53 protein-coding genes and 1 tRNA gene (1 of these 54 only partly in view) are annotated in these 54,759 nt (G+C 69.8%); 30 read left to right on the top strand and 24 right to left on the bottom strand.

Going from position 1 to position 54,759, the window contains the following annotated elements; all coding sequences use genetic code 11:
- Positions 1-384, bottom strand: partial view of an aminotransferase class V-fold PLP-dependent enzyme gene (locus RISW2_RS16710; RefSeq protein WP_043773345.1) — the beginning only. It extends 1,077 nt beyond the left edge of the window; the window shows 384 of its 1,461 coding nt (coding positions 1-384); it begins with the start codon at positions 382-384; its stop codon lies off the left edge, out of view.
- Positions 385-489: 105 nt separating this feature from the next.
- On the opposite strand from RISW2_RS16710, the gene RISW2_RS16705 reads away from it, so the two are divergent.
- Positions 490-954 (top strand): Lrp/AsnC family transcriptional regulator, encoded by a 465-nt coding sequence (locus RISW2_RS16705; RefSeq protein WP_043773343.1) that lies wholly within the window; start codon positions 490-492, stop codon positions 952-954.
- Between the two features lie 3 nt (positions 955-957).
- Here the strand turns inward: RISW2_RS16705 and RISW2_RS16700 are convergent, their stop codons facing one another.
- From RISW2_RS16700 to RISW2_RS16680, 5 genes are all read right to left on the bottom strand, one after another.
- Entirely contained in the window at positions 958-1,803 is an 846-nt protein-coding gene (locus tag RISW2_RS16700) for a metal ABC transporter permease (RefSeq protein WP_043773341.1), read from the bottom strand.
- Positions 1,800-2,681 (bottom strand): metal ABC transporter permease, encoded by an 882-nt coding sequence (locus tag RISW2_RS16695; protein WP_043773339.1) that lies wholly within the window; start codon positions 2,679-2,681, stop codon positions 1,800-1,802. The genes RISW2_RS16700 and RISW2_RS16695 overlap by 4 nt, the downstream gene beginning before the upstream one ends.
- Positions 2,678-3,583, bottom strand: a complete 906-nt coding sequence (locus tag RISW2_RS16690; RefSeq protein ID WP_084615451.1) for a manganese/iron ABC transporter ATP-binding protein — start codon at positions 3,581-3,583, stop codon at positions 2,678-2,680. The genes RISW2_RS16695 and RISW2_RS16690 overlap by 4 nt, the downstream gene beginning before the upstream one ends.
- Positions 3,584-3,647: 64 nt before the next feature.
- The gene (locus tag RISW2_RS16685; RefSeq protein WP_043773337.1) at positions 3,648-4,556 is read right to left on the bottom strand and encodes a metal ABC transporter substrate-binding protein; all 909 of its coding nucleotides are present in this window, start codon (positions 4,554-4,556) and stop codon (positions 3,648-3,650) included.
- A gap of 99 nt (positions 4,557-4,655) precedes the next feature.
- On the bottom strand, positions 4,656-5,312 hold the full coding sequence (locus tag RISW2_RS16680; RefSeq protein ID WP_043773335.1) for a GntR family transcriptional regulator: 657 nt from the start codon (positions 5,310-5,312) through the stop codon (positions 4,656-4,658).
- Positions 5,313-5,449: 137 nt separating this feature from the next.
- On the opposite strand from RISW2_RS16680, the gene dctP reads away from it, so the two are divergent.
- From dctP to RISW2_RS16655, 5 genes are all read left to right on the top strand, one after another.
- Complete coding sequence (dctP, locus tag RISW2_RS16675) at positions 5,450-6,430, top strand: TRAP transporter substrate-binding protein DctP (protein ID WP_043773333.1); 981 nt, start codon at positions 5,450-5,452, stop codon at positions 6,428-6,430.
- A gap of 82 nt (positions 6,431-6,512) precedes the next feature.
- Positions 6,513-7,061, top strand: a complete 549-nt coding sequence (locus RISW2_RS16670) for a TRAP transporter small permease (protein WP_043773331.1) — start codon at positions 6,513-6,515, stop codon at positions 7,059-7,061.
- Positions 7,061-8,377: a TRAP transporter large permease gene (locus tag RISW2_RS16665; RefSeq protein ID WP_043773329.1), complete on the top strand. Its 1,317-nt coding sequence runs from the start codon at positions 7,061-7,063 to the stop codon at positions 8,375-8,377. The genes RISW2_RS16670 and RISW2_RS16665 overlap by 1 nt, the downstream gene beginning before the upstream one ends.
- On the top strand, positions 8,374-9,618 hold the full coding sequence (locus RISW2_RS16660; protein ID WP_043773327.1) for a malonyl-CoA decarboxylase: 1,245 nt from the start codon (positions 8,374-8,376) through the stop codon (positions 9,616-9,618). Before RISW2_RS16665 ends, RISW2_RS16660 begins: the two co-directional genes overlap by 4 nt.
- Before the next feature lie 13 nt (positions 9,619-9,631).
- Positions 9,632-11,149 (top strand): malonate--CoA ligase, encoded by a 1,518-nt coding sequence (locus RISW2_RS16655; RefSeq protein WP_043773325.1) that lies wholly within the window; start codon positions 9,632-9,634, stop codon positions 11,147-11,149.
- 12 nt (positions 11,150-11,161) lie between these two features.
- Here RISW2_RS16655 and RISW2_RS16650 read toward each other — a convergent pair whose 3' ends face one another.
- From RISW2_RS16650 to RISW2_RS16640, 3 genes are read right to left on the bottom strand one after another with little or no spacing between them, the layout of a single operon-like run.
- Entirely contained in the window at positions 11,162-12,643 is a 1,482-nt protein-coding gene (locus RISW2_RS16650; protein WP_043773323.1) for an inorganic phosphate transporter, read from the bottom strand.
- Between the two features lie 29 nt (positions 12,644-12,672).
- The gene (locus tag RISW2_RS16645; protein WP_043773321.1) at positions 12,673-13,152 is read right to left on the bottom strand and encodes an NUDIX hydrolase; all 480 of its coding nucleotides are present in this window, start codon (positions 13,150-13,152) and stop codon (positions 12,673-12,675) included.
- A 49-nt stretch (positions 13,153-13,201) separates the two neighbouring features.
- Complete coding sequence (locus tag RISW2_RS16640; protein ID WP_043773319.1) at positions 13,202-14,008, bottom strand: DeoR/GlpR family DNA-binding transcription regulator; 807 nt, start codon at positions 14,006-14,008, stop codon at positions 13,202-13,204.
- A 149-nt stretch (positions 14,009-14,157) separates the two neighbouring features.
- Between RISW2_RS16640 and phnD the strand changes: the two genes are divergently transcribed.
- From phnD to RISW2_RS24620, 5 genes are read left to right on the top strand one after another with little or no spacing between them, the layout of a single operon-like run.
- On the top strand, positions 14,158-15,138 hold the full coding sequence (phnD, locus tag RISW2_RS16635; protein ID WP_043773318.1) for a phosphate/phosphite/phosphonate ABC transporter substrate-binding protein: 981 nt from the start codon (positions 14,158-14,160) through the stop codon (positions 15,136-15,138).
- A gap of 55 nt (positions 15,139-15,193) precedes the next feature.
- Positions 15,194-15,970, top strand: a complete 777-nt coding sequence (phnC, locus tag RISW2_RS16630) for a phosphonate ABC transporter ATP-binding protein (protein ID WP_043773316.1) — start codon at positions 15,194-15,196, stop codon at positions 15,968-15,970.
- Positions 15,967-16,764 carry a phosphonate ABC transporter, permease protein PhnE gene (gene phnE / locus RISW2_RS16625; RefSeq protein WP_043773314.1) on the top strand — a complete coding sequence of 266 codons (798 nt, stop codon included), beginning with the start codon at positions 15,967-15,969 and terminating at the stop codon, positions 16,762-16,764. Before phnC ends, phnE (RISW2_RS16625) begins: the two co-directional genes overlap by 4 nt.
- Positions 16,761-17,570 (top strand): phosphonate ABC transporter, permease protein PhnE, encoded by an 810-nt coding sequence (phnE, locus tag RISW2_RS24625; protein WP_043773311.1) that lies wholly within the window; start codon positions 16,761-16,763, stop codon positions 17,568-17,570. The genes phnE (RISW2_RS16625) and phnE (RISW2_RS24625) overlap by 4 nt, the downstream gene beginning before the upstream one ends.
- Positions 17,567-18,475: an HAD-IIA family hydrolase gene (locus RISW2_RS24620; protein ID WP_043773309.1), complete on the top strand. Its 909-nt coding sequence runs from the start codon at positions 17,567-17,569 to the stop codon at positions 18,473-18,475. Before phnE (RISW2_RS24625) ends, RISW2_RS24620 begins: the two co-directional genes overlap by 4 nt.
- A 13-nt stretch (positions 18,476-18,488) precedes the next feature.
- On the opposite strand, the gene RISW2_RS16610 is transcribed toward RISW2_RS24620, so the two are convergent.
- Positions 18,489-19,751, bottom strand: a complete 1,263-nt coding sequence (locus tag RISW2_RS16610; RefSeq protein WP_043773307.1) for a SulP family inorganic anion transporter — start codon at positions 19,749-19,751, stop codon at positions 18,489-18,491.
- A 126-nt stretch (positions 19,752-19,877) separates the two neighbouring features.
- On the opposite strand from RISW2_RS16610, the gene gdhA reads away from it, so the two are divergent.
- The gene (gdhA, locus tag RISW2_RS16605) at positions 19,878-21,218 is read left to right on the top strand and encodes an NADP-specific glutamate dehydrogenase (protein WP_043773305.1); all 1,341 of its coding nucleotides are present in this window, start codon (positions 19,878-19,880) and stop codon (positions 21,216-21,218) included.
- Between the two features lie 48 nt (positions 21,219-21,266).
- On the opposite strand, the gene RISW2_RS16600 is transcribed toward gdhA, so the two are convergent.
- The gene (locus RISW2_RS16600) at positions 21,267-22,619 is read right to left on the bottom strand and encodes a PepSY-associated TM helix domain-containing protein (protein WP_043773303.1); all 1,353 of its coding nucleotides are present in this window, start codon (positions 22,617-22,619) and stop codon (positions 21,267-21,269) included.
- A 454-nt stretch (positions 22,620-23,073) separates the two neighbouring features.
- On the opposite strand from RISW2_RS16600, the gene RISW2_RS16595 reads away from it, so the two are divergent.
- From RISW2_RS16595 to RISW2_RS16565, 7 genes are all read left to right on the top strand, one after another.
- Positions 23,074-23,871, top strand: a complete 798-nt coding sequence (locus RISW2_RS16595; RefSeq protein ID WP_043773301.1) for a DeoR/GlpR family DNA-binding transcription regulator — start codon at positions 23,074-23,076, stop codon at positions 23,869-23,871.
- A complete protein-coding gene (locus RISW2_RS16590) occupies positions 23,871-25,409 on the top strand; it encodes a sugar ABC transporter ATP-binding protein (protein ID WP_043773299.1) in 1,539 nt (512 codons plus the stop codon). The genes RISW2_RS16595 and RISW2_RS16590 overlap by 1 nt, the downstream gene beginning before the upstream one ends.
- The gene (locus RISW2_RS16585) at positions 25,406-26,389 is read left to right on the top strand and encodes an ABC transporter permease subunit (protein ID WP_043773298.1); all 984 of its coding nucleotides are present in this window, start codon (positions 25,406-25,408) and stop codon (positions 26,387-26,389) included. The genes RISW2_RS16590 and RISW2_RS16585 overlap by 4 nt, the downstream gene beginning before the upstream one ends.
- A gap of 47 nt (positions 26,390-26,436) precedes the next feature.
- Complete coding sequence (locus RISW2_RS16580; RefSeq protein WP_043773296.1) at positions 26,437-27,381, top strand: ABC transporter substrate-binding protein; 945 nt, start codon at positions 26,437-26,439, stop codon at positions 27,379-27,381.
- A gap of 60 nt (positions 27,382-27,441) precedes the next feature.
- A complete protein-coding gene (araD, locus tag RISW2_RS16575) occupies positions 27,442-28,146 on the top strand; it encodes an L-ribulose-5-phosphate 4-epimerase AraD (RefSeq protein WP_156943879.1) in 705 nt (234 codons plus the stop codon).
- Entirely contained in the window at positions 28,143-29,720 is a 1,578-nt protein-coding gene (locus RISW2_RS16570; RefSeq protein WP_043773294.1) for a ribulokinase, read from the top strand. Before araD ends, RISW2_RS16570 begins: the two co-directional genes overlap by 4 nt.
- A gap of 77 nt (positions 29,721-29,797) precedes the next feature.
- Positions 29,798-31,843 (top strand): ATP-dependent helicase, encoded by a 2,046-nt coding sequence (locus tag RISW2_RS16565; RefSeq protein ID WP_043773292.1) that lies wholly within the window; start codon positions 29,798-29,800, stop codon positions 31,841-31,843.
- A 43-nt stretch (positions 31,844-31,886) separates the two neighbouring features.
- Here the strand turns inward: RISW2_RS16565 and RISW2_RS23600 are convergent, their stop codons facing one another.
- From RISW2_RS23600 to RISW2_RS16540, 5 genes are all read right to left on the bottom strand, one after another.
- A complete protein-coding gene (locus tag RISW2_RS23600; protein WP_162164340.1) occupies positions 31,887-32,630 on the bottom strand; it encodes a sulfite exporter TauE/SafE family protein in 744 nt (247 codons plus the stop codon).
- A 70-nt stretch (positions 32,631-32,700) separates the two neighbouring features.
- Positions 32,701-33,672 carry an ABC transporter substrate-binding protein gene (locus tag RISW2_RS16555; protein ID WP_043773290.1) on the bottom strand — a complete coding sequence of 324 codons (972 nt, stop codon included), beginning with the start codon at positions 33,670-33,672 and terminating at the stop codon, positions 32,701-32,703.
- 30 nt (positions 33,673-33,702) lie between these two features.
- Entirely contained in the window at positions 33,703-34,530 is an 828-nt protein-coding gene (locus RISW2_RS16550) for an ABC transporter ATP-binding protein (RefSeq protein ID WP_244437609.1), read from the bottom strand.
- On the bottom strand, positions 34,527-35,285 hold the full coding sequence (locus RISW2_RS16545; protein WP_043773288.1) for an ABC transporter permease: 759 nt from the start codon (positions 35,283-35,285) through the stop codon (positions 34,527-34,529). Before RISW2_RS16545 ends, RISW2_RS16550 begins: the two co-directional genes overlap by 4 nt.
- 12 nt (positions 35,286-35,297) lie before the next feature.
- Positions 35,298-36,704: an amidohydrolase family protein gene (locus RISW2_RS16540; protein WP_043773286.1), complete on the bottom strand. Its 1,407-nt coding sequence runs from the start codon at positions 36,702-36,704 to the stop codon at positions 35,298-35,300.
- A gap of 91 nt (positions 36,705-36,795) precedes the next feature.
- On the opposite strand from RISW2_RS16540, the gene RISW2_RS16535 reads away from it, so the two are divergent.
- A complete protein-coding gene (locus tag RISW2_RS16535; RefSeq protein ID WP_084615450.1) occupies positions 36,796-37,746 on the top strand; it encodes a LysR substrate-binding domain-containing protein in 951 nt (316 codons plus the stop codon).
- Positions 37,747-37,829: 83 nt separating this feature from the next.
- Here the strand turns inward: RISW2_RS16535 and RISW2_RS16530 are convergent.
- Positions 37,830-37,915 (bottom strand) — tRNA-Leu (locus RISW2_RS16530).
- 146 nt (positions 37,916-38,061) lie between these two features.
- On the opposite strand from RISW2_RS16530, the gene RISW2_RS16525 reads away from it, so the two are divergent.
- Complete coding sequence (locus RISW2_RS16525; protein ID WP_043773282.1) at positions 38,062-39,045, top strand: complex I NDUFA9 subunit family protein; 984 nt, start codon at positions 38,062-38,064, stop codon at positions 39,043-39,045.
- Between the two features lie 96 nt (positions 39,046-39,141).
- Here the strand turns inward: RISW2_RS16525 and RISW2_RS16520 are convergent, their stop codons facing one another.
- Both RISW2_RS16520 and RISW2_RS16515 read right to left on the bottom strand, forming a co-directional pair.
- Positions 39,142-39,411 (bottom strand): DUF6455 family protein, encoded by a 270-nt coding sequence (locus RISW2_RS16520; protein ID WP_043773280.1) that lies wholly within the window; start codon positions 39,409-39,411, stop codon positions 39,142-39,144.
- An 81-nt stretch (positions 39,412-39,492) separates the two neighbouring features.
- A complete protein-coding gene (locus RISW2_RS16515) occupies positions 39,493-40,236 on the bottom strand; it encodes a M48 family metallopeptidase (protein WP_043773279.1) in 744 nt (247 codons plus the stop codon).
- A gap of 113 nt (positions 40,237-40,349) precedes the next feature.
- On the opposite strand from RISW2_RS16515, the gene RISW2_RS16510 reads away from it, so the two are divergent.
- The 4 genes from RISW2_RS16510 (at position 40,350) to RISW2_RS16495 (ending at position 42,372) form a co-directional block, all read left to right on the top strand.
- A complete protein-coding gene (locus RISW2_RS16510; protein ID WP_043773372.1) occupies positions 40,350-40,736 on the top strand; it encodes a thiol-disulfide oxidoreductase DCC family protein in 387 nt (128 codons plus the stop codon).
- 9 nt (positions 40,737-40,745) lie between these two features.
- Entirely contained in the window at positions 40,746-40,991 is a 246-nt protein-coding gene (locus RISW2_RS16505) for a hypothetical protein (protein WP_043773277.1), read from the top strand.
- A gap of 101 nt (positions 40,992-41,092) precedes the next feature.
- On the top strand, positions 41,093-41,671 hold the full coding sequence (locus RISW2_RS16500; RefSeq protein ID WP_043773275.1) for a nitroreductase family protein: 579 nt from the start codon (positions 41,093-41,095) through the stop codon (positions 41,669-41,671).
- A complete protein-coding gene (locus RISW2_RS16495; protein WP_043773273.1) occupies positions 41,668-42,372 on the top strand; it encodes an EI24 domain-containing protein in 705 nt (234 codons plus the stop codon). The genes RISW2_RS16500 and RISW2_RS16495 overlap by 4 nt, the downstream gene beginning before the upstream one ends.
- Positions 42,373-42,375: 3 nt before the next feature.
- On the opposite strand, the gene RISW2_RS16490 is transcribed toward RISW2_RS16495, so the two are convergent.
- Positions 42,376-42,666 (bottom strand): DUF1467 family protein, encoded by a 291-nt coding sequence (locus RISW2_RS16490; RefSeq protein WP_043773271.1) that lies wholly within the window; start codon positions 42,664-42,666, stop codon positions 42,376-42,378.
- Positions 42,667-42,670: 4 nt separating this feature from the next.
- Complete coding sequence (mce, locus tag RISW2_RS16485) at positions 42,671-43,075, bottom strand: methylmalonyl-CoA epimerase (RefSeq protein WP_043773268.1); 405 nt, start codon at positions 43,073-43,075, stop codon at positions 42,671-42,673.
- Between the two features lie 153 nt (positions 43,076-43,228).
- Between mce and RISW2_RS16480 the strand changes: the two genes are divergently transcribed.
- The gene (locus RISW2_RS16480) at positions 43,229-43,945 is read left to right on the top strand and encodes a response regulator (protein ID WP_051492113.1); all 717 of its coding nucleotides are present in this window, start codon (positions 43,229-43,231) and stop codon (positions 43,943-43,945) included.
- A gap of 114 nt (positions 43,946-44,059) precedes the next feature.
- The gene (locus tag RISW2_RS16475; RefSeq protein WP_043773266.1) at positions 44,060-44,692 is read left to right on the top strand and encodes an MT-A70 family methyltransferase; all 633 of its coding nucleotides are present in this window, start codon (positions 44,060-44,062) and stop codon (positions 44,690-44,692) included.
- Positions 44,693-44,696: 4 nt separating this feature from the next.
- On the opposite strand, the gene RISW2_RS16470 is transcribed toward RISW2_RS16475, so the two are convergent.
- Together RISW2_RS16470 and aspS are read right to left on the bottom strand one after the other, a co-directional pair.
- Positions 44,697-45,503 (bottom strand): BglII/BstYI family type II restriction endonuclease, encoded by an 807-nt coding sequence (locus RISW2_RS16470; protein WP_244437607.1) that lies wholly within the window; start codon positions 45,501-45,503, stop codon positions 44,697-44,699.
- Positions 45,500-47,281, bottom strand: a complete 1,782-nt coding sequence (gene aspS / locus RISW2_RS16465; RefSeq protein WP_043773258.1) for an aspartate--tRNA ligase — start codon at positions 47,279-47,281, stop codon at positions 45,500-45,502. The genes RISW2_RS16470 and aspS overlap by 4 nt, the downstream gene beginning before the upstream one ends.
- A 172-nt stretch (positions 47,282-47,453) precedes the next feature.
- On the opposite strand from aspS, the gene RISW2_RS16460 reads away from it, so the two are divergent.
- Entirely contained in the window at positions 47,454-48,686 is a 1,233-nt protein-coding gene (locus RISW2_RS16460) for an SAM-dependent methyltransferase (RefSeq protein ID WP_043773367.1), read from the top strand.
- Between the two features lie 22 nt (positions 48,687-48,708).
- On the opposite strand, the gene bchJ is transcribed toward RISW2_RS16460, so the two are convergent.
- Positions 48,709-49,266 (bottom strand): bacteriochlorophyll 4-vinyl reductase, encoded by a 558-nt coding sequence (bchJ, locus tag RISW2_RS16455; RefSeq protein WP_162164338.1) that lies wholly within the window; start codon positions 49,264-49,266, stop codon positions 48,709-48,711.
- Between the two features lie 369 nt (positions 49,267-49,635).
- Between bchJ and carB the strand changes: the two genes are divergently transcribed.
- Both carB and gpmI read left to right on the top strand, forming a co-directional pair.
- Entirely contained in the window at positions 49,636-52,983 is a 3,348-nt protein-coding gene (carB, locus tag RISW2_RS16450) for a carbamoyl-phosphate synthase large subunit (RefSeq protein ID WP_043773254.1), read from the top strand.
- Between the two features lie 161 nt (positions 52,984-53,144).
- A complete protein-coding gene (gene gpmI, locus RISW2_RS16445; protein WP_043773252.1) occupies positions 53,145-54,662 on the top strand; it encodes a 2,3-bisphosphoglycerate-independent phosphoglycerate mutase in 1,518 nt (505 codons plus the stop codon).
- Positions 54,663-54,759 lie beyond the last annotated feature (97 nt).

Here is a 54,759-nt window from a genome sequence, read left to right as displayed (position 1 = left end):
GACGATCCCCGCGATGTCGAGCAGCCCGGTGAGCCGGTTGATGCCCGCCGTCGATCCCGACCCGGTGAAGACGACGCTGGTGCCGGGACCGGCGCCGACGCTCCGGGCGATCGCGGCGCGGGCCGCCTCGCGCAGCTGCGTGGAATAGGCGCCGCAGAACGACGCCTGCGTGTGGGTGTTGGCGTAGTAGGGCAGGACGCGGTCGCGCACGAAATCCTCGACCTGCGTCAGCGCGCGGCCCGAGGCCACGTAGTCGGCGTAGATCAGGGGCTTCGGGCCGAACGGGCCGTCCACGGTCGCGCTCTCGCCGATCAGCCCCGCGCGGAGCCGGGCGGGCAGTCCCGGTCCTGCGAGGGTCTGGGCGAAATCGTCGAGCGGTGACATGAGGGGTCTCCGGCTGTGGCTTTCCGTCAGGCTGACACTTCCGACCGAGATCTGTTCACAGGATTTCACCCTTGCATGCGGCATTTTGGGTCATATGATCGTCATATGGCGCATACGTTCGATCACATCGACCTTCGGATCCTCGAAGAGCTGCAGCGCGACGCGAGCCAGTCGCAGCGCGCGCTTGCCGACCGGATCGGCATGTCCCAGAACGCCTGCTGGCGGCGGCTCAAGGCGCTCGAGGCGTCGGGCGTCATCCTCGGGCGCACGGTGACCATCGACCGCGCGCGGCTCGGCGCCGGGCTCGTGGTGTTCGTGATGGTCAAGACCCGGCACCATTCGGCGCGCTGGCTCGCGCAGTTCCGCAGGCACGTGTCGACGATTCCGGACGTCATCGACTTCTTCCGGATCGGCGGCGAATACGACTACCTGCTCAAGATCATCACCCGCGACATGGCGAGCTACGACGAGGTCTACAAGCGCCTGATCGCCGAGGTCGAGCTCGAGACGGTCACGTCCTTCTTCGCCATGGAGGCGATCGAGGAGCAGCGCCCAATCCCGCTGGCCTGAGGCCTAGGCCCGCAGCCCGCGGCGCGAGGTGCGGCGCACCGCCGCCATCCGGCGCGCGAGGGCCACGATGAACAGGGCCGTCATGATCAGCACGATCGTCGGTGCCGGCGCGCTGTCGAGGAAGAAGCTCGCGTAGACCCCGGTCAGCATCGAGAAGAGGCACACGGCGACCGACACCGCCAGCATCCGGCCAAAGCTGCGGACCGTCAGGAACGCCACGGCGCCGGGCGCGATCAGGAGCCCCACGGCCAGGATCAGCCCGGTCGCCGTAAGCGTCGCGACCACGGTCAGCGACAGGAGCGCGAGCAGCCCGTAATGCAGCCAGCCGGTGCGCAGCCCGCTCGCCTGCGCCTGCGCCGGATCGAAGGCGTGCAGCAGGAAATCCTTCCATTTCAGCAGCAGCACCGCTGCCACGACGAGGCTGATCGTGCCGGCGGTCCAGAGGTCCTGCGCGCCCACGCCCAGCATGTTGCCGAAGAGCACGTGGTCGAGATGCTCGTTGGTGTGCACCGAGGTGTAGAGGATGATCCCGAGCCCGAACATGCCCGAGAACACGACCCCCATCACGGTGTCCTGCTTGACCCGGCCGTTCTCGCTGAGCCAGCCCGTGGCGACCGCGCAGGCCATCCCGGCGGCGAAGGCACCGACGATCAGCGGGATGCCGGTGATCCAGGCCAGGACGATGCCGGGCAGGACCGCGTGGCTGATCGCGTCGCCCATGAGCGCCCAGCCCTTGAGCACGAGGAAACAGGACAGGAGCGCCGTCGGGACCGCGACGATGGCCGCGATGAGGAACGCGTTCTGCATGAACGGGAACTGGAACGGCAGGAGCAGGGTGTCGGCGCTCATTCCGCGGGCTCCCGACGCTCCGCCCGTCGCGGTGCGATGGCGGCTGCGGCACGGCTGCGCGCGGCGAGGACGCCGTGCTTCGGCGCGAGAAGGAAGGCCGCGAGGAAGACCGCGGTCTGCAGCGTGACGATCACGCCGCCGGTCGCGCCGTCGAGAAAGTAGCTGGCATAGGCGCCGACAAAGCTCGTCGTCGCGCCGATGGCCACGGAGACGGCGATGAGCCGCCCGAACCGGTCGCAGAGCAGGTAGGCCGTCGCACCGGGCGTCACCACCATGGCGATCACGAGGAAGGCGCCCACCGTCTGCATCGCCGCCACCACCGCCGCGGACAGGAGCACGAAGAACATCGCCTTCAGCAGCCCCGGCCGGAGCCCGATCGACCGCGCGTGCGTCTCGTCGAAGAAGGTGACCATGAGATCCTTCCACTTGAGAAGGAGCAGCGTCAGCGACACCGTACCGATCAGCACCAGCTGCAGGGTATCGCCGGGCGTGATGGCGAGGATGTTGCCCATGGTGATGGTCTGCACCGAAACCGCCGTCGGGTTGAGCGAGACCATGAAGAGGCCGAGCCCGAAGAACGACGTGAAGATGAGCCCGATCACCACGTCGACCTTGAGCCCCGAACGTTCGCTGAGGAACAGCATCGCCCCGGCGGCAAGGCCCCCGGCGACGAAGGCCCCGAGCGCGAAGGGCAGGCCCAGCATGTAGGCGCCGGCGACGCCCGGCACGACCGAATGGGACAGCGCGTCGCCGATCAGGCTCCAGCCCTTGAGCATGAGGTAGGCGGACAGGAACGCGCAGAGCGCGCCCACCATCGCGGACACCCACATGGCGTTCGTCATGTAGCCGTAGGCGAAGGGTTCGAGCAGGACGCTCATTCGGGGCCGCCCTTGGTGCGGGTGCGGTCCCCGTAATGCACGAAGGGACGTTCGTCGTCGGTCAGGATGGTGAGCGCCCGCCCGTCGTCGGCGTGGTCCTCGTGCAGTTCGGAGCCGCCCAGCGTGAAGTGGCGCAGCACCCCGCCGAAGGCGCGTTCGAGGTTCGCCCGGGTGAAGGTGGTTTCGGTCGGCCCGTAGGCCAGCACCGTGCCCTTGACCAGCACGGTCCGGTCGCAGAATTCCGGCACGGAGCCCAGGTTGTGGGTCGAGACCAGCATCACCCGGCCCTCGTCGCGCAGCTCGCGCAGGAGCGCCACGATCTGGTCCTCGGTCTGCACGTCGACCCCGGTGAAGGGCTCGTCGAGGAGGATGACGCGCCCGTCCTGCGCCAAGGCCCGCGCAAGGAACACGCGCTTGCGCTGCCCGCCGGACAGCTCGCCGATCTGGCGGGTGCGGAAAGCGCCCATCCCCACCCGGTCGAGCGCCTGCGTCACCGCCGCGCGGTCGGACGCGGAGGGCCGGCGCAGGAATCCCATATGGCCGTAGCGTCCCATCATCACCACGTCCTCGACCAGCACCGGAAAGGCCCAGTCGACCTCCTCGGCCTGGGGCACGTAGGCCACGAGGTTCTCGCGCAGGGCCTGCCTGACGGTCCGCCCGAGCAGGCGGATGTCGCCCGCCGCCACCGGCAGGAAGCCCATGATCGCCTTGAAGAGCGTGGACTTGCCCGCGCCGTTCACGCCCACGAGCGCCGTCACCGTGCCGCGCGGCACCTCGAAGCTGGCGCGGTCGAGCGCGGTGTGGCCGTTGCGATAGGTGACCGTGAGGTCCCGCGCGAGGATGCCGCCCGCGGGTCCGTCCGCGGCGATCCGGGTCTCCATCTCTGCGCTCGTGTCGAGCATCGTGTCTCCTTGCGGCGCTGTCCCGGCAGATAGCGCCGGCCTGGCGCGCGGACAGGCGGCGGGCTCAGTTGGTCGCGGGGGCGAGGCCGTCGGCCACGGTCTGCGAGGTCACCCGCAGAAGGTCGAGATAGGTCGGCACCGGCCCGTCGGGTTCGGACAGCGAATCGACGTAGAGGACGCCGCCGAACCGGGCGCCGGTCTCGCGCGCCACCTGCTCGGCGGGACGCGAGCTGACGGTGCTTTCGCAGAAGACGACGGGGATGTCGTTCTCGCGCACGCCGTCGATCACCGCGCGCACCTGCTGGGGCGTGCCGGTCTGGTCGGCGTTCATCGGCCAGAGATAGAGCTCCTTCAGCCCGAAATCGCGGGCGAGGTACGAGAACGCGCCCTCGCAGGTGACGAGCCAGCGATCCTCTTCCGGGATCGCCGCGATGCGGTCGCGCAGCGGTCCGATCGTGTCGCGGATGGATGCCTTGTAGGCTTCGGCGTTGGCCCGGTAGGCGGCGGCGTTGTCGGGATCGTGTTCGGCCAGCGCGGCGGCGATGTTGTCGACGTAGATCATGGCGTTGTCGAGGCCCATCCAGGCATGGGGGTTCGACTGGCCCTCGTAGGCGCCCTCGGCGATCGGGATGGGGTCGATCCCGTCGGTCAGCGTCACCGACGGCACGTCCCCGAGATTCGACAGGAACTGCTCGAACCAGAGCTCGAGGTTGAGCCCGTTCCAGAGGACGAGGTCCGCGTCCTGCGCGCCGACGAGGTCGCGCGGCGTGGGAGCGTAGCCGTGGATCTCGGCGCCGGGCCGCGTCACCGACACGACCTCGGCGGCGTCGCCCGCGACGTTGCGCGCCATGTCGGCCAGTACGGTGAAGGTGGTCACGACCTTGAGCGGCTCCGCCTCCTGCCCGGGCGCCGCGGCCGCGGCCGCGAGCGCCATGCTGATGGCGGCGCACATCGTTCTGGCGGGTCGTCGCATCGGGATCTCCGTTCCGGGAAGCGCGGTCGCCTTTTGCTAATGCAAGTCGTTCTCAAAAGTCAACGGCACGACAGCGTGAGGTCCGGCGCCGGGGCGGTCCTATTCCGCTGCGGGTTTCAGCCGCGCGACGAGATGGTGGAACTTCTCGCCCTGCACGGCGACATGCGCGCGCATGACCTCACCGGCTTCGACGCCGTCGCCGGCGCGGATCGCAGCGACGACGGCCTCGTGTTCGGCCATGGACTGCGACAGGCGGCCGCGCAGGCGCAGCTGCATGCGCCGGAACGGCCGGAGGCGGCGTTGCAGGCGCAGGCATTCCTGTTCGAGGAACGGGTTCGCCGCGTTGCGGTAGAGCATCTGGTGAAAGAGCTCGTTCTCGAGGAAGTACGTCTCGATGTCGCGGTCGGCCACGGCCGTGCTGCACCGGCCATTGACGGCGTCGAGTTCGGCCAGCGCGTCCTCGGTGATGCGCTGTGCGGCGAAGCGGGCGCAGGAAGCCTCGAGCTCGGCCATGACCTCGAACATGTTCATCAGCTCGACGGGGCCGGGGTGGTGCACGAACACCCCGCGCCGCGGCAGCTGGTCCACGAGGCCCGACAGCGCCAGCCGCTGCAGCGCCTCGCGGATGGGGGTGCGCGACACCGAGAAGCGCGCGGCAAGCTGCGTCTCGTCCAGCCGTTCGCCGTCGGCGAAGGAGCCGTCGAAGATCAGTTCCTCGATCTGGTCGGCGATGATGTCGGCGCGCTTGCGTTCCATGTGCCCCGATTACCATGGTGCGTCTTTGCGCGCAATCATGCCCATCTTGTATACAAAAACATTGACGATGGATGCATCCGTTGCGACAACTCTGCGATGAGCGGCCGACTCGCGGTCGCCGAAGGGAGGAGACCACCATGAAGATTCACCTGACGCTGGGCGCCGCGGCGCTCGCCGCGACCGGCATGTCGGCCGAGGCCGCGGACCTGCGCCTGTCGCACCAGTGGTCCGACAACGACGTGCGCCACAAGGTCGCGCAGATCGTGGCGGACGAGGTCGCGGCGGCGGATGTCGACCTCGACATCCGTATCTTCCCGACGGAATCGCTGTTCAAGGCGCGCGAGCAGTACACGCCGCTCTCGCGCGGGCAGCTCGACATGACCGTGCTGCCCCTGTCCTACGCGGGCGGCCAGCAGCCCGCCTACAACCTGACCCTGATGCCCGGTCTCGTGAAGAACCACGACCACGCGGCACGGCTGAACGACAGTCCGTTCATGGACGCCATCGAGCAGAAGATGGCGGAGGACGACGTCATGGTGCTGGTGCACGGCTATCTCGCCGGCGGCTTCGCCGCGACCGACGGCTGCATCACCAAGCCCGAGGACATGGCCGGCCTCCAGACCCGCGCGGCGGGCAAGTCGTTCGAGCAGATGCTGGCGGGCGCGGGCGCGTCCATCGCCTCCATGGCCTCGTCCGAGATCTACTCGGCGATGCAGTCGGGCGTGCTCGACGCGGTGAACACGTCCTCGTCGTCCTTCGTCAGCTACCGCATCTACGAGCAGGTCGCGTGCTACACGCCGCCGGGCGACTACGCGCTGTGGTTCATGTACCAGCCGCTGCTCATGAACAAGTCGACCTTCGACGGGCTCGACGAGGCGCAGCAGCAGGCGCTCATGGCCGCCGCCGAGAAGGCGCAGGCCTTCTACCTCAAGGAAGCCAAGAAGGAGGATGCCGAGAGCCGCCGCGTCTTTTCCGAGGCCGGGGTCGAGATCGCCGACATGACCGCCGAGGACTTCGCCGCTTGGCAGGAACTGGCCAAGGAGACATCCTACAAGGCCTTCGTGGAGGAGACGCCGGGCGGGCAGGAACTGCTCGACATGGCGCTTTCGGTGGAATGACCACCGGCGGGGGCGGCCCGGTGCCGTCCCCGCATCGCGCGTCCCGACCGTTTCCGAGCACAGTCCGACCGAGGAGGCCCGCATGGCGAGCCACAGTACCGCCGCCGCCGCGCGCGCCGGCGACAACCCCTTCCTGCGCGCCGTCGCCGCCATCTCGACCCTGGCCGGCTGGTGCGCCGCGGCGATGATCGTCGCCGCCGTCGCGATCACCTGCCAGATGATCGTCGTCCGCTTCGTGCTGAACGGCTCGACCGTGTGGCAGACCGAGGCGGTGGTCTACCTGGTGATCGCCGCGACGCTCGTGGGCCTGTCCTACGTGCAGCGCATGCGCGGCCACGTGAACGTCGACCTCGTGCCGCTCGCGCTGCCGCCGGGGCCGCGACGGGCGCTCTGCATCGTCACCCTGTCGGTGTCCGTCGCCATCGTCGCGGTGATGCTCTGGTACGGCTACGAGTACTGGCACTTCGCCTGGGAGCGCGGCTGGCGGTCCGAGACCGTCTGGGCGGTCCGGCTCTGGATTCCGTATCTCGCGATCCCGGTCGGGCTGGGCCTCTTCCTGCTGCAGCTCGTGGCCGACCTCGTGGCGGTCATCCTCGACATCGACAAGCCCTTCGGGCTGGAGGACGCCTGATGGACCCGCTTCTCCTCGGCGCGCTCGTCGCCATCTTCACCGTCGTCGTGCTGTTCTCGGGCGTGTCGGTGGCGCTCGGGCTGCTCATCGTCTCGGCGGGCTTCCTGATTGTCTTCGACGGCATGCGCTCGCTCGAACTCATGCCCGAGATCCTCTTCGGCAAGCTCAACAACTTCGCGCTGCTCTCGATCCCGATGTTCATCATCATGGGCGCCTCGATCGCTTCCACGCGGGCGGGTGCCGACCTCTACGAGGCGCTGGAGCGCTGGCTGACGCGGGTGCCGGGCGGCCTGGTGATCTCGAATCTCGGGGCCTGCGCGCTGTTTGCGGCGATGTCCGGGTCGAGCCCCGCGACCTGCGCGGCGATCGGCAAGATGGGCATCCCCGAGATGCGCAAGCGCGGCTTTCCCGACGGGGTCGCGGCGGGATCCATCGCCGCGGGCGGCACGCTCGGGATCCTCATCCCGCCATCGGTCACCATGATCGTCTACGGCATCGCCACCGAGACCTCGATCGGCCGGTTGTTCCTTGCCGGCGTGATCCCGGGGCTCCTGCTCGTCGCGCTCTTCATGGCGTGGTCGCTCTATTCCACGTGGCGGTCGGGCGACGCCGCGGCGCTGACCGCGCGCAGCTACAGCTGGCGCGAGCGGGTCGAGATCCTGCCGCGCGTGCTGCCCTTCCTCGCCATCATCCTGGGCGTCCTCTACGCCATGTATGGCGGCATCGCGACGCCGTCCGAAACGGCGGCGGTGGGCGCGCTCCTCTGCCTCGTGATCGCCATGGTGATCTACCGGCTGTGGAACCCGGCCGACCTCTGGGCGGTCCTGCGCGATTCCACGAAGGAATCGGTGATGATCCTCTTCATCATCGCGGCGGCGGGCGTGTTCTCCTACATGCTGTCCTCGCTCTTCATCACCCAGTCCATCGCGGAATGGATCGGCACGCTCGACGTGAACCGCTGGGTGCTGATGGGCGCGATCAACGTCTTCCTGCTGATCGCCGGCTTCTTCCTGCCGCCGGTGGCCGTGATCCTGATGGCCGCGCCGATCCTGCTGCCGATCATCACCTCGGCCGGCTTCGACCCGATCTGGTTCGCGGTGGTCCTGACAATCAACATGGAGATCGGCCTGATCTCGCCGCCGGTGGGCCTGAATCTCTACGTGATCAACGGTATCGCGCCCGACATCAAGCTCAAGACCATCCTCGTGGGCTCGCTGCCCTTCGTGGGCTGCATGGTGCTGGCGATCGTCCTGCTCTGCCTCTTTCCGGGCCTCGCAACGTGGCTTCCGGACCTCGTCATGGGACCGCGGATATGACCCTGCTCGCAGATCTTCTCTCGACGGTGTTCGAACGGCGGCAGCGGCCGCAGGCACCTGACGTCGACGACGACCGCCCGATGCCGGACCTCACCCGCGCGCTGGTCGGCGCGGCGGGCGAGGTGTCGGGCCGGACCATGGCGCGCCAGATCCTCGACCGCTACGGGCGCATGGACGACGGGGAAAAGCGCGCCTTCTTCGGGCACCTCGCCCGCGACATGGCGCTGTCGGTGGACGCGGTGCGCGCGGCGCTCGACGGCTATGCCGAGGGGCAGACGCCATCGAGCTACCGCGCCTTCCTCGATGCGGCCGAGCCGCCCAGGCAGGAGCTGATCCGCCGGCTGAACCGGCTGCCCGGGGCGACCGGAACGCTGGTCGCCATGCGCGCGGACCTCCTGCGGCTGGGGCGGGGCGACGACGCGCTGATGGCGCTCGACCTCGATTTCCGCCACCTCTTCGCGAGCTGGTTCAACCGCGGTTTCCTCGTCCTGCGCCCGATCAGCTGGGAAAGCCCCGCGCACATCCTGGAGAAGATCATCGCCTACGAGGCGGTGCACGCGATCGACAGCTGGGACGACCTGCGCCGCCGGCTCGAGCCCGAGGACCGGCGCTGCTTTGCCTTCTTCCACCCGGCGATGCCGGACGACCCGCTGATCTTCGTCGAGGTGGCGCTGACCGAGGGCGTGCCCGGGTCGATCCGTGACCTCCTCGCCGAGGAACGTCCGCGGCTCGAGGCCCGCCGCGCGGACACAGCGACGTTCTACTCGATCTCGAACTGCCAGGCGGGGCTCGCCGGCATCTCGTTCGGAAACTCGCTGATCAAGCAGGTGGTGGACGACCTGTCGCTCGAACTGCCGGGGCTCAAGACCTTCGTGACGCTGTCGCCCATCCCGGGCCTCGTGCCGTGGCTCGCGCGCGAGGACCGCGGCCACGACGTGACCGACGCGGCGGGCATGCGCGCCCTCGCGGCGCGGTACCTCGTCCACGCCAAGCGCGCCGACGGGCTGCCGCTCGATCCGGTTGCGCGCTTCCACCTCGGCAACGGCGCCGAGGTGTTCCGCATCCATGCCGACGCCGACCCGTCGGAAAAGGGGCGCGCCCAGTCGGGTGGCGCCATGGTCAATTACCTCTACGATCTCGACAAGGTCGCACAGAACCACGAACGTTTCGCCACGGCGCACGCCATCGCGATGTCGCCCGAGGTCAAGGCGCTGGCGGCCGCCGAATCGGTCCGGACATAGGATACCGCTCGCCATGACGAACCCGCTCTACGACACGCTCTTCGGCCGCCATGCCGGCCGCACCGATCCGTTCCTGATCCTCGCGGACGGCGCGACGATCGGCTACGACGCCTTCCTCGCGCAGGCCGCGCGGCTCGCCAACGCGCTGACCGGCGCCGGGCTCGGGGCCGGCGACCGGCTCGCGGCGCAGGTCGAGAAGTCGCCCGAGGCGCTCGCCCTCTACGCCGCCTGCGTGCAGGCCGGCATCGTGTTCCTGCCGCTGAACACCGCCTACACGACCGACGAGCTGACCTATTTCGTCGAGAACAGCGGCGCCGCCATGGTGGTCTGCGACGGCGCCAGGGCCGAGGCGCTCGGACCCGTGGTGCGGGCGCTGGGCGCGCGGCTCGAGACGCTGGACGCCGACGGCACGGGCAGCCTTGCCCGCCGGGCGGCCGAGTGCGCGGACACAGCGCCCGTCGTTCCGCGCGATGGCGGGGACCTCGCCGCCTTCCTCTACACCTCGGGCACCACGGGCCGGTCGAAAGGCGCGATGCTGACGCAGGACAACCTGCTGTCGAACGCGCGGACGCTGGCCCAGCACTGGCGCTTCGGCGACGCCGACGTGCTTCTCCACGCGCTGCCGATCTTCCACACGCACGGCCTGTTCGTGGCGACGAACATCACGCTGGTCGCGGGCGGATCGATGATCTTCCTGCCGAAATTCGACCTCGACAGGGTGATCGACCTCCTGCCGCGGGCGACCGCGATGATGGGCGTGCCGACGTTCTACACGCGTCTTCTGGCGGACACGCGTCTGGCGCGCGACCTCGTGGCGCACATGCGGCTCTTCGTGTCGGGGTCTGCGCCGCTGCTGTCCGAGACGCACGAGACCTTCGAGGCGCGCACCGGCCACCGCATCCTCGAGCGCTACGGCATGACCGAGACCAACATGAACACCTCGAACCCCTATGACGGCGAGCGGCGTGCGGGCACCGTGGGTTTCCCGCTGCCGGGCGTCGAGGTGCAGGTGACGGACCCCGAGACCGGCGACCCCGTGCAGGCGGGCGAGGTCGGCCAGATCGAGGTGCGCGGCCCGAACGTGTTCAAGGGCTACTGGCGGATGCCGGAAAAGACCGCCGAGGAACTTCGCGACAACGGGTTCTTCATCACCGGCGATCTCGGGCGCTTCGACGCGGACGGCTACCTGCACATCGTCGGGCGCAACAAGGACCTCATCATCTCGGGCGGCTACAATATCTATCCCAAGGAGGTCGAGCTCGTGCTCGACGCTCAGCCCGGGGTGATGGAAAGCGCGGTGATCGGCGTGCCGCACGCGGATTTCGGCGAGACGGTGCTGGGCCTCATCGTGCCCCGGCCGGGTGCCGATCCCGACCTCGACGCGATCGCCGCGGCCGCGGGGCAGGCCCTCGCGCGGTTCAAGCATCCGCGGAAGCTGATCCTGCTCGACGAGCTGCCGCGCAACACCATGGGCAAGGTGCAGAAGAACGTGCTGCGCGACCGCTACCGCGACATCTTCGCCGCGGCCTGATCCGCGGCGCCTTCAGCCCGAGACGAGCGAGAGGCCCCAGAAGCATAGCGCCGACAGGAGCGCGGCCGCGGGCACGGTGACGATCCACGCGGCCGCGATGGTCAGGAAGTGCGAGCGCCGGACGAGCTTGCGGCGGCGGCGCTCCTCGGCGGGAATGCGGCGGGCCGGCGGGCGGCTGTCGGCGAGCTGGCGGGCGCGGCGTTCGGCGTGCCATTCGCGGAAGAAACCGACGCCGAACACGCCACCGACGGCGATGTGCGTGGACGACACCGGCAAGCCCAGCCACGAGGCGGCGATGACGGTGGTCGCGGCCGAGAGCGCGACGCAATAGGCCCGCATCGGGTTCAGCTTGGTGATCTGGCTGCCCACCATCTCGATCAGCTTCGGCCCGAACAGCACGAGCCCGACCGAGATGCCCGCGGCGCCGATCACCATGACCCAGACCGGGATCGCGACCTCGGTCGCGCTGCCGCCCGTCTCCTGCGCATAGACGATGGCGGCGAGCGGGCCGACCGCGTTCGCCACGTCGTTCGCCCCGTGCGCGAAGGACAGGAGCGCGGCCGAGATCACCAGCGGCAGGCGGAAGAGGACCTTGAGCGACCGGTTGCGGTTCTCGAGCCCGCGCGACTGCCAGCGGATCAGCGGCACCGCGGCCACGCCGCAGGTCAGCCCCAGCGCCGCCCCGACGGCGAGCGCGGTGCCAAGGTCGATCTCGGCCACGTGGCTCAGGCCCTTGAGCGCGAGATAGCTCGAGAACGCCGCCGCCATCAGCCCGATCAGCACCGGCACCCAGCGGCGCGCCGCCGAGATCTTGTCCTCTACGTAGATGACCTTCCATTTCACGAAGGCGAGCATGACGGCGGCGATCAGGCCGCCGAGGACGGGCGAGATCACCCAGCTTGCGGCGATGGCGCCCATGGTCGGCCAGCTGACCGCGCCGAGGCCCGCGGCGGCGATGCCTGCGCCCATGACGCCGCCCACCACCGCGTGGGTGGTCGAGACGGGCGCGCCGATGAAGGTCGCGAGGTTCACCCACAGCGCCGCCGACAGCAGCGCCGCCAGCATCGCCACGACGAAGACCCGCCCGTCCGAGAGGCTGCCGGGGGCGACGATCCCCTTCGAGATCGTGTCGACCACGTCGCCGCCGGCGATGAGCGCCCCGGCGCTTTCGCAGGTCGCCGCGATGGCGATCGCGCCGGCCATCGACAGGGCCCGCGCGCCGACCGCGGGGCCCATGTTGTTGGCGACGTCGTTCGCGCCGATGTTGAGCGCCATGTAGGCGCCGAAGGCCGCGGCGACGATCACGAACAACCCGCCCGGCGCCTCCCCGACGATCAGGCCCGCCGACAGCGCGGCCACCGCCATGAAGAGCAGCGACAGGCCGACGCCGATGAGGGGCCGCGAGGCGTACATCGTCGCGGCCTCGAGCCGGGACAGCCTGTTCAGGTCCCGGTCAAGCGTCTGCCAGTGAAAGGTGCCGTCCTGATCGCTCATCGTCCGTCCTGGTCCTGGGGCGCGCGCGCCTAGGCGTGCGCCGGCGTGCGCAGACGCGGGCCGACACCGTCGAGGAGCTCCTTGAGGTCGGGCTCGGTGACCGCCGCGGCAGCCTCGGCGGGCGACATCCAGCGGCGGTCGCGCCGGCCGGCCTCGGGGTAGTCGTCGAGCAGCGTCGCGATCTCTATGGCGAAGACGTCGACATCGGTCGGCACCGGCAGGCCGCCGCGCATCCGCTTGTCGTACCGGTAGCGTCCGACGGGACGGGGCTCCGTCGCGCCGGCGCGGACACCCGCCTCCTCCCAGGCTTCCTCGAGCGCGGTGCCGAGGCCGTCGAATCCGGACTTCGGCCATCCCTTGGGCAGGACCCAGCGGCGCGTCTCGAGCGAGGTCACGAGCAGGATCTCGACGTCGTCCCGCGCCGGGCGCCAGCACAGGGCCGCCACCTGGTAGCGCGACGGGCGCCGCAGGATCGGGAGGATGAAATTGGTCCAGAGGGTGCGGATCATGGTCGGTCTCGCGGTTTCGGGGTCGCCTGACAGCGTTCGGCCGTCAGGTTCAAGCGCTTTCTTCGGGGGCAGGCGGAATGCAGATGCGAACGCCGCCGTCCGAAAGCGCCCGCGCGAGCGGGCCCTCCGGCGCGGTGTCGGTGACGAGGGTGCCGACCTCGTCGAAGCGGGCGACCCGGGACAGGTGGGTGCGTCCGAACTTGCTGCTGTCGATCAGGAACCGGCAGGCGCGGCTCTGCTGCATCATGGTGCGCTTGATCGCGTCGAAGCCCTCGACCGCCTCGGTGACGCCCGCGGTGCTGAGCCCCGCCGCGCCGAGGAAGCACGCGTCGACATTGTAGCGCGCGAGGTGGTCGCAGGCCTCGGTGCCGATCACCGCCGCCTCCTCGCGCAGGTAGTCGCCGGGCGCGAGGCGCACGCGCGCCGCCGGGCTCTGCCCGAGGATCATCGCCACCTGCAGGCTGTTGGTGACGGCGGTGATGCGCGTCTCGGCAAAGGCGATGGCGCGCGCGAATTCCATGGTCGTGGTGCCTGCGTCGATCATGATGGCGTCGCCGTCCGAGACGAGGCTGGCGGCGAAGCGTCCGAGCCGTTCGCGTTCCGCCACCCGTTCGAGCCGGCGCTCGTCCATCGCGCGCAGGGTGCCCGGCGTGGCCGCCGAGGCGCCGCCATGGGCGCGCTGCAGCAGGCCCTCCCCGCTCAGCGTCTCGATGTCCCGGCGCACGGTCTCGGTCGTGACGCCGAACTGCTCGGCGAGCTCGGTCACCCGGACATGCGGCTTCAGCCGCAGTTCGAGCAGGATCCGCCGCCGCCTGTCCGCCTTCTTGAGCCGCTTCCGCGCAAGCGCGCCAACCATCGAAATTCGCTCCCTCTCACCGTTGAGCCGGAGATCTATTGGATGTTCGAACAAAATGGAACGCAACTTGTTGCATATCCCAAATTTCGGTGCTGTCATCGCACCAACGCGCCGCGGAGACGGCGCGCAGACCGGAGGAGACAAGACACATGCCCAGAGACACGATCCTCGGAGGCGGCATCCTTGCCGCGCTGGCCTTCGCCGCCACGGCCGCAACCGCGCAGGACTGCGAGAACCGGGGACAGCTCGACGCGCAGTACTGCGACGCCGACGGCGACCTCGTCGCGGACGCGCCCGCGGACGAGAGCGCGCTGCGCAATCCCGACACGCTCGTCTTCGCCTATACCCCGGTCGAGGATCCGGCGATCTACGAGGACATCTGGACGCCCTTCATCGACCACCTCGAGGAGGTGACGGGCAAGGACGTGCAGTTCTTCGCCGTCCAGTCGAACTCGGCCGAGGTCGAGGCCATGCGCTCGGGCCGCCTGCACATCGCGGGCTTCTCGACGGGGCCCACGCCGTTTGCGGTGAACCTCGCGGGCGCCGTGCCCTTCGCGATCATGGGCGGCGACGACGGCCGCTTCGGCTACACGCTGCAGGTCTACACGCAGGCCGACAGCGACATAGAGGAGATGCCGGATCTCGCGGGCAAGCGCGTGGCGCACACCTCGCCCACCTCGAACTCGGGCAACCAGGCGCCGCGCGCGCTGTTCCCCGATCTCGGCGTCGTGCCGGACGAGGATTACGAGGTGACCTATTCGGGCAGCCACGACCAGTCGATGCTGGGCGTGGTCGCCGGCGATTACGACGCGGCACCCGTCGCCTCGGAAGTCGTGGAGCGCATGGCCGAGCGCGGGCTCTACGATCCCGAGGAGGTCCGCATCATCTGGGAAAGCGATCCGTTCCCGACCACGTCCTACGCCTACGCTCACGACCTCGCGCCCGAGCTGAAGGAGAGCATCGAGGAGGCGTTCTTCAGCTTCGACTTCGAGGGCACGGCGCTCGGCGAGGAATTCGCGGGCGTGTCGAAGTTCATCCCGATCACCTACGAGGAGCAGTGGGCGGTCATCCGCCAGATCCAGTCGGCGAACGGCGTGGAATACACCCCCGAAGGCCTGGCCGCGGAATAAGAGGCACGGAGGGGCCGGCGCCTGCCGTGCGCCGGTCCGCCAAGCGGAGCATCCCATGCTGAAGATCACCGACCTCGTCAAACGCTACGGCGGCGGCGACCCCGTCCTCAAGAACCTCGACCTCACCATCGAGGGCGAAAGCGTGGTGTCGATCATCGGCTCCTCCGGGGCCGGGAAGTCGACGCTCCTGCGCTGCATCAATCGCCTGGTGGAGCCCAGTTCGGGCTCGATCGAGCTGAACGGCACCGAACTCACCAGGCTGCGCGGGCGGTCCCTGCGCGCGGCGCGGCGCAAGATCGGCATGGTCTTCCAGGGGTTCAATCTCGTGGACCGGCTGACGGTGATGGAGAACGTGCAGTCCGGGCGGCTCGGCTACATCTCGACCTGGGCGGCGGTCATGCGGCGCTATCCCAAAGAGGACATCCGCCGCGCCTACGAGCTGATGGAGAGGGTGGGCATCGCGCACTACGCCAATACCCGCGCCGACCAGCTGTCGGGCGGCGAGCGCCAGCGCGTGGGCGTCGTGCGGGCGCTGATGCAGAACCCCGAGATCCTGCTCGCCGACGAGCCCACCGCCTCGCTCGACCCCAAGACCTCCGAGCAGATCATGGGCCTTCTGCGCGACCTCGCGGGCGAGCTGAAGCTGCCGGTGCTCATCAACATCCACAACGTGACCGAGGCCAAGGAATACACTGACCGGATCGTCGGCATGCGCTATGGCCGCATCATCTTCGACGACCGGCCCGCGAGCCTCGACAAGGAGGCGATGGACCGGATCTATTCCGGCAGCCCGCATGCCGACCGCAGCGAAGACCTGAGGCAGGCGTCATGAGTGGCGAGACGCGGGACACCTGGCAGAAGCCACCCTTCATCGCGAACCCCGTCCTGCGCTGGTCGGTCTACGTGGGCGCGATCCTTTACTTCGCCTGGGTGGGCGCGACGCTGCCCATCGACTGGGGCCGGGTCGCCGAGGGCGTGGGCCGCGCGGGCCGCATCTTCGGCGGGGCCTTCCCGCCGAGCTTCGAGCGCAGCGGCCTCCTGATCGACGGCTTCCTCGAGAGCCTCAAGATCGCCATCCTCGCCACGACCGGCGGCGTGCTCCTGTCCATTCCGATCGCGTTCATGGCCGCGCGCAACGTGGCGCCGCTGCCCATCTACTATCTCGGGCGCTTCGTTATCATCGTGGCGCGCAGCTTCCATCCGGTGATCGTGGCGATCATCTTCGTGAAGGCGGTGGGCTTCGGGCCCTTCGCGGGCGTGCTGACGCTGGTCGTCTACTCCATCGGCTTCGTCGCCAAGATGCTGGCCGAGCGGATCGAGGAGATCGACTTCGGCCAGGTCGAGGCGATGCGGGCGGCGGGCGCGCCGTTCCTGTCGACCATGGTCTACGCGATCTTTCCGCAGATCATGCCGCGGCAGATCGGTCTCACGATCTACCAGCTCGACAGCAACCTGCGCGCCTCGGCGGTGGTGGGCATCGTCGGCGCCGGCGGCATCGGCGCGACCCTCGCCAACGCCTTCGGGCGCTACGATTACGACTTCGCCCTCGCCATCACCATGGTGATCGTCGGGGTGATCCTGATCTCCGAGGGGATCAGCGGCCAGATCAGGAAGCGGATCGGATGACCAGCATTTCCGAACAATTCGGCCGCGAGGACTGGAGCCGTTTCTCGTCCCGGCAGAAATGGCAGCGCTTCGCGATCTTCGCGGTCTGCGCGCTGGCCATCGCGTGGTCGATCACCTCGATCGAGGTGGTCTGGGCCTGGGTCTGGGACTCCCCCGGCCAGATGGGCGACCTGTTCGAACGGATGTATCCGCCCGACACCACGAACCTCGCCACCATCCTGCGCGTGCTGTGGGAGACGGTGAACATCGCCACCTTCGCCACCGCCTTCGCGGTGCTCATGTCGCTGCCGGTCGCCTATCTCGCGGCGCAGAACACGACGCCCAACCGGGCGACGCTCTGGCTCGGCCGGCTGATCCTCGTGACCTCGCGGTCGGTCAACACGATCATCTGGGCGCTGCTCTTCGTCGCCATCTTCGGGCCGGGCGTTGTCGCGGGGATCGTGGCGATCATGTTCCGCTCCATCGGCTTCATCGGCAAGCTCCTGGGCGAGGCCATCGAGGAGATCGACCGCCGGCCGGTCGAGGCGCTCGAGGCCACCGGCGCATCGCGCTTCAAGGTGATCGTCTACGCCATCGTACCGCAGGTCATGCCGACCTTCTGGGCGGTGGCGATCCTGCGCTGGGACATCAACCTGCGCGAATCGACCGTGCTGGGTCTCGTCGGAGCGGGCGGGATCGGCATCATTCTCCAGGGCGCCATCGACACGTTCAACTGGCCCGAGGCCGCGACGGTGCTGCTGGCGATCCTCGTGCTCGTCATCCTGGGCGAAATCGTCTCGGCCTTCCTGCGCCGCCGCATCCTGTGAACGTCGCGACGCTCACCGACCCGGCCCGCGCGTTCGAGGGCTACCTGGCGGTGCGCACGCGGCTGCCGCGGGCGACCTTTCCCGACCGCTGGCGGGCGGCCCCGGATCTCGGTGCGGTGGCGGGGCCGTACGAGCTGATCCTGCTCGACGCCTACGGCGTGCTGAACGTGGGCGAGACGCCGATCCCCGGCGCGGTCGACCGCATCGCGGCGCTCCGCGCGGCGGGCAAGGCGGTGGCGGTCGTGTCGAACTCGGCCGGCTACCCCAAGGCCCGCATGATGGCGCGCTATGCCCGCATGGGCTTCGACTTCGCGCCCGGAGAGGTGGTGACGAGCCGCGAGGCGCTGCTCGCGCATCTCGCGCACGAGCCGCGGCGGCGCTGGGGGATCATGCTGAACCCGGGCACCGGGCGCGCCGAACTCGAGCACCTCGCGCTGACATTCCTCGACGACGACCGCGCGGCCTACGACGCGGCGGAGGGGTTCCTGCTCGTGGGGTCGGACGGCTGGACCGAGGCGCGGCAGGCTCTGCTCGAGGCGGCGCTGCGGGACCGGCCGCGGCCCGTCCTCGTCGGCAATCCAGACCTGGTCGCCCCGCGCGAGGACGGGCTGTCACGGGAGCCCGGGCAGTTCGCGCACCGCCTGACGGACCGCACCGGCGTCGTGCCGCGGTTCCTCGGCAAGCCCTTCCCGGAGATCTTCCGGCTCGCGCTCGCGCGCCGCTCGGTCGATCCGGCGCGGGTCCTCATGGTGGGCGACACGCTGCACACCGACGTTCTGGGCGGGCGGCACATGGGCTTTGACACCGCGCTCGTGACCGGCCACGGATCGCTCGCGGGGCTCGACGTCCGGGATGCCATCGCCCGCTCGGGCATCGTGCCCGACCACGTGATCGACCACATCTGAGCCTGCGCCACCCTCAGCGGTCGGGTTCGGACCAGTCCGCGTGGGCCACGCCGCGGCGCCTCAGCCGCAGGGCAAGGCCGAGGCCCGCGCCGACCGCGATCGCCACCGTCAGGTCGACGAGCACGGTCAGGACCAGCGTGATCCCGAGCAGCGCCAGGTCCGAGGGACGCTCTGCCAGGTAGCCGCGCCAGCGGTGCGGCTCGCTCATGTTCCACGCGGTCAGCAGCAGGAGGCCCGCAAGCGCCGGCATCGCCATGTGCCCGACCAGCGGCGCGGCCACGAGCATGATGGCGAGCACCGCGAGCGCGTGCACCATGCCCGCGACCGGCGTCCGACCGCCCGCGCGGATGTTGGTGGCCGTCCGCGCGATGGCGCCCGTCGCGGGCAGCCCGCCGAACAGTGCCGAGCCGAGATTGGCGGTTCCTTGCGCCAGAAGCTCCGCGTTGGGGCGGTGACGATCGTCGATCATGCGGTCGGCGACCATGGCGGACAGGAGCGATTCGACCCCCGCGAGGAACGCGATGACCAGCGCCGCGGGCAGAAGCTCCACCATCCGGGCGAACCCGAGATCGGGCAGGGCGGGCATCGGCAGCGTCGCGGGCAGCGCGCCGAACCGCGCCTCGATCGTGTCGACGGGCAGATCCGCGAGCGCCGCCAGCGCCGAGGTCGCGCCGACCGCCACGATCAGCCCGGGCAGCCGAGGCGCCGCGCGCCGGAAGAGCACGATCAGCGCCATCGTGCCGAGGCACACCAGCGCGGCCCACGGCGACACGCTCGCCCGTGCCGCCCAGAGCACCGCGACCTTCTCGACGAAATCGGCCGGCACGCTGGCCACCGCGAGCCCCAGCGCGTCACGCACCTGGCTTGCCGCGATGATGATCGCGATCCCGATGGTGAACCCGTTGATGACCGGCTCGGGCACCAGCCGGATGAGGTTGCCCGCCCGGAACATCGCCGCGACGAGGAGGATGAGACCCGCCATGAAGGTCGCGATGACGAGCCCGTCGTGTCCGTGCGCGGCGATGATGCCGAACACCACCACGATGAAGGCGCCGGTCGGTCCACCGATCTGCACCCGGCTGCCGCCGAGGAGCGAGACGAGGAACCCCGCCACCACCGCGGTCACGAGGCCCGTTGCCGGTGCCGCACCCGAGGCGATCGCGATGGCGAGGCTGAGGGGGAGTGCCACCAGCGCGACCGTGACGCCGGCAGCGGCGTCCTGCAGGAACAGGGCGGGCGTGTAGCCCGGCAGCGTGGCGAGAATCTTGGGTCTCATGGCGCGACGGTAGGCGCGCGCGGCACGTCTGTCATCTGGCCCCGAGGGGCGACTTGATCGCGCGGGGCGCGAACCTAGGTCGCGGCACCTGTTTCCGGGCCATCCCGTCCGTCACGAGGAGAAGACATGCGCCGCGACCGCCTTACCGACGAATTCATGGACCGGCTCAGGGACCGGACGCCCGGCGAGACGGAATTCCATCAGGCGGTGGAGCACGTCACCCGCGACGTCATCACCATCGAGAAGGCGCATGCGGATTATGCCGCCGCCAAGGTGCTCGAGCGGCTGACGGAGCCCGACCGGATCGTGAGCTTCCGCGTCACCTGGCAGGACGATGCGGGCGAGGTCGAGGTCAACCGCGGCTGGCGCGTGCAGTATTCGAACGCCATCGGGCCCTACAAGGGCGGGCTGCGCTTCCATCCCTCGGTCACGCCGTCGGTGCTGAAGTTCCTGGGCTTCGAGCAGGTGTTCAAGAACGCGCTCACCGGATTGCCGCTGGGAGGGGCCAAGGGGGGCAGCGACTTCGACCCGCGAGGCCGCAGCGACGCCGAGATCATGCGGTTCTGCCAGTCGTTCATGCTGCACCTCGCGCCCTTCATCGGGCCGAACCGCGACATCCCGGCCGGCGACATCAACGTCGGCACGCGTGAGATCGGCTGGCTCTTCGCGGCCTACAAGCTGCACGCGGGCGCGTTCGCGGGCGCGCTCACCGGCAAGGGGCAGTCCTTCGGCGGCTCCGCCGTGCGGACGCAGGCCACGGGCTACGGGCTCGTCTACTTCGTCGAGGCGATGCTGGCCGAGCGGCGCGAGGATCTCGAGGGCAAGCGCGTGGCGATCTCGGGCAAGGGGAATGTCGCGACGCATGCCGCGCTCAAGGCCGCGGCGCTCGGCGCCAGGGTCGTGACGCTGTCGGACACGTCGGGGACGCTGCGCGCGCCCGACGGCTTCAGCGCGCATGCGGTCGACTGGGTGCGGGCGCGCAAGGCCGCGGGCGAGGACATCTCGTCCCCGCCCCGCGACCTCGGTCTGACCTTCGCCGAGGGGGCCATGCCGTGGACAGAGGAGGCGGAGATCGCGCTGCCCTGTGCCACCCAGAACGAGATCGACGGCGACATGGCACAGGCGCTCGTCGACGGCGGCACCCGCATCGTGGCGGAAGGCGCGAACATGCCGCTGACGCCCGAGGCCGCGGACGTGATCGGGCGGTCGGGCATCGTCTACGCGCCCGGCAAGGCCACCAATGCCGGCGGCGTGGCGGTGTCGGGGCTCGAGATGAGCCAGAACAGCCACCGCCGGCCGGCCAGCGCGGCCGAGGTCGACGCCGACCTGCGCGAGATCATGCGCCGCATCCACGCGGTGACGCTGGAGGAAGGCCGCGATGGCGACCGTCCCGATTACAGCCGGGGTGCCAACATCGCGGGCTTCCGCAAGGTGGCGGACGCGATCACCGCAATGGGCGCGATCTGAGCCGCCGGGCCGGCGACGCCTCGCGCGGCGCCGCCGGTTCCGGGCCGGTCAGGCCGCGCGCAGGCGGCGGGCGCCGAAGAGTGCCAGCTCGATCGCGGCCACCACGAGGAGCGACAGGCCGACCAGCGGGAAGAAGACGCCCGCCGCGACCGCGATCACCAGGATGCCGCGCGGGATGCGCCAGTCGGCCGGCACGGTCGGCGCGCCGAGCCCGCGCGCCGGGCGGCGTTTCCACCACATCACCACCGCCGAGACCGACAGCAGCACCATGGCGAGGCAGGCGACCGCCAGCACCACCTGGTTGGCGACGCCGAAGGCCTGCCCCATGTGGATGGCCACTCCCCATTCCGCCGCCCAGCCGAGCGCCCCGAGATCGTCGATGCCCATGTCGAAGAGGATCTCGCCGGTATACTGGTCGAGGTGGATCACCCGTTCCTGGCCGATGTCGTGCGGATAGACGGAGGCGGTGAAGACACCCGTCGGTCCCGACGGCATGTCGAGCGCGTAGCCCGGGTGGATGCCCGCGTCCTCGACAATCGCGACGACCGCGTCGATCGCCGCGGGCACGCCCCGGGAGGCGCCCGAGACCGGCATCGGCTGCTTCTCGAGGATCCACGGGCTGCGGTCGAGCGCCTCGCCTGTCGGCACGGTCGAGGTCGGGTAGTCCGACCAGTAGCCGTCCGGCATGCCGATCCCGGCCGCGTAGGACAGGTCGTAGAACTTCGATCCCCAGATGCCCGACCACGGAAGGCCGGTGAGCGCGAGGAAGACGATGAAGCCCGCGGTGTAGAGGCCCGTCACCGCGTGGATGTCGCGCCACCAGGGCCGGCCGGTGGTGCGACGCGGCGCGACCACACCCACGTTCCGCCCGCGCGGCCACCAGAGGTAGATGCCCGTCGCGACAAGAAGCACCATCCAGCCCGCGACCGCCTCGATGATCCGGTTGCCCCACCAGCCCACGTATTCGAGCGAGTGCAGCTTGCGCACCACGTGCATCGCCGGCGACCCGGACGCGCCCGCGTCCCATGCGGTGCCGAGAACGGTGGCGTCGTAGGGATTGACGAAGACGATGTCGCGCGTGCCGTCCTCGCGCGTGATCCTGACCTCCGCCGCCCGGTCGGGCCCGGCCGCGGGCGTGTAGACCTTGAGCGTGCCGGGATGGGCCTCGAGCGCCGCGGCGGTGATCGCCGAGGGCGGGCGCTGCGCGCTGTCCCGGGGCGCGACGATGCGCAGGTCGGATTGTGCGGCGAGGGTGTATTCGTCCTTGAAGAGGTAGATCGCGCCGGTGATCGCGATGAGGATGACGAAGGGCAGGACGATGAGCCCCGCGTAGAAGTGCCAGCGCCAGACGGCGCGATAGAGGGCGGACGTGCCGGCCTCGCGGATCGCTGCGTGAGACATGGAACCTGTTCCGAATGCTGTTGTCGTGAGCGCCGCGCCCGTCCCGGCCGCAGCGGTAGTCGCTGTCCGTGCGCCCGAAGAAACGGAGCAGACGGGCCTGCCGGTTTCAGCCGGCGCGTGGAGGACGGATTTTTTCCCGTCATGCGGGCGGCGTCCCGCGGCGGTCGACCGGCCGCAGGGTGCCACGGCGCCGCCTCGGCGGCGCCGGCGCGCGCAGTCGGAAATCAGGCGTGGTGCGGCGGCGCGAATCCCCGGCCTCGAAACGGCGCGAGGGCGCGTCCGCGGGGCAGGGCACCGGTCCCGGCGAAGTGTCCTTTCGCACCCCGGCCCTCTTTGAAAAGTCGAGCGACGCCAGTCGGTTATCTGCCGGCTTGACGGGGCGCCCGCAGTTTGTGATTGCAAGTCGTCACGTCATGAGACAGTTTGAGCGCAATCGCTCAATCTGGGGGGATTCATGAGCGAAGAAAATCGCCATAGCGAGATTCGCAGCCTGCTGCTGGACCAGCCGTTCCTGTCTGTGAACGATCTCGTCGCCTATCTGGGCGTGTCGCCGGCGACGGTCCGGCGCGACATCGACAAGCTCGACGAGCTCGGATTCGCAAAAAAGGTCTACGGCGGCATCATCGCGAGCGGCGCCTCGCGGCGGCGCGCGGCCATCGCGCTGCCCTTCAGCGACAACCGCGACATCGCGGTCGACGCCAAGCGGTCGATCGGCCGCGAGGCGGCGCGGCTCGTGCGGGACGGGTCGATCATCGTGGTGCACGGCGGGTCGACCTGTTTCCATTTTGGCGTGGAGATCGCCGACCGCAACGTGCGCGTGCTCACCCATTCCATGCCGCTCGCCGGCTATCTCGCCGAATACGGGACGTGCCAGCTGACCGTGGGCGGCGGCGACCTGCACCGCGAGCCGGGCATCCTGTGCAATGCCAGCGCGCCGGTCGCGCCCAATTTCTTCGCCTCGCAGTTCTTCGTGGGCGCGCTCGGCGTGGACAGCCGCGGCTGCCTCGAGAGCCACCCGCTCCTGGTGAAGTTCGTGCAGGACTTCGCCGAGGTGGTGAACGAGGTCGTGCTGCTCGTGGACAGCCGCAAGTTCGAGGAACGCGCGCCCAAGGTCGCCCTGCCGCTGCAGCGGATCGCGCGCATCATCACCGACGACGGGCTGAGCGATGTCCACGCCCGGATGCTCGAGGACCAGGGCGTCGCCTTCACGACCGCGCCGGTTTCGGGCGGAACAAGGGAGAAGGCTGGCTGATGACCGAACCCGTCCTGAAGATGTCCGGCATATCCAAGACGTTCGGCCCGGTCCGCGCGCTGCACGACGTGTCCCTGACCGTCTACCCGGGCGAGGTGCACGCGCTCATGGGCGAGAACGGCGCGGGCAAGTCGACGCTGATGAAGATCCTTTCGGGCGCCCACGTGCCCGACCGCGGCGGGGAGATCACCGTTGCCGGGACGCCGCTGCCCTTCGGCAAGCCCAAGGTGGCAAAGCAGTTCGGCATCGCGGTGATCTACCAGGAGCTGTCGCTGGCGCCGAACCTCACCGTGGCGCAGAACATCTTCCTCGGGGAGGAGATCGCGCGGCGCGGGGTCGTGAACCGCGCGGAGATGCGCCGGCGCACGCAGGCGATCCTCGACCGGCTCGGCGTGGAATTCCGGCCCTCGACGCTGGTCTCGCGCCTGTCGCTCGGGGAACGCCAGCTCGTGGAGATCGCGCGCGCCATGTCGGTCAACGCGCGCATCATCGTGATGGACGAGCCGACCACGTCGCTGTCCAGCCGCGAGACCGAAAAGCTGTTCGGCGTGATCGCGGGCCTCAAGGCGGAAGGTATCGCGGTGATCTACATCTCGCACCGGATGGACGAGATCTACCGGCTGTCCGATCGCTGCTCGGTGCTGCGCGACGGCAGCTATGTCGGCACGCTCGAGCGCGACGCGCTCGATGCCGAGACGCTCGTGCGCATGATGGTGGGCCGCGACGTGTCGTCGTTCTACAAGAAGGACCACACCCCGACCAAGGGCGCCCGCGACGTGGTCATGACGGTCGAGAACCTGGGCGACGGGCAGTTCGTGACCGGGTGCTCCTTCGAGGTGCACCGCGGCGAGGTCCTGGGGATCGCGGGGCTCGTCGGGTCCGGGCGGACCGAGCTCCTGCGTCTCATCTTCGGTGCCGACCCGCGCGCGACGGGCCGCGTGATGCTCGAGGGCACCGACGTCACGCCGGCATCGCCGCGGCACGCGCTCGATGCCGGGATCGCCTACCTGACAGAGGACCGGAAGGGCCTCGGCCTCTTCCTCGACATGACGATCCGCGACAACATCAGCATGGCGGTGGCGGAGCGCGACGCCCGCAGTCTCGGCCGGATCGACGTGGCAAAGGCGCGTGCACGGGCGCGCAGCGCCGTCGAGACGCTCGGCATCCGCACGCCCTCGGTGCGCCAGACGGTGGGCGCGCTGTCGGGCGGCAACCAGCAGAAGGCGCTGATCGCGCGGCTGCTCGAGGTAAATCCGCGGGTGCTGCTGCTCGACGAGCCCACCCGCGGCGTCGATGTCGGCGCGAAATCCGAGCTCTACCGCCTGATCGACCGCCTCGCGCAGGAGGGTCTCGCCATCGTCATGGTCTCGAGCGAACTGCCCGAGATCATCGGCGTGGCGGACCGCTGCCTCGTCATGCGCGAGGGATACATCGCCGGCGAATGCACCGCCGGCCCAGAAAGCCCAATCCGCCAGGAGGACATCATGGCCTATTCGACCGGATCGGCCGGCGGCGTTGCCCGGGAGACCGTCCAGTGACCGACGCAGCCTCCCGCACCGCCACGGCCCGACGCGAGCAGTTCAAGACGATGATCATGGCGCTCGGCATGTTGCCGGTGCTGATCCTGCTCGCCCTCGGGTTCGAGCTCATGACCGGCAAGTTCCTGTCGGTGAACAACATCTCCATCGTCATGCAGCAGGCATCCATCAACATCGTGCTGGCCGCGGGCATGACCTTCGTCATCCTGACGGGCGGCATCGACCTGTCGGTGGGCTCGATCCTCGCCGCGTCGGCGATGGCGGCGGTGATCGCCTCGCTCTGGCAGGGTCTGGGCTGGCTCGGCGTGCCGCTCGGGATGCTGATGGGCCTGGTCTTCGGCATCGCCAACGGGGCGATCATCGCCTTTCTCGGGTTGCCGCCCTTCATCGTGACACTGGGCTCGCTGACGGCGGTCCGCGGGGTGGCGCGGCTGATGGGCGGGGACACCACCGTCTTCAACTCGGACCTGCCCTTCGCGGTGATCGGCAATGGCAGCCTTTTCGGCGTGCCGTGGCTCGCGATCATCGCGATCGCCGTGATCCTGCTGTCGTGGGGCATCCTGCGGGGCACGGTGCTCGGCACGTGGATCTATGCCGTGGGGGGCAACCGCGAGGCGGCGCGCCTGACCGGCATCAAGGTCACGCTCGTCCTGCTGTTCGTCTACGGCATGTCGGGCCTCATGTCGGGCCTCGGCGGCGTCATGTCGGCCTCGCGGCTCTACGCGGCGAACGGCCTGCAGCTGGGCCAGGCCTACGAGCTCGACGCGATCGCGGCGGTGATCCTCGGCGGCACGAGCCTGGTCGGCGGCGTGGGCTCCATCTGGGGCACTCTCATCGGCGCTCTCATCATCGCGGTCCTGTCGAACGGCCTGATCCTGACCGGCGTGTCGGACATCTGGCAGTTCATCATCAAGGGCCTCGTCATCATCCTCGCGGTGGCGCTCGACCGCTACCGCATCAAGGGGGGCGCGCGGACCTGACCCCGGGCCCGCGCACACGGAACCATACGCATCAACAGGAGGATTTCATGCGTGACCTGAAGAGACTTCTCACCGGCACCGCGCTCGCCCTCGGGCTCGCGACGGGCGCCGCTGCCCAGGACAAGGAACTGCAGAGCGTCGGCATCTCGGTCGGCCTGCTCGGCAACCCGTTCTTCGTCGCGACCATCAAGGGCATCGAGGACGCTGCCCGCGAGATCAATCCCGACGTGCAGATCACCTCGGTCTCGGCCGATTACGACCTGAACAAGCAGGCGAGCCAGATCGACAACTTCATCGCGTCGGGCGTCGACATCATCATGCTGAACGCGGTCGACGCGGCGGCCATCGAGCCGGCGGTCGCGCGGGCCAAGAACGCCGGCATCGTCGTCGCGGCGTTCGACGTGTCGGCGCCGGGCGCCGAGGTCACCGTGATGACCGACAACGTCGCCGCCGGCCGCAAGGCGTGCCAGTACATCGTCGACCAGCTGGGCGGCGAGGGCGACGTGGTGCTGATCAACGGGCCGCAATCGTCCTCGATCATCGACCGCGCGGCCGGCTGCTCCGAGGTCTTCGAGGCGAACGAGGGCATCAACGTGCTCTCCGACGACCAGAACGGCCAGGCGTCGCGCGAGGGCGGGCTGCAGGTCATGCAGGGCCTGCTCACCCGGTTCGACAAGATCGACGGCGTCTTCGCGGTCAACGACCCGACCGCGCTCGGGGCGGCGCTCGCGGCACAGCAGCTGAACCGCAGCGAGTTCATCATCACCGGCGTCGACGGTGCGCCTGACGTCGAGGAGGCACTCGCGAGCGGCAACAGCCTGATCAAGGCGTCGGCCTCGCAGGACCCCTACACCATGGCCGCGCAGTCCATGGAGATGGCCTACGAGATCTTCCAGGGCAACACGCTCGAGGAGGACACCGTGCTGCTCGAACCCGAGCTGATCACCTCGGAGAACGTCGGCGAGTACCAGGGCTGGACCGCCGCCCGTTGAGCCACGCTCGGCGCGCCGCCCCGGCGGCGCGCCACCCGCCACATTGACCCAAGGACCGACATGCTGCTCGACGCGCTCAAATCCGCCGTGCTGGAGGCAAACCTCGCCACCGTCAGAAGCGGCCTCGTCACCGCGACCTTCGGCAATGCCAGCGGGATCGACCGCGACAGCGGCACCGTCGCGATCAAGCCCAGCGGCGTGCCCTACAACGAGATGACGCCCGACCAGATCGTCGCGGTGTCGCTCGACGGGGCGCTGATCGACAACCGGATGAAGCCGTCCTCGGACCTCGACACGCATCTCGTGCTCTACCGGGCATTTCCCGAGATCGGCGCGGTCATCCACACCCATTCGACCTATGCCACGATCTTCGCGCAGGCGCTTGTGCCGATCCCGCCGCTCGGCACGACCCATGCCGACTATTTCCGCGGCGCCGTGCCCGTGACCCGCCACCTGAGCGAGGAGGAAATCCGCGACCGCTACGTCGCCGCCACCGGCGACGCGATCGTCGAGGTCATCGGGGACCGCGACCCGCTCGAGGTTCCCGCGGCCCTCGTCGCCTCGCACGGGCCCTTCGTCTGGGGCCGCACCCCGCAGGACGCGGCGCTCAACGCCCTCATCCTCGAGGAGGTCGCGCGCATGGCGTGGTCCTCGATGATGCTGCGGCCGGCGCTGCCGGCCATTCCGGACGCGCTGCTCGACCGCCATTTCCTGCGCAAGCACGGCGCCCACGCCACCTACGGACAGACCGGAGCCACCCGATGACCCTCGTTGCCGGAGCCGATTTCGGGACCCTCAGCGTCCGCGTGACCATCATGGACACCGACGCGGCGCGCGTCGTGGCGACGGCGGTCGCGGAATACCCGCTGAAACGTTCGGACAGCGATCCGCACCTCGCGCAGCAGGCGCATTCGGACCACATGGAGGCCCTGACCTCGGCGATGCGTTCGGCGATCGCCGACGCGGGCATCGACGGGACCGAGATCGCCGCCTTCGCGGCGGACACGACCGGCTCGAGCGTCGTCGTCGTCGACGAGACGCTCACACCGATCGACGACTACTACCTGTGGTGCGACCACCGCGCCGCGCGCGAGGCCGCCGAGATCACCGAGGCGGCCCATGCCGACGGGATCGAGGCGATCCGCTGGTGCGGCGGCGTCTATTCGCACGAATGGGGCTTCGCCAAGCTCCTGCACTTCCTGCGGCACAATCCCGGCCTGCGCGACCGCGCGGCGACGGCGCTCGAACATTGCGACATGCTCGTCGCGACGCTCTGCGGCATCACCGACCCGCGCGAGGTCCCGCGCTCGGTCTGCGCCATGGGCCACAAGTGGATGTGGGGCGAACGGTGGGGCGGCTACCCGCCGCAGGACTTCCTGAGTCGGGTCGATCCGCTGCTCGACGGCTGGGTCGCGCGCATGGGCGGACGGTTCGGAACCGCGACCGAGATCGCGGGCCACCTGTCGCCCGACTGGGCCGAACGGCTGGGACTCCGGGCGGGCATCCCGCTGCCTTTCGGCGCCTTCGATTCGCACTGGGACGCGATCGCCGCGGGCTGCCGGCAGGGCGACATCGTGAACGTGGTCGGCACCTCGACCTGCATCATCGCCGAGGGCCCGCCGGACATGGAGGCGGTGCCCGGCATCTGCGGCGCGGTCCCGGGCAGCGTCGTTCCGGGCGCCATGGGCGTCGAGGCCGGGCAATCCGCGACCGGCGACATCTTCTCGGCCATCGCCGCGCGGGCGGGCACCGACGTCGCGACGCTGATGCAGAAGGTGGGGACGCCCGCGCCGGGGGCGAGCGGCCTCCTGCGGCTCGTCTGGGACAACGGCGACCGCACGGTGCTCGTCCGGCCGGACCTCGGCGGCGTCACGCTCGGCTGGGACCTGGGCCACCGTCCGGAGCACGAGCTGCACGCCGCGATCGAGGGCATGGCGATGCATGTCCGGGTCATCACGGAGCGGATGCGTGCAGGCGGGCTCGAGGCGGCACGGATCATCAACGGGGGCGGCATCCCGCCCAAGAACCCGCTGCTGAACCAGGTCTATTCGGATGTCATCGGCACCGACGTCTACGTTCCGGAACATCCCTCGACCGGCATCGGCGCCTGCATCTTCGCGTCCGTCGCGGCCGGGGCATTCCCGTCGGTGAAGGACGCGCAGTCGCGTCTCAGCCCGCGGCTGACGGTCTACCGCAGCGATCCCGAGCGCCACGCGGCCTATGCCGCGCTCTTCGAGCTCTTCTCCGACCTCTATTTCGGCTTCGGCGAGGGGCGCCCGGTCGACCTCGGGCGCGTCCTGCCGACGCTCCGCCGCTACCGCACGGGCGCCGCCGCCTGACCGCGACGGCCGCGCCTTGTTCCCAAGATGTTCTCGTTCGGTTAGAAGGAGGCAGGCGCGACCGAAGGGGGCAGGACATGGTGGCAGCGGATTACCTGGACAAGCTCAACGCGAACCAGCGCGCGGCGGCAACCTTCGGCGCGGAGGGGGCCGCGCCGGCGCCGCCGCTTCTCGTCATCGCGGGCGCGGGGTCGGGCAAGACCAGCACCCTCGCGCACCGCGTGGCGCACCTGATCGTCACGGGCGCGGACCCGCGCCGCATCCTGCTCATGACCTTCTCGCGCCGAGCCGCGACGGAACTGACCCGGCGGGTGGAGCGGATCACCGCGCAGGCACTCGGCACCGGAATCGCGGCCGAGGCGCTGCTCTGGGCGGGGACGTTCCACGGAATCGGCGCGCGAATCCTGCGGGAGAACGCGACCGCCATCGGCCTCGCCCCCGACTTCTCGATCCATGACCGCGAGGACAGCGCGGACCTGATGAACCTCTGCCGGCACGGGCTCGGCCTGTCGCGCACGGACAGCCGCTTTCCGACCAAGGGCACCTGCCTTGCGATCTATTCGCGAACCGTGAACTCCGAGGTTCCGCTCGGCCACGTGCTGCGCGACCATTTCCCTTGGGCGGCCGCGTGGGAGACCGAGCTCCGGCAGCTCTTCGCCGCCTATGTCTCGGCGAAGCAGGCGCAGAACGTGCTCGATTACGACGACCTGCTGCTCGCCTGGGCGCAGGTCATGGCGCACCCGGACTTCGCCGCGCATGTGGGCGCCGCGTGGGACCACGTGCTGATCGACGAGTACCAGGACACGAACCGGCTGCAGGCGCGCATCCTCCGGGCGCTGAAGCCCGACGGGCGCGGCCTGACCGTGGTCGGCGACGACGCGCAGTCGATCTACGCCTTCCGGGCGGCCACGGTGCGCAACATCCTCGACTTCCCGCAGGGTTTCACGCCGCCGGCCGAGATCATCACGCTCGACCGCAACTACCGCTCGACCGGGCCGATCCTCGCAGCGGCGAACGCGGTCATCGGCGAGGCGCGGGAGCGATTCACCAAGGACCTCTGGACCGACCGGGCCTCGGACCGCAAGCCGCGGCTCGTCACCTACGCGACCGAGGCCGACCAGGCGCGGCACATCGTCGACCGTGTGCTCGAGGACCGCGAGACGGGCCTCCGGCTCAGGGACCAGGCGGTCCTCTTCCGCACCTCGAGCCATTCCGCGCAGCTCGAGGCCGAGCTGACCCGGCGCAACGTGCCCTACGTGAAATTCGGCGGGCTCAAGTTCCTCGACAGCGCGCACGTGAAGGACCTCCTGGCGTTCCTGCGGCTCGGCCTGAACCCGCGCGACCGGGTCGCGGGGTTTCGGGTGCTGCAGCTCGTGCCCGGCGTGGGCCCCAAGGCCGCGGGGCGGGTGCTCGACGCGCTCGACCTCGCCGCCGACCCGCTGGCCGCCCTGCACGACGTCGCCCCGCCGCCCCGCGCCGGCGACGCGTGGGGCGCCTTCGTCGCGGCGATGACGACGGCGGCACCCTGGCCCGCCGCGCTCGGGCTTGCCCGCGCCTGGTACGATCCGCATCTCGAGCGCCTGCACGAGGATGCCGAGGCGCGGCGCGCTGACCTCGCGCAGCTCGAGCAGATCGCGACCGGCTACGGGTCGGCCAACGCCTTCCTGACCGAGCTGACGCTCGATCCGCCGGACGCGACGAGCGACCAGCCCGGCGTGCCGCTCAAGGACGAGGACTACCTGATCCTGTCGACGATCCATTCCGCCAAGGGGCAGGAATGGCGCTCGGTCCACGTGCTGAACTGCGTGGACGGCTGCATTCCCTCGGATCTCGGGACCGGCACCACCGACGAGATCGAGGAGGAACGCCGCCTTCTCTACGTGGCGATGACCCGGGCGAAGGACCATCTGTCGCTCGGCGTGCCGCAGCGGTTCTACGTCACGAACCAGACCCGCAACGGCGACCGGCACATCTACGCCCTGCGCACCCGTTTCGTCCCTCAGGCCATCCTGTCGCATTTCGAGGTGACTCACTGGTCGCCGCTGCAGGCTGGACAGCCCGCCCGGCCCGCGCCGGCGCCGATCGACATCGGCGCGCAGATGCGGAACATGTGGGCCGAGTGAGGCGCGGGCATCGTCCTGCGCGCACCACTCGGGCCCGCTCGGGTCAGATGCTGACGAGCAGCAGCGCCACGGTCGTCGCGAGCACCCCCAGCAGGACCTTGCGGAAGAGCGTCTCGCTCAGCCGTCCCGACAGGCCCACGCCCGCCGCGATCCCGAGGGCGAGTGCCGGCAGGAGCCATGCCGCCAGCCTCAGGGACACGGTGCCGAAGCCTGTCAGGAGCGCGTAGCTCGCCACGTTGGCGCCGTAGGCGAAGACGAAGAAGGCGAGGATCGTGGCGCGGACGGTGCCCCTGTCGAAACCCCGCACCGACATCCAGGTCGCGGCCAGGGGGCCGGGCATGGCGAGCACGCCGCCCATGACCCCCGCGAGGGTGCCGACCAGTCCGGTCTCGCCCGCCGCCGGCGGCATTCCGGATGCCGCCCCGCGGCCCCTGCGCATGTCGAGGAGGAGCGTCGCGGCCACGAATGCCACCATCGCGGCGGCGCAGAGCTTCAGGGCGGCGACGCTCAGCCAGGTCTGCAGGACCAGCCCCGCCGTGATCCCGACGACGCCGCCCGCTATCAGCCGGGTCAGGACCGTCCGGTCCATTGCGCCGCGCAGGCTCGGCGCCAGGACGAGGGCGATGGCGAGGTTGTGCAGGGCACTGATCTGGATGGCCTCGGTGCCGTTCAGCGCCACGAGGAAGATCGGGCCGGCGATGACGCCGTACCCGATCCCGGTGGCCGCCTGCAGCATGGCCGCGCCGAAGACGGCGAGGCAGAGCAGGGTCAGAAGCGCCGGGTCCATCTGGGTCTCCATGAAAACGGCCGGACCACGGGCATGATCCGGCCGGATGCGGGGGGGCGGGGTGCGCCGTTCAGTCCAGCGTCACCCGTTCGGGCGCGAGGGCCGACAGGAAGCTGTCGTCGACATAGGCGCCGATCGAGTCGCGGGTGGGCACGTCGCCCTTGATCGAGCCGCGGGCGTTGATCCAGACGCCCTGCTCGACCATCAGGTCGACGAGCGCGTCGTCGAGCCCGATCTCGAAGGTGTAGCTTGCCGAGGCGGCCGCGATCTCGTCCGTGTCGAGGGTGCCGCCCAGGACGCGGGACACCGCCTCGTGCGACGCTGCCGGGTCCGAGACCACGATGTCCTCCGCCGCGATCAGCGCATCCAGCACCGCGGTGACGGCGTCGGGGTTCTCGTCGATGATCTCCTGCGTGGCCACGAGGATGAAATGCGTGTCGTAGCTCGAGATCGGGATCTCGCGGTAGGCCTCGCCCAGCGTCTTCTGGGCGCCACCGTAGAAGGACGGGAACATCGCGCCGGCGAAGATGTCGCCGCGGGCGAGGGCCGGCACGATGTCGGGCGGGCCGACCGAGACGATCTCGGCCTCGATGCCGGCGGCCTTCAGTTCGTTCTCGAGCCAGAAGTGCACGTTGGTGCCGGCGGTCACGCCGATCGGCTTGCCGGCCAGCTTCTCGACGCTGTCGATCTCCGGGTCGCCGGCATGGATGATGCGCGTGGCCTGGTAGCGCGACAGGTCGGCTATGACCTTGAACGCCTGGTCGCGCATGGCCCCGATCACGGCGGGAAACTCGGCCATCACGGCGACGTCGAGCTGGCCGCCGAGCAGCGCCTCGAACGCCGAGCGGCCGGACTGGAACGGGATGACGTTCACGTCGAGACCCTTCTCGGCGAAGAGTTCCCGGTCCATCGCGACGGCGAGCTGCGGGATGTCGAGATAGGCGCCGCCGCCGAACGTGATCTCGGTTTCCTGTGCGGTGGTGCCCTGCGCCAGCACGGCAATGCCGCCCGCGAGGAACATGGTTCTGAAGCCATGGTGCATGTCTGATCTCCTGTTGGTTCTTTCTTGTTTTCAGTGGTCGTCCGCGCCGGGCTGGCGCAGCAATCCGATGATGTGGTTGCGGTTGCGCAGGAAGCTTTCCGTCACCTGGTGGGCGCGGCGCGGCCGGTCATCGGTGATTTCCATCGTCTCTATGATGCGCCCGGGGCCCGCGCTCATGATGTGCGCCCGGTCGGACAGGATCAGCGCCTCGTCGACGTCGTGGGTGACGAAGATCACGGTCGCCTTGTGCGCCTCCCAGACCCTGAGGAGGATCTCGTGCATCACGACCCGCGTCTGCGCGTCGAGCGCGCCGAAGGGTTCGTCCATCAGGAGGACCTTGGGCGAGGTCACGAAGGTCCTGGCCAGCGCGACCCGCTGGCGCATGCCGCCGGACAGCTGGCCCGGGTAGTTGGCCTCGCGTCCCTCGAGCCCGACTTCCTTCAGGGCCGCCATGGCGCGGTCCCGCCGTTCCTCCTTGGAGAGCCGGAAGCGCTTCAGCGCGAACATCACGTTGCCCAGCGCGGTGAACCAGGGAAACAGCGCGTATTGCTGGAAGACGACCCCGACATCCGGGTTGATGCCCGTCACGGGCTCTCCGTCCAGCCGGATCGTGCCCTCGGAGAGCGGGACGAAGCCACCGACCGCGTTCAGGAGGGTGGACTTGCCGCAGCCCGAAGGGCCGATCAGCGAGACGAAGGAGCCTGGTTCGATCACGAGGTCGGTCGGTGCGAGCGCCTCGATCCGCTTGCCCTTCGGGCCCTTGAAGGAGACCGCGGCGCCTTCGACGTCGATCCGGCCGAGTTCGGTGCGGGGCATGCTGTGGGGTTCCACGACGAGGTTCAGTGCGGCTTGCATCATGCGCTCTCCCAATGGACCAGCCGGCGGCTGATGAGGACGAAGACCGAATCGAGCAGGGCTCCGAGGATGCCGAGCTGGATGAGCCCGACGAACATGCGGTCGGTCTGGATGAATTGCCGCGCGTCCTGCAGCCGGAAGCCGATGCCGGACGACGCGCCGCTCAGTTCCGCCGCGACGAGGCTGAGGAACGCCAGCGCGGCCCCGAGGCGCAGGCCCACGACGATGTGCGGGGCCGCGGCCGGAACGACCACCTCGAAGAACTCGCGGAACCGGTTCGCCCCGAGCGAGCGCGCCGCCCGGATGTAGGTGCTGGCGACGCTCGAGGCGCCGGCATGCGTGTTGAGCCAGACGGCGAGGAACACGGTGTAGGCGATCACGAAGTACTTCGATCCCTCGCCGATGCCGAACCAGACGATGGCAATCGGCACGAGCGCGATGGCCGGGATGGGCCTCAGGAGCGTCAGGAACGGCTCGAGCAGCAGCGATACCGCGAAGACCCGCGCGGTGAGCAGCCCCACGAGGACCCCCAGCGTCGCGCCGATGGTGAAACCGATGGCCGCGCGCTTGAGCGAGATCTGCAGGTCGCTGATCAGGACCCCGTCGCGGTAGAGCTCGACCGCGGCGGCAAGCACCTGCGGCGGCGTGGGAAAGAGGTTCTGGTTCACGAGCCCCAGACCCGAGACCAGCCACCAGACCGCGACCACGCCCGAGAGCGAGATGATCAGCTGGCCGTATTTCTTGAGATGAGAATCCATCGTGACGTCCTTTCATCTGTACCGGAAATCGGCCGAACGGCCGTGACACCGGATGATCGGCGCAGCGCTGACCGCGTCCTGCGCGCGTTTCCGGTTGGACTTCAGGAATTCCTCGGAATCCCACCCGACCGGGCGGGATCCCTCCATGATGCAGCGGCCGTCGACCACAACCGCGTCGATCTGGTCGCGGTTGTAGAGCCGGACCAGTTCCCACTCGAAATCCCAGGAGGGCGTGACCTCCGGCTGGCGACGGTCGAGCACGAGGAAATCGGCGCGCTGCCCGGCGACGATCTGTCCGGTGACGCCCGCGAGGCCCGCGGCGTCGGCGCTGCCGCGCGTCGCGCCGTCGATCCATGTCCAGGCGGCGCCGCAGGAGAAATCGGCGTTCTGCATGCCCTGTGACAGGCGCTGCGCGGTCTCGGCGGATTCGAGCAGGCGCAGCGCGTCCGACCGCGTGCTGTCGGTGCCGATGCCGAAGCGCACGCCGCGGGCGGCAAAGCCCAGAGCAGGGGCGACCCGGTCGCCCTTCCACGCGCTCGCGAGCGGGTTGTAGCTGACGGCTGACCCGGTCTCGCGCAGGATCTCGATCTCGTGGTCGGTGACGAGGGTGCAATGGTGGTGCAGCGTGTGCGGCCCGACCGCGCCATGCTCGGCGAAGACCTCCAGCGGGCGCCGGCCATAGGTGCAGACGCTCCAGTGCACCTCCACGTGGTGCTCGTTCGTGTGGATCTGGAAGAGGACGCCGCGCTCGGCCGCGTAGTCGGACAGCGCGCGGATCATCTCGACCGGCGCGCTCTGCACCGCGGGGATGCAGAGCGAGGGCGTGATCAGGGGCTGTCCCGCGCAGGCGTCGATATGCGCCTCGGCGCGCCGCAGGGCGGCATCGATCGCCTTCGCGGTCTCGCAGGCGGTCGGCCGGTGCGGTCCGTCGACGGGAAGCGCGCCCCCCGTGGCCGAGACCAGGCGGATGCCCACATCCTCTGCCGCCTGATGCAGCGCTGCCGCCTTTTCCCCGTCGAGGACGGCGAAGTTGACGATGCCGGTGAAGCCGCCGCGCAGCGCCTCGAGGAACATCCACTTGGCCGAGACGTGCACTGTGTCGGCATCGTAGCTCGATTCCATCGGGGCCCAGATGCGGCGCCAGATCTGCGCGGGCTCGCCGCCGGTGATGGCCTTGCCGAAGGCCTGGCCGAGATGCGTGTGGGCGTCGATGAACCCGGGCACGATGGCGCGGTCGGGCATGTCGGTGATCGGCGTGCCCTGCGCCTGCCGCTCGAATTCGGCCCGCGGCCCGACAAAGGCGATGCGGTTCTCGCGGACCTGCACCACCATCCCGTCCCGGGCGCCGGCGGGCGTCAGGACGAGGTCGGGGGCGAGCGCGTAGCTGCGTCTTCGGGTGAGCTCCGGCAGTCCGGTCATGGGTCCGTGGTCCTTGTCTCGGGTCCGCCCGGGGCCGGGCGGCGGCTTGCGGGAACTCTAGACAAGTGAAGCCATAGAAGATAATACGAAGATGTGCCGTACTCATAGGCTGAACCTATGGAGTTTGACTTTGATCAATATTCGGCAGCTTGAGTGCCTGCGTGCCGTGATGATGTGCGGAAACGTGACGCAAGCGGCGGAAATGCTGGGAATCGCGCAGCCCTCGGCCAGCAGCCTGATCGCCAATCTCGAACACGCGCTGGGCTTCAAGCTGTTCGACCGGGTCAAGGGCCGGCTGGTGGCGACGCCCGAGGCGAAGTTCCTCATGCCGGACGTGCAGCGCACGCTGGAAAGCGTCGAGCTCACCAAACACCGCGCGCGACAGATTCGCGACAACCGCCGCGGCGATCTGGTGATCGTCTCCTACCCGGACCTCGCCATCGACTTCCTGCCCGAGGTCCTCAGCGCGTTCCTCGCCGACCGTCCGGCCGTCCGCGTCCACCTGCAGGCGCGGCGGTCCGAGATGATGACCGGCCTGCTGCAGACCCACGACTTCGACCTCGCGATCTCGACGCGGCTCGCCGAGACGCACAGCCTCGACGTCCAGGAATTCGCCATCCCCTGCATGATCGCCTACCAGCGCGGCCAGGCGCCGCCGGGCAGGCTCGCGCTCGAGCCGATGGACCTGCAATCGGAAACGCTGATCTGCGTCAGCGCGAACCACCCGAGCACGATCCAGCTGGCCGAACGGTTCGACCAGCGCGGCGTGGCCTTTCCCGGTACCGCGATCGAGACGCAGACCTTCGAATCCGTCTGCGGGTTCGTCCGCCGCGGCGTGGGCGTCGGGCTGATCGACGCGATCACCGCGCGCCGGTACCGCCACGAACTCGACATCCTGCGGTTCGTGCCGGAGGTCTGGCAGACGATCTACCTGCTGCGCCCCCTCGACCGGCCGACCTCGCGGATCACCAACACCTTCACCGACGGCCTCGCCCGCAGGATCCGCGCCCTGGCGGAGCGTGACGGCGCGGCCGCGCCGTAGCCGCCTGTGTCGGCCTGAGGGACAGGCCCGTCACGCGCGGGATGCGCGGCGGATCGGACGGCTGATTTTCGGAGATTGGCAAGTGGTGCCCAGGAGAGGACTCGAACCTCCACGTCCATACGGACACCAGCACCTGAAGCTGGCGCGTCTACCATTCCGCCACCTGGGCAGGTTGCGTGACGGGGCGTTTAGACCCGGGCTCGGGCGGTGTCAACGCCCCTCGCGGAGAAAACCGCGTGCGGCGGCCTGTCGGCTTGCCCGCCTTGGCCCGCACCGATAGAGAAGGGCGCGAGCACCGCGCGAGGGAGTATCGGCATGTCCAAACTCGTCACCATCTACGGCGGCAGCGGCTTCGTCGGACGCTACATCGCGCGCCGCATGGCGCAGGAGGGCTGGCGCGTGCGCGTGGCCGTCCGCCGGCCGAACGACGCGATCTTCGTGCGGCCCTACGGCGTCGTGGGTCAGGTCGAGCCCGTCTTCTGCAACATCCGCGACGATGCCAGCGTGCGTGACGTGGCGCGCGGCGCGGACGCGGTGGTGAACTGCGTGGGCGTGCTGACCGAGATCGGCCGCAACACCTTCGACGCCGTGCAGGCCGAGGGGGCCGGGCGCATCGCGCGACTCGCGGCCGAGGTGGGCGTGCCGCGCATGGTGCACGTCTCGGCCATCGGCGCGGACGCGGAGTCCCGCAGCGCCTATGCCCGCACCAAGGCCGCCGGCGAGGAGGCCGTGCTGCGCCACATGCCGGGCGCCGTGATCCTGCGGCCGTCCATCGTCTTCGGGCCGGAGGACGCGTTCTTCAACCGTTTCGCGGCGATGACGAAACTCGGCCCGGTGCTGCCCGTCGTGGGCGCCGGCACGCGGTTCCAGCCGGTCTACGTGGACGACGTGGCGCGCGCGGCGGTCGCGGGCATCCTCGGCACGGCCGCGCCGGGCATCTACGAGCTGGGCGGGCCGGACGTGAACACGTTCCGCGAGCTCATGCAGCAGATGCTGCGCATCGTGCGCCGCCGCAAGCTCATCTTGAACGTTCCGTTTCCGGTGGCGTCGCTCATGGGCGGGGCGTTCGGGCTGCTGCAGAAGATGAGCTTCGGGCTGATCCTGCCGCCGCTGACGCGCGACCAGGTGGCGAACCTCAAGCGCGACAACGTGGTGAGCGGCACCCATCCGGGCTTTGCCGATCTCGGCATCGAGCCCGTGTCTCTCGAGGCGGTGCTGCCCGACTACCTGTGGCGGTTCCGCCCGTCGGGCCAGTATTCCGAGATCAAGGAATCCGCGCGCAACCTGCGCCGCATGTGACGCTCCGGGGCGCGTGCGCCCCGGCCCGCGGGCACGTCGTGCCCGCAGTCGATGCGGCGGGCGCACCCCGCTCCCGCCGCATCGCCGGACCGGCGGCTAGCGCCGGTGCGCAGCCGCGACCAGCCCGGTCAGCAGCGGCGCGTTGCGGCAAAAGTCCGGCGGCGCGTCCGCCGGAACCTGCAGCGCGTCGAGCCAGCGGTCGCAGGCGCAGGGCGCCGCGCAGCCCGTGCAGCGCAGGACCGCGTCGGCGAGATCGTCGAACGCCATCTCTCCCCTCAATGTCGCCTCCTCGAGGTCGACACCGAGCGCGGTCGCCATCCGGTCGACGAGTGCCGCGTGACGTTTCAACGTGGCTCGGCCCTGCATCGCATTCTCCCTCGCTGGCATCCGACAGCGGCAGGATAGGCGAGGCGCGGGCCACGCGCCTTGACCTGGATCAATCGGGGATCAGAGACCCGCGGCGGTGCGGCGCACGACCTCGATGCGCTGCGCGTTGGGCGGGTGCGTGCCGAGGAAGCGGTTCCCGGGGTCGGGGATGCGCATGAAGAACTCGGCGCCGCGCACCGGGTTGTAGCCCGAGCGCGCGGTGATGATCGTGCCCAGACGATCGGCCTCGAGCTCGAATTCCTTGGAATAGGTGCGGGCGCCCACTGCGGCGCCGAACTGTTCGGCCGAGCGCACGCTCTCGGGGCCCGCCCCGGTCATGGCGGCGAGCCCGGAGAAGATCACGGCGCCCACGGCGGCGTTCTGCTGCGACCGCGCGAGGTGGCCCAGGATGTGGTGCGAGGCCTCGTGGCCCATGACGAAGGCCAGTTCGTCCGCGTTGTCGACGGAGGCGATGAGCGCGAGGTTGAAGGCGAGGATCGGCCGGCCGGCGCGGTCGAGCGTCTGGAACGCGTTCGGCGCCTGGCCCGGGCGATCGTCGACCACGATGATGAAGTTGCAGTTGGCGTTCGACGCGACGCGGCGACACTCGGCCTCTGCCACCGGCTCGACGGTATCGACCACCTGCACGAACTGGCGCGCCGCGCGCTCGGCGCGGTTGCGTAGCTCTCCCTGCTCGGTGACGAGCGGCCCGCCGGGTTCCGTGGTCGGCACGTCGCTGCCCGGCGGCACCGGCGACACGTCGATCGGGGCGCAGGCGGCGAGGGCCGCGCCGAGGCAGAGGACCAGCGGGAGCAGGCGGCGCATGAAGGACTCCGGCACGCTTCAGTGTGACATGTCCTGAATAAGCGCGCGCCCGCCGACCGGCCACCCATTTCTGCGTGACTTGGCATCGGCCCGCCGACACCTATCTGCGCGCCATGACCGACGAGCTGACCGTGATCTACAACGACACCTGCCCGATCTGCGCGCGCGAGGTCGCGGGCTACCGGCGGCTGACCCGGACGCACGGCCTCGACATCGCCTTCCGCGGGCTTTCGGGCGGTGATCTCGCGCGATTCGGCCTGACCAGGCGCGATGCGGCGCGGCGGTTCCACGTGATGAAGGACGACGTGCTGGTAAGCGGGATCCCGGCGTTCGCGCTCGTCTGGGAGCGCATCCCGCGGCTTCGCTGGCTGGCCCGCACGGTGCGGCTGCCGGTGGTCGCGCCGGTTGCAGCGGCGCTCTACGATCACGTGGCGGCGCCCGCGCTCTTTGCCCTGCACCGCCGCAGGGAAAGACTGGGCAAGGCCGTGCCGCGCGGCTAGGCTGGCGCCATGTTCAGCATCGAGCACGAATTCGACGCGACGGTCGTCACGCTGGTCGACGAGGGTCCCGCGCCCCTGCAGGAGGACGTGGTGGTGAACTCGTTCGAGGAATGCATCACCGTCGAACAATACGATCCCCGGACCGACCAGGTGATGCGGATCACCCTGTCGATCAGCCAGATGCGCGATCTCGCCGCGGCGATCCAGCTGCCCGAGGGCGTGTATTCGAGGAAGGACGCGGGCACCGGCGGCTAGGGCCGGGCTTGCCTGCGACAGGCGTCCGGCGCGGACGCGCGCAGTTGAAACCGCCGGCGCGAGAGGCGACATAGGCGCGGACCGACATCCCGGAGGGACCCATGCCGCCCCGCAACGACGCCGCGCTCGACTTCCTGCTCACCCGCCGGTCCCGCCCGGCAAAGACGCTGCGCGCGCCCGCCCCGGATGCCGACGCCCTGCGCCCGATCCTGACCGCGGCGGCGCGCACCCCCGACCACGGCAAGCTCGAGCCCTGGCGGTTCGTGGTTCTGGGGCGCGCGGCGCTCGACGCCATGGCGGAGACGGCGCTGGCGCGTGCCGCGGTGCTCGCGCTCGATCCAGAACAGGCCGAGAAGGGCCGGGCGCAGTTCGCCGACAGCCCGCTCTGCGTCGCGGTGATCGAGGTGCAGCGCGACGCGCCGAAGATCCCCGCGATCGAGCAGACCTATTCCGCCGGCGCCGCCTGCCTCGCGCTCCTGAACGCGGCGCTGGCCGCAGGGTGGGGCGCCAACTGGCTGACCGGCTGGCCCGCGCATGACCGCGGTTTCGGCGAGGCGACGGTGGACCTTGCCGCGCACGAGCGCGTGGCGGGGTTCGTGCATCTCGGGACGGAGACCTCGGCGCCGCCCGAGCGGCCGCGGCCCGACCTCGACGCCATCACCGACTGGTCGCGCGCATGATCCTGCGAGCCGTCCTGCGCGCGATCGGCCAGCTCGGCGACGATCCGCGGTTCCGCCGGGTGCTGTGGACCGGGCTCGCGCTGACCGTCGCGCTGCTCGCCGCCTTCTACGTGGCCTTCGTGTGGCTGGTGACGTGGCTCGTGCCCGACACGTTCAGCCTGCCCTGGGCGGGCGAGATCACGTGGCTCGACGACGTCGCGGGCGCGGGGTCGATCCTGCTGATGCTGGTGCTGTCGGTGTTCCTTATGGTGCCCGTCGCCTCGGCGATCACCTCCATGTTCCTCGACAACGTGGCGCAGGCGGTGGAGGACCGGCACTATCCCGCGCTGCCCGAGGCGGAGCGCATCCCGTTCCTCGACGCGGTGCGCGACACGGCTGGGTTCATGGGTGTGCTGGTCGCCGCCAATCTCGGGGCGTTCCTGCTCTACCTGCTGCTGCCGCCCTTCGCGCCCTTCATCTTCTGGGCGATGAACGGGTTCCTGCTGGGGCGGGAATACTACACCCTGGCCGCGATGCGCCGGGTCGGCCGGGCTGGCGCGATGGCCCGGAGGCGGCGGCATGCCGCGACGATCTGGATCGCGGGCGTGCTGATGGCGGTGCCGCTGTCGGTGCCGATCCTGAACCTTCTGGTCCCGATCCTGGGTGCCGCGACCTTCACCCATCTCTTCCACGCGCTCGAGGCGCGCTCGGCCCGCGTCTGAGGGCTACTGGGTGTCCTCGACGGGCGCGGGGCCCATGCGCCCGAAGAAGTCGATGTCGCGCACGCCGATCCAGCCCGAGACGATGATGCCGGCCACGATCGCCCAGATCACGAAGGTGATGGCGGTGGTGATCCAGGCCTTGCGGCCGAGATTGTGAACCTCGGGCGAGGCGGAATGGGTGCCCGGCACGACCTTGCCGAGGTCGCCCTGCGTCTTGAGGCGGATCGGGATCACCACGAGGAAGGTGAGGAACCAGATCACGGCGAAGAGGACGAGTGCGGATGCGATCGACATGGGCTCAGACCTCCTCGAGTTCCACGAGACAGCCGTTGAAGTCCTTGGGGTGCAGGAACAGCACCGGCTTGCCGTGCGCGCCGATCTTCGGCTCGCCGGTGCCGAGCACGCGCGCGCCCTGAGCCTGCAGGTTGTCGCGGGCGGCGATGATGTCCTCGACCTCGTAGCAGATGTGGTGGATCCCGCCCGACGGGTTCTTCTGCAGGAAGCCCGCGATGGGGCTGTCCGCGCCCAGGGGATGCAAGAGCTCGATCTTGGTGTTCGGGAGCGTGATGAACACGACCGTGACGCCGTGGTCGGGCTCGGCCTGCGGCGCGCCCACCTCGGCGCCGAGCGCGTCGCGGTACTGCGCGGCGGCGGCATCGAGATCGGGAACCGCGATGGCGACATGGTTCAGGCGGCCGATCATGCTGGCATCTCCTCTCCGGATCCGGGGCGCTGTGCATTTGGACCCGCCCGGGGCCCGAGCGCAAGGGTGCGGGCCTGCGGCCATTAACCGCCCGTTAGACACGTCCGTGCAGGATCGATTCCAGAGGGAACGCTTTCGGTTCAGGAGGAACTGATGACGGGTGTGCACGAACTGGAAACCGCCTTGCGCCCGACCGCCACGCGGCCGCTCCTGGGCCTGACCGTCCTGGTGGTGGAGGACAGCCGCTATGCCTGCGACGCGCTGCGGCTGATGTGCCTGCGCAGCGGCGCCCGCATCCGGCGCGCGGATTCGCTGGCGGCGGCGCGGCGGCACCTGCAGGTCTACCGGCCCTCGGCGGCGGTGATCGACCTCGGCCTGCCCGACGGGTCGGGAACCGAACTGATCGCCGAGCTGTCGCTCTGCTCGCCGCGGGTGCGGGTGATCCTCGCCACCTCGGGCGACCCGTCGACCGAGGCGTCTGCGCTCGCGGCGGGCGCCGACAGCTTCCTGTCAAAACCCGTGGGATCGGTCTGGGCGTTCCAGTCGGCGATCCTGACCCACCTGCCGTCGGAATGGCGTCCGCGCGGCGGCTGCGCGGTCTCGACGGACCCGATCCCGGGCGACCCCGTCGCCTACCGCGACGACCTGGCCCACGCGGCGCAGGTGCTGGAGGCCGCGCAGGAGCCCGCGGCGCTCGACTACGTCGCGCGGTTCGTGTCGGGCGTGGCGCGCTGCGCGGGCGACCCTGCACTGACCGCCGCGGCCGATGCGCTGAGCGACGCGCTGGCGCTGGGCGAACCTGTGGCTCCGGCGCGCGACCGCATCGCGCGGCTTCTGCGCGACGGCTCGACCGCCCGGCTGGCGGTCTGAGCGACGCGATCCCGCATCCGGCGTTGCGATCCCCCCGTGCCGGCGTATATGTTCCCAGAACGTTCGCAAGAACGGGCGGTGACATTCGGCAAAGAATTGAGCAGTATCTCGGGCATGGGGCAGGACGCAGCACAACACCTGGCGGAGTTTCTCGGCGACGACCGCTTCGGCTGCGTCATGGCCGACCCGCCGTGGCGGTTCACCAACCGCACCGGCAAGGTCGCGCCGGAGCACAAGCGGCTCGCCCGCTATCCGACCATGACGCTCGACGATATCTGCGCGCTGCCGGTGGCCGACCACCTGGCGCAGACGGCGCATTGCTACCTCTGGGTGCCGAACGCGCTGCTGCCCGACGGGCTCCGGGTGCTGCAGGCGTGGGGGTTCGACTACAAGTCGAACATCGTCTGGCACAAGGTGCGCAAGGACGGCGGCTCGGACGGGCGCGGCGTGGGGTTCTACTTCCGCAACGTGACGGAACTGCTGCTCTTCGGCACGCGCGGGCCCAACGCGCGCACCGAGGCGGCGGGACGGCGGCAGGTGAACATGCTGCAGACCCGCAAGCGCGAGCATTCGCGCAAGCCGGACGAGCAGTACGCGCTGATCGAGAGCTGTTCGCGCGGGCCGTATCTCGAGCTCTTCGGCCGTGGCATCCGCGACGGCTGGACCGTCTGGGGCAACCAGGCCGACGCCGATTACAAGCCGTCGTGGAAGACCTACGCCTACAATTCCGGCATGGCGGCCGAGTAACCCCTCAGCGCGAGAAGAGGTCGGGCGCGGGCGGGGCGGGCGGCGGCTCGGGCGCGTCGGTCAGCACGCTGTCGGGCAGACCGATCAGGATCAGCGGACAGGGATTGCCGACGCCGCGGGCGATGCGGCTCTCGAGCTTGGCCCAGTGGGTCGAGGCGGGCCCGTATTTCGAGGCGACGAAGGCCTTGGCGAAGGCCTCGGGGAAGGGCGTGCCGCGGGCCACCGCGCGCGCCACGGTCGCGGCCTGCGCGCGCGTCCGCTCGGCGATGTTGAGCCGGTCGAGATCGGCCTCGGAGGTCAGGCCCTCCGCCTTCATCCAGGCGGTGATGCGCGGCAGGAAGGCGTCCTGCATCGACGCGCCGCGCGTGACGATGACCCCGACCGAGATCGCCGAGAGCGCGTGCAGCCGCTGGAAGTTCTCGAGGTCCCGGTCGAAGAACGGGTCCTTGTTGTTCCACTCGATCTCGAGCGCGAGGCTGCCCGCGCGGGCGAACCTCACATGGTCGACCTCGTGGCTGATCGCGTCGCGCTCGGTCCCGTCGACCACGGTACGGATCGAGAAGGCGTGCTTTTCCCACCCGCTCGCGGCCAGGCGGTGACGCAGCCGCTGGGTCTGCCCGGCCTCGCCGCCGCCGCCGCCCACGAGTTCCGTCAGCGTGATGCGATGGGACAGGAGGGCGGCCACAAGCTCGGCCGTCTCGCCGGGAAAGTCGTGGGCGAGGATCGCCTCGGCATGGTTGCGGGCGAGCACGTCGAAGCCCGCCCGGCGCAGGTCGTCCAGCATCGCGTCCTGCGCCGCGCCGCCGGTCATTCCTGCGGCAGGACCCTCAGGCGCAGTTCCATCAGCTGCTCGGCCGAGGGATACGAGGGAGCGCCCATCATCAGGTCCTCGGCGCGCTGGTTCATGGGGAACATGATCACCTCGCGGATGTTCTGCTCGTCCGCGAGCAGCATCACGATGCGGTCGATGCCCGCCGCGCAGCCGCCATGCGGGGGCGCGCCGAAGCGGAACGCGTTGACCATGCCGCCGAAACGCCGGCGCACCTCGTCCGCGCCGTAGCCCGCGAGCTCGAACGCCTTGAACATGATGTCCGGGCGGTGGTTGCGGATCGCGCCCGACACGAGCTCGTAGCCGTTGCAGGCCAGGTCGTACTGGAAGCCCTTGACCGACAGCGGGTCGCCCGACAGCGCCTCGAGCCCGCCCTGCGGCATCGAGAACGGGTTGTGGCTGAAGTCGATCGCGCCCGATTCCTCGTCCTTCTCGTACATCGGGAAGTCGACGATCCAGGCAAAGGCGAAACGCTCGGTGTCGGTGAGCCCAAGTTCCTCGCCGATGGTCACGCGGGCGCGCGCGGCGACTCGCTCGAAGGACGCGGGCTTGCCGCCGAGGAAGAACGCCGCGTCGCCGACGCCGAGGCCCAGCTGCTGGCGGATCGCCTCGGTGCGCTCGGGGCCGATGTTCTTGGCCAGCGGACCCGCCGCCTCGGTCTCTCCGTTTGCGTCGCGCCAGAAGATGTAGCCCATGCCGGGCAGACCTTCCTTCTGGGCGAAGGCATTCATGCGGTCGCAGAACTTGCGGCTGCCGCCCCTGGGCGCCGGGATCGCGCGGATCTCGGTGCCGTCCTGTTCGAGGAGCTTGGCGAAGATCGCGAAACCCGAGTCGCGGAAATGGTCCGAGACCACCTGCATCTCGATCGGGTTCCTGAGATCGGGCTTGTCGGTGCCGTACTTGAGCAGCGCCTCGGCATAGGGGATCTGCGGCCAGCTCTCGGGGGCATCGACGCGGCGGCCGCCGCCGAACTCGTCGAAGACGCCGGCGATGACCGGGCCGATCGTGTCGAAGACGTCCTGCTGCTCGACGAAGCTCATCTCCATGTCCAGCTGGTAGAAGTCCGTGGGCGAGCGGTCGGCGCGCGGGTCCTCGTCGCGGAAGCAGGGCGCGATCTGGAAGTAGCGGTCGAAGCCCGACACCATGATCAGCTGCTTGAACTGCTGCGGCGCCTGCGGCAGCGCGTAGAACTTGCCCGGGTGCAGGCGCGACGGCACGAGGAAGTCGCGCGCGCCTTCGGGCGAGGACGCGGTGATGATCGGCGTCTGGTACTCGCGGAAGCCCGTGTCCCACATGCGCTGGCGGATGCCGCGCACGACGTCCGAGCGCAGCGTCATGTTGCGCTGCATCGCCTCGCGGCGCAGGTCGAGGTAGCGGTAGCGCAGGCGCGTCTCCTCGGGATATTCCTGATCGCCGAAGACGATGAGCGGCAGCTCCTCGGCGGGGCCCAGCACCTCGATGTCGCGGACATAGACCTCGATCTCGCCCGTCGGCAGCTTGGGGTTCACGAGGCTCTCGTCGCGCGCCTTGACCGTGCCGTCGATGCGGATGCACCATTCGGAACGCACCTTCTCGACCTGCGGAAAGACCGCGCTGTCGGGATCGCAGAGCACCTGCGTGATGCCGTAATGGTCGCGAAGGTCGATGAAGAGGATGCCGCCGTGGTCGCGGATGCGGTGCACCCAGCCCGACAGGCGGACCGTGTCACCGACGTTGCCGCGGCGCAGGTCTGCGCAGGTATGGCTCCTGAATGCATGCATGGCGAGAAGAACCCCTCGGGAGTGCCGGAAAGTTAGGCGCGGATACACCTGCCCACGGAGGGGAAGTCAAGCGCGGCCCCGCGCAATTTGTCGCAGGGGGCCTGCTGCACTAGGTTTTTCAGCCGGGGGATCGAGGCCGGTGCCGCGCGCCGGCGCAGCGATGGAGGTGTCGATGTGGGAAAACTTTCTGGACCGGGTTCTCAGGCGGATCGTCGTGGACGGGACGCTCACGGTGACCATGCCGGACGGCACTGTCCGCACCTACGGATCCGGCCACGGGATCGAATCGTCGGTCGCGCTGACCGACCCGGGCATCCTGCGCAGGCTCTGCCTGTCGCCGGTCCTGGCCCTGGGTGAGGGCTACATGGACGGCAGCATCGAGGTGCGGGAGGGCGGGCTCTACGATTTCGTGGCGCTCCTGGTACGCAACCGGGAGCGGCACGGGATGCCGGGCTGGTTCGCGCTGGGCCACAAGCTGCGCAACGCCGCGCGGCGCATGGTGCAGCGCAACACGCCGCTGTCGGCGCGGCGCAACGTGGCGCACCACTACGACATCTCGGATGACCTCTACCGGCTCTTCCTCGATGCGGACATGCAGTATTCCTGCGCCTACTTCGCGCGGCCGGACATGACGCTCGAGGAGGCGCAGGAGGCCAAGAAGGCGCACATCGCCCGCAAGCTGATGATCGAGCCGGGCATGCGCGTCCTCGACATCGGCTGCGGCTGGGGCGGCATGGCGCTGACGCTCGCGCGCGATTTCGGCGCGCACGTGACCGGGGTCACGCTGTCGTCGAACCAGCACCGCACCGCGACCGAGCGGGCGGCGGCCGAGGGGCTCTCGGGCCAGACCGATTTCCGCCTGAAGGATTACCGCGACGTGACCGACCGGTTCGACCGGATCGTCAGCGTGGGCATGCTGGAGCATGTGGGGCTCCCGCAGTTCCCGGTCTATTTCGGCAAGGTGCACGAATTGCTGCGCGACGACGGCGTGGCGCTGATCCACACGATCGGGCTGACCTCGCCACCGTCGCCGACCTCGCCCTGGATCGCCAAGTACATCTTCCCGGGCGGCTACGTGCCGGCCCTGTCGGAACTCGCGCGGCCGATCGAGGCGGCGGGGCTATGGACCGCGGATCTCGAAGTGCTGCGCGGCCATTACGGGCCGACCCTGCACCACTGGTCCCAGCGCTTCGAGGCGCAGGCGGACAAGGTCGAGAAGATGTACGATGCGCGCTTCGTGCGGATGTGGCGGTTCTACCTCGTCGCCTGCGAGATCGCGTTCGAGGAGCAGCGGCAGGCGGTCTTCCAGCTGCAGCTGTCGCGCCGGCAATACGCGGTGCCGACCACGCGCGACTACCTCTATCGGGGCGAAAGCCGGGAGGAATACGCGCAGGCGGCGCAGTAGCGCCGCCCCCGGCCGCGCGGCGTCAGATCGACAGGCAGAAGGTGCAGCTGTCGTGTCCGGCGCCGCAGCAGGTCACCTCGGAGCACAGGAAGTCCCGGTGTACGAGGCGCTGGAACATGTGCTCGAACATCGCGGTGTGGAAATGGCAGGCGGGCGCAGACGCCTCCGCCCCGCGTGTCAGCGGGTTGTTGAACAGCGCGAAGCGGCTGGTCGTCTGGATCGCGAAGAGCCCCGAGCCGCTGAACGCCCAGGCGTTCTGCCGCGCGAGCCGGCCCACGAGCCAGGCCGCGAGCGACCAGGGCATGTTCTGCAGCAGGAGCCGGGTCTCGGGCGTGATGCGCTCGCTCACCACCACCTCGGCGGCGACGCGGCCGGCGCGGTCGAGGATCTCGGGCGCGAGTGAGGGGACGTCGCCGCGGATCGTCTCGTGCAGGCGGGCGATCTTGCCCTCGGGCACGGGCGTGTCCTGCCGTGGCAGGGCGCGGAAGCCCGAGGTCTCGAAGATGCGGTCGCGCCGCTTGCTGCCGACCGCCGTCTCGAGGACCGCGTGCAGGGGGACCACGAGCGTCGCACTCATCATGCCGCCGCTGCGGGGGGTCCAGAAAAGGCCAGTCGACGTGACGCTCATTCGCGGTCGCGTAAGCTCCTCGTGTATGGCGCACTTTACAGCCAGACGGACCGGCGGTCCGCATGTCTTCATAGTTGGGCTTGAGTGTCAGGATTGAAAGGCGCAATAGACAGACGCCGTGTCAATTCTGATTGACATGCCCGGTCCTGAGGCGGTCTTCTGGGGGGATGCGGCCTTTTGCGGCGGATGCGCCGGACAGGCGTCCGGCGCGGGAGGGGATTCGGGGTTGAACCCCCTCCGACGTTGGCTATAACCCACGCCAATTTGCGTGCCGGAAGGCTCCGGCGCACTCCTTTTCCCGCACGTCCGCAGAGGTTTTCCATGCCCAGACGCACCGACATCTCCTCGATCATGATCATCGGGGCGGGGCCGATCATCATCGGGCAGGCCTGCGAATTCGACTATTCGGGCGCCCAGGCCTGCAAGGCGCTGCGCGAGGAGGGCTACCGCGTCATCCTCGTGAACTCGAATCCCGCGACGATCATGACCGACCCCGGGCTTGCCGACGCCACGTATATCGAGCCGATCACCCCCGACGTGGTTGCCCGCATCATCGAGAAGGAGCGACCCGACGCGCTGCTGCCGACCATGGGGGGGCAGACCGGCCTCAACACCGCGCTGAAGCTCGAGGAGATGGGGGTGCTCGCGAAATACGGCGTCGAGATGATCGGCGCCAACCGCGACGCCATCGAGATGGCCGAGGATCGCGCGCTCTTCCGCGAGGCGATGGACCGGATCGGGCTCGAGAACCCCAAGGCCACCATCGTCACCGCGCCGAAGAAGCCCGACGGCACGCCCGACCTCAAGGCCGGGGTGCAGGCGGCGCTGAAGGAGCTCGAGCATATCGGCCTGCCCGCGATCATCCGGCCGGCCTACACGCTCGGGGGCACCGGCGGCGGGGTCGCCTACAACCGCGAGGATTTCGAGCATTACTGCCGCTCCGGCATGGACGCCTCGCCGGTCAACCAGATCCTGATCGACGAGAGCCTCCTCGGGTGGAAGGAGTTCGAGATGGAGGTGGTCCGCGACCGCGCGGACAACGCCATCATCGTCTGCTCGATCGAGAACGTGGACCCGATGGGGGTGCATACGGGCGACTCGATTACCGTCGCGCCGGCGCTGACGCTGACCGACAAGGAATACCAGATCATGCGCAACGGCTCGATCGCCGTGCTGCGCGAGATCGGCGTCGAGACCGGCGGGTCGAACGTGCAGTGGGCGGTCAATCCTGAGGACGGCCGCATGGTGGTGATCGAGATGAACCCGCGGGTGTCGCGGTCCTCGGCGCTGGCGTCCAAGGCGACCGGGTTCCCGATCGCCAAGATCGCCGCAAAGCTTGCCGTGGGCTACACGCTCGACGAGCTCGACAACGACATCACCAAGGTCACGCCCGCGAGCTTCGAGCCGACGATCGACTACGTCGTGACGAAGATCCCGCGCTTCGCCTTCGAGAAGTTCCCCGGCGCGGAGCCGGTGCTGACCACCGCGATGAAGTCGGTGGGCGAGGCCATGGCGATCGGCCGGACCATCCACGAATCGCTGCAGAAGGCGCTCGCCTCGATGGAGACGGGGCTCTGCGGCTTCGACGAGGTCGAGGTGCCGGGGCTGACCGGCGAGCCGTCGGCCGACCGCGCGGCCTGCATCAAGGCGCTGTCGACGCCCACCCCGGACCGTCTGCGCACCGTGGCGCAGGCCATGCGGCACGGGCTGTCGGACGACGACATCTTCGCGGTGACGAAGTTCGACCCGTGGTTCCTGTCGCGCATCCGCGAGATCGTGGAGGCCGAGGAGGGCGTGCGCCGGAACGGCCTGCCCGCCGACGAGGAGGGCCTGCGCGCCCTCAAGATGATGGGCTTCACCGACGCGCGGCTGGCCGCGCTGACCGGGATGGACGAGACCGAGGTGCGCCGCGCCCGCCGCGCCCGCGGCGTCGTCGCCGTGTTCAAGCGGATCGACACCTGCGCCGCCGAGTTCGAGGCGCAGACCCCCTACATGTACTCCACCTACGAGGCGCCGATGATGGGCGAGGTGGAATGCGAGGCGCGCCCGTCGGGCGCGAAGAAGGTCGTGATCCTCGGCGGCGGGCCGAACCGGATCGGGCAGGGCATCGAGTTCGACTATTGCTGCTGCCACGCGTGCTTTGCGCTGACCGACGTGGGCTACGAGACCATCATGGTCAACTGCAATCCGGAGACCGTGTCGACCGACTACGACACGTCGGACCGGCTCTACTTCGAGCCGCTGACCTTCGAGCACGTGATGGAGATCCTGCGCGTGGAGCAGGAGGCCGGCACGCTGCACGGGGTGATCGTGCAGTTCGGCGGGCAGACGCCGCTCAAGCTCGCCAACGCGCTCGAGGCGGAGGGGATCCCGATCCTCGGGACCGCGCCCGACGCCATCGACCGCGCCGAGGACCGCGAGCGGTTCCAGGAGCTGGTGAACCGGCTGGGGCTGAAGCAGCCGAAGAACGGCATCGCCTCGACCGAGGCGCAGGCCATCGCCATCGCCGAGGAGATCGGCTTTCCGCTGGTGATCCGGCCGTCCTACGTGCTGGGCGGGCGCGCCATGGAGATCGTGCGCGATCCCGCGCATCTCGAGCGCTACATCCGCGATGCGGTGGTGGTGTCGGGCAAGAACCCCGTGCTGCTCGACAGCTACCTGTCGGGGGCGGTTGAGCTCGACGTCGACGCGATCTGCGACGGCACCTCGGTCCACGTGGCGGGCATCATGCAGCACATCGAGGAGGCGGGCGTGCATTCGGGCGACAGCGCCTGCTCGCTGCCGCCCTACTCGTTGCCGCGGGAGATCGTCGAGGAGGTCAAGCGGCAGTCCGAGGCGCTGGCGCTGGAGCTGGGCGTCGTCGGCCTGATGAACGTGCAGTTCGCGGTCAAGGACGGCATGGTCTACCTCATCGAGGTGAACCCGCGCGCCTCGCGCACCGTGCCCTTCGTCGCCAAGGCGACGGACAGCGCCATCGCGTCGATCGCCGCCCGGGTGATGGCGGGCGAGACGCTCGACGCCTTCCCGATGCGCGCGCCCTACCCCGCGAACACCGATTACGACACGGTGCTGCCGCTCGCCGATCCGCTGACGCTCGCGGACCCGGACATGCCGTGGTTCTCGGTCAAGGAGGCGGTGCTGCCCTTCGCGCGCTTCCCGGGCGTGGACACGATCCTCGGCCCCGAGATGCGGAGCACGGGCGAGGTGATGGGTTGGGACCGCTCGTTCCCGCGCGCCTTCCTCAAGGCGCAGATGGGGGCGGGCACACACCTGCCGGTGAAGGGCAAGGTGTTCCTGTCGATCAAGGACGCCGACAAGGGGCCGCTCCTGACCGAAATCGCGCAGCTCCTGGTGGGCCAGGGCTTCGAGATCGTGGCGACGGGCGGCACCGCGCGGTTCGTGCGCGCCGAGGGCCTGCCCTGCACAGAGGTCAAGAAGGTCTACGAGGGCCGGCCTAACATCGTCGACCTGATGAAGGACGGCGGCATCCAGCTGGTGATGAACACGACCGAAGGCTCTGCCGCGGTGTCGGACAGCCGCGAGATCCGCTCGGTCGCGCTCTACGACCGGATCCCCTATTTCACCACGCTGGCCGGCGCGCATGCCGCGGCGCTCGCCATGAAGGCGCGGGGCGAGGGGGAACTCGTGGTCAAGGCGCTGCAGGCCTGACCCGCGGCGCCGGGCGGCATCCCGGGGATGCGAGGGCGCTGCCCTCGCGCTCCCGGGATATTTCCGCCAAGAAGAAGGACAGGGGCGCCCCGGCGCGCGGCCTGTCGGCCGCCGGCGATCTGGGGTAAGAGACCCCGAACAACCGGCGCGAGGCGATCCCCATGAGCATTCCCAAACCCGTTGTCCTGACCATCCTCGACGGCTGGGGGCTGTCCGGGAGCGAGACGGCGAACGCGCCGGCGCTGGCGGACACGCCCGTGATGGACCGGCTGATGCGCACGTGCCCGCATGCGACGCTCGTGACCCACGGGCCGGACGTGGGCCTGCCCACCGGGCAGATGGGCAATTCGGAGGTGGGCCACACCAATATCGGCGCGGGTCGCGTGGTGGCGATGGATCTCGGGCAGATCGACCTCGCCATCGAGGACGGCTCGTTCTTCGAGAACGCCGCGATCCTCGACTTTGCCGACGTGGTGTCGGCCGCGGGCGGGCGCGCGCACCTCTTCGGCGTGGTGTCGGACGGGGGCGTGCACGGGCACATCCGGCACGTCCTGGCCGCCGCGCGGATGCTCGCGGAGCGCGGGCTCGAGGTGGTGGTGCACGCGATCACCGACGGGCGCGACGTCGCCCCCGACAGCGCGCCGGGCTTCATGGCGGAGCTGCTGGCGGGGCTGCCCGGACGGGCGCGGGTCGGCACGGTGATCGGGCGCTACTACGCCATGGACCGCGACACCCGCTGGGACCGGGTGCGCACGGCCTACGACGCGATCGTCTCGGGCGAGGGCGCCCATGCGGACGATGCGGGGGCAGCGGTGGCCGACGCGCACGCGGCGGGCAAGATGGACGAGTTCATCCCGGCGACGGTGATCGGCGACTACGCGGGCCTCGCCCCGGGCGACGGGCTCTTCTGCCTGAACTTCCGGGCCGACCGGGCGCGGGAGATCCTCGCGGCGCTGGGCGCGCCCGATTTCGACGGCTTCGACCGCGCCCGGCCGCAGCTCTCGGCGCTGCTCGGGATGGTGGAATATTCGCAGGCGCACGCCGCCTACATGACCACCGCCTATCCCAAGCGGGAGATCGTCAACACGCTGGGCTCGTGGGTGGCTCGGCACGGCCGGCGGCAGTTCCGGCTGGCGGAGACCGAGAAGTACCCGCACGTGACGTTCTTCCTCAACGGCGGGCGGGAGGCGCCGGAGGACGGCGAGGACCGGTTCATGCCGAAGAGCCCGGACGTGGCGACCTACGACCTCAAGCCCGAGATGAGCGCGCCCGAGGTGACCGACAAGCTGGTGGAGGCGATCGGCGCGGGCTACGACCTGATCGTGGTGAACTACGCCAACCCGGACATGGTGGGGCATACCGGCGACCTCGAGGCGGCGAAGCGCGCGTGCGAGGTGGTGGATGCGGGGCTCGGCCGCGCGCTCGACGCGCTCGAGGCGGCCGGGGGCGCGATGATCGTGACCGCGGATCACGGCAATTGCGACGTCATGGTCGATCCCGAGACCGGCGGGCCGCACACGGCGCACACGCTGAACCCGGTGCCGGTGATCCTCGTGGGCGGGCCCGAGGGAGCAACGCTGTCGGACGGGCGGCTGGCCGACCTCGCGCCGACGCTGCTCGCGCTCATGGGGCTCGCCCAGCCCGAGGAGATGACCGGGCGGAGCCTCCTGCGCGGATGAGGCGCGGGGCCCTCCTCGCGCTTGCGCTCTGGTGCGGCCTCGCGGCCTGCGCGGCGGCGGCGGAGGGCGCGGGCGCGGCGGCCCGCGCGGCGGCGGC

The sequence above is a fragment of the Roseivivax isoporae LMG 25204 genome, assembly GCF_000521865.1.
Taxonomy (GTDB): Bacteria; Pseudomonadota; Alphaproteobacteria; order Rhodobacterales; family Rhodobacteraceae; genus Roseivivax; species Roseivivax isoporae.
The sequence above is the reverse complement of the archived record's forward strand: the minus strand, read 5'-3'. Positions and strand labels throughout refer to the sequence as shown.

Excerpts from the sequence above, each read along its gene's own strand:
- RISW2_RS16705 (WP_043773343.1), top strand. The coding sequence starts at position 490 with ATGGCGCATACGTTCGATCACATCGACCTTCGGATCCTCGAAGAGCTG.
- RISW2_RS16700 (WP_043773341.1), bottom strand. The coding sequence starts at position 1,803 with ATGAGCGCCGACACCCTGCTCCTGCCGTTCCAGTTCCCGTTCATGCAG.
- RISW2_RS16695 (WP_043773339.1), bottom strand. The coding sequence starts at position 2,681 with ATGAGCGTCCTGCTCGAACCCTTCGCCTACGGCTACATGACGAACGCC.
- RISW2_RS16690 (WP_084615451.1), bottom strand. The coding sequence starts at position 3,583 with ATGCTCGACACGAGCGCAGAGATGGAGACCCGGATCGCCGCGGACGGA.
- RISW2_RS16685 (WP_043773337.1), bottom strand. The coding sequence starts at position 4,556 with ATGCGACGACCCGCCAGAACGATGTGCGCCGCCATCAGCATGGCGCTC.
- RISW2_RS16680 (WP_043773335.1), bottom strand. The coding sequence starts at position 5,312 with ATGGAACGCAAGCGCGCCGACATCATCGCCGACCAGATCGAGGAACTG.
- dctP (WP_043773333.1), top strand. The coding sequence starts at position 5,450 with ATGAAGATTCACCTGACGCTGGGCGCCGCGGCGCTCGCCGCGACCGGC.
- RISW2_RS16670 (WP_043773331.1), top strand. The coding sequence starts at position 6,513 with ATGGCGAGCCACAGTACCGCCGCCGCCGCGCGCGCCGGCGACAACCCC.
- RISW2_RS16665 (WP_043773329.1), top strand. The coding sequence starts at position 7,061 with ATGGACCCGCTTCTCCTCGGCGCGCTCGTCGCCATCTTCACCGTCGTC.
- RISW2_RS16660 (WP_043773327.1), top strand. The coding sequence starts at position 8,374 with ATGACCCTGCTCGCAGATCTTCTCTCGACGGTGTTCGAACGGCGGCAG.
- RISW2_RS16655 (WP_043773325.1), top strand. The coding sequence starts at position 9,632 with ATGACGAACCCGCTCTACGACACGCTCTTCGGCCGCCATGCCGGCCGC.
- RISW2_RS16650 (WP_043773323.1), bottom strand. The coding sequence starts at position 12,643 with ATGAGCGATCAGGACGGCACCTTTCACTGGCAGACGCTTGACCGGGAC.
- RISW2_RS16645 (WP_043773321.1), bottom strand. The coding sequence starts at position 13,152 with ATGATCCGCACCCTCTGGACCAATTTCATCCTCCCGATCCTGCGGCGC.
- RISW2_RS16640 (WP_043773319.1), bottom strand. The coding sequence starts at position 14,008 with ATGGTTGGCGCGCTTGCGCGGAAGCGGCTCAAGAAGGCGGACAGGCGG.
- phnD (WP_043773318.1), top strand. The coding sequence starts at position 14,158 with ATGCCCAGAGACACGATCCTCGGAGGCGGCATCCTTGCCGCGCTGGCC.
- phnC (WP_043773316.1), top strand. The coding sequence starts at position 15,194 with ATGCTGAAGATCACCGACCTCGTCAAACGCTACGGCGGCGGCGACCCC.
- phnE (WP_043773314.1), top strand. The coding sequence starts at position 15,967 with ATGAGTGGCGAGACGCGGGACACCTGGCAGAAGCCACCCTTCATCGCG.
- phnE (WP_043773311.1), top strand. The coding sequence starts at position 16,761 with ATGACCAGCATTTCCGAACAATTCGGCCGCGAGGACTGGAGCCGTTTC.
- RISW2_RS16610 (WP_043773307.1), bottom strand. The coding sequence starts at position 19,751 with ATGAGACCCAAGATTCTCGCCACGCTGCCGGGCTACACGCCCGCCCTG.
- gdhA (WP_043773305.1), top strand. The coding sequence starts at position 19,878 with ATGCGCCGCGACCGCCTTACCGACGAATTCATGGACCGGCTCAGGGAC.
- RISW2_RS16600 (WP_043773303.1), bottom strand. The coding sequence starts at position 22,619 with ATGTCTCACGCAGCGATCCGCGAGGCCGGCACGTCCGCCCTCTATCGC.
- RISW2_RS16595 (WP_043773301.1), top strand. The coding sequence starts at position 23,074 with ATGAGCGAAGAAAATCGCCATAGCGAGATTCGCAGCCTGCTGCTGGAC.
- RISW2_RS16590 (WP_043773299.1), top strand. The coding sequence starts at position 23,871 with ATGACCGAACCCGTCCTGAAGATGTCCGGCATATCCAAGACGTTCGGC.
- RISW2_RS16580 (WP_043773296.1), top strand. The coding sequence starts at position 26,437 with ATGCGTGACCTGAAGAGACTTCTCACCGGCACCGCGCTCGCCCTCGGG.
- araD (WP_156943879.1), top strand. The coding sequence starts at position 27,442 with ATGCTGCTCGACGCGCTCAAATCCGCCGTGCTGGAGGCAAACCTCGCC.
- RISW2_RS16570 (WP_043773294.1), top strand. The coding sequence starts at position 28,143 with ATGACCCTCGTTGCCGGAGCCGATTTCGGGACCCTCAGCGTCCGCGTG.
- RISW2_RS16565 (WP_043773292.1), top strand. The coding sequence starts at position 29,798 with ATGGTGGCAGCGGATTACCTGGACAAGCTCAACGCGAACCAGCGCGCG.
- RISW2_RS23600 (WP_162164340.1), bottom strand. The coding sequence starts at position 32,630 with ATGGACCCGGCGCTTCTGACCCTGCTCTGCCTCGCCGTCTTCGGCGCG.
- RISW2_RS16555 (WP_043773290.1), bottom strand. The coding sequence starts at position 33,672 with ATGCACCATGGCTTCAGAACCATGTTCCTCGCGGGCGGCATTGCCGTG.
- RISW2_RS16550 (WP_244437609.1), bottom strand. The coding sequence starts at position 34,530 with ATGATGCAAGCCGCACTGAACCTCGTCGTGGAACCCCACAGCATGCCC.
- RISW2_RS16545 (WP_043773288.1), bottom strand. The coding sequence starts at position 35,285 with ATGGATTCTCATCTCAAGAAATACGGCCAGCTGATCATCTCGCTCTCG.
- RISW2_RS16540 (WP_043773286.1), bottom strand. The coding sequence starts at position 36,704 with ATGACCGGACTGCCGGAGCTCACCCGAAGACGCAGCTACGCGCTCGCC.
- RISW2_RS16535 (WP_084615450.1), top strand. The coding sequence starts at position 36,796 with ATGTGCCGTACTCATAGGCTGAACCTATGGAGTTTGACTTTGATCAAT.
- RISW2_RS16525 (WP_043773282.1), top strand. The coding sequence starts at position 38,062 with ATGTCCAAACTCGTCACCATCTACGGCGGCAGCGGCTTCGTCGGACGC.
- RISW2_RS16520 (WP_043773280.1), bottom strand. The coding sequence starts at position 39,411 with ATGCAGGGCCGAGCCACGTTGAAACGTCACGCGGCACTCGTCGACCGG.
- RISW2_RS16515 (WP_043773279.1), bottom strand. The coding sequence starts at position 40,236 with ATGCGCCGCCTGCTCCCGCTGGTCCTCTGCCTCGGCGCGGCCCTCGCC.
- RISW2_RS16510 (WP_043773372.1), top strand. The coding sequence starts at position 40,350 with ATGACCGACGAGCTGACCGTGATCTACAACGACACCTGCCCGATCTGC.
- RISW2_RS16505 (WP_043773277.1), top strand. The coding sequence starts at position 40,746 with ATGTTCAGCATCGAGCACGAATTCGACGCGACGGTCGTCACGCTGGTC.
- RISW2_RS16500 (WP_043773275.1), top strand. The coding sequence starts at position 41,093 with ATGCCGCCCCGCAACGACGCCGCGCTCGACTTCCTGCTCACCCGCCGG.
- RISW2_RS16495 (WP_043773273.1), top strand. The coding sequence starts at position 41,668 with ATGATCCTGCGAGCCGTCCTGCGCGCGATCGGCCAGCTCGGCGACGAT.
- RISW2_RS16490 (WP_043773271.1), bottom strand. The coding sequence starts at position 42,666 with ATGTCGATCGCATCCGCACTCGTCCTCTTCGCCGTGATCTGGTTCCTC.
- mce (WP_043773268.1), bottom strand. The coding sequence starts at position 43,075 with ATGATCGGCCGCCTGAACCATGTCGCCATCGCGGTTCCCGATCTCGAT.
- RISW2_RS16480 (WP_051492113.1), top strand. The coding sequence starts at position 43,229 with ATGACGGGTGTGCACGAACTGGAAACCGCCTTGCGCCCGACCGCCACG.
- RISW2_RS16475 (WP_043773266.1), top strand. The coding sequence starts at position 44,060 with ATGGGGCAGGACGCAGCACAACACCTGGCGGAGTTTCTCGGCGACGAC.
- RISW2_RS16470 (WP_244437607.1), bottom strand. The coding sequence starts at position 45,503 with ATGACCGGCGGCGCGGCGCAGGACGCGATGCTGGACGACCTGCGCCGG.
- aspS (WP_043773258.1), bottom strand. The coding sequence starts at position 47,281 with ATGCATGCATTCAGGAGCCATACCTGCGCAGACCTGCGCCGCGGCAAC.
- RISW2_RS16460 (WP_043773367.1), top strand. The coding sequence starts at position 47,454 with ATGTGGGAAAACTTTCTGGACCGGGTTCTCAGGCGGATCGTCGTGGAC.
- bchJ (WP_162164338.1), bottom strand. The coding sequence starts at position 49,266 with ATGATGAGTGCGACGCTCGTGGTCCCCCTGCACGCGGTCCTCGAGACG.
- carB (WP_043773254.1), top strand. The coding sequence starts at position 49,636 with ATGCCCAGACGCACCGACATCTCCTCGATCATGATCATCGGGGCGGGG.
- gpmI (WP_043773252.1), top strand. The coding sequence starts at position 53,145 with ATGAGCATTCCCAAACCCGTTGTCCTGACCATCCTCGACGGCTGGGGG.